We start from the raw sequence: 57,671 nt of genomic DNA, 5'->3' as shown, positions 1-57,671 counted from the left end.
AGGATGCCCACCGCGGGCCTACCGGACCACCTGGCAGCGATCCCGACACTGTCGGTCGCCGACCGCCAGGCTTTTCGCAACCCACCGGGGAGCCTGGGTCATCCGGGCGGAGCCGCCGATGATCCCGTAGCGATGATCTTCACCAGCGGAACCACGGGTGAACCCAAGGCTGTGTTGTTGGCCAACCGAACTTTCTACGCCGTTGCCGACATTCTGCGAGCGGAGGGTTTGACGTGGATCGACTGGGTGATCGGCGAGACGGCGTATTCGCCGTTGCCGGCAACGCATATCGGCGGGTTGTGGTGGATCCTGAACTGCCTGATGCAGGGCGTGTCATGTGTCACCGGCGGCGAGACCGGCGCGTCGTTGCTGGAGATCCTCTCGGTCAATGACGTCGCCACGGTTTGTCTGGTCCCCACGCTGCTGTCACGCCTGGTGGCCGAATTGAAGGCGACCGGAGCACCGGTGCCGGCCTCGCTGCGCTTCCTGGGCTACGGCGGATCCAGGGCTATCGCATCGGACGTACATTACGTCGAGGCTGCCGGGGTCCGAACCGCACAGGTCTATGGCCTGAGTGAAACCGGTTGCACCGCACTGTGCCTTCCCACCGGGCCGGGTTCGATCGACGCCATCGAGGCGGGTGCTGTCGGCAGGCCGTATCCGGGCGTAGAGGTTCATCTCGACGGCGACGGCAGTGGGCCAACGGGGCCTTCGGCTTCGTCGGGCACCCTGTGGATCAGATCGCCGGCAAACATGCTCGGATACTGGAACAACCCCGACCGCACCGCTGAAACGCTGCGCGACCGGTGGGTCAACACGGGCGACCTGCTCGACGCAGGCAGCGACGGCCTGTTCTATATCCGCGGACGAGCGTCGGAGATGATCATCTGCGGCGGCGTTAACGTGGCTCCCGATGAGGTCGACCGGGTCGCGGAGTCGGTCAGCGGTGTCCGCGACGCCGCTTGCTACGAGATTTCCGATCCGGAATTCGGTGCGCTGGTAGGGCTGGCGGTGGTCGCCGCGGAGAATCTGGACGAGGCAGGCGCCCGCGCCCTTAAGCAGTCGATCGCGGCCCGATACCGCAGCGAGGTGGAATCTGCTGCGCGCCCGTCGACGATCGTCTTGGTCACCAGCATTCCGAGAACCCAATCAGGCAAGGTCATGCGCACGTCGCTGGCCGCGGCGATCGATGCACGCGAACGTGAGTGAGCTTGTTCGGCAGAAGATTCTGGCCGCGGTCTGCGACGTGCTCTACATCGACGAGAGCGACTTCCTCGACGGTGACGCCACCGACCTACGCGACCTCGGATTGGATTCGGTGCGCTTCGTTCTGCTGATGAAACGACTCGGGGTGGACCGCGAGTCCGAACTTCCGGCTCGCTTGGCGCGCGATCTTTCAATCGCAGCCTGGGTTACCGAATTGGGAGATTCCGGTGGGCAGGCCTGACTCGGCGCGCGCGCGGCGCATTCCACTGTCCGTATCCCAGCAGAACATCTACCGGGGGGTGCTGCAGGATGGGGATCCCACGCTGTATCTGATCGGTCGCAGCTACCGGTTGCGTCCAGTCCCGCTTCGAGAATTTCTTCTCGCGCTGCAGGCCTGCGTCCGCAACAACCCAGTGCAGTTATGCGTACTGGAGGAGACCGAGTCGGAGTACCCGGACCTGGTGCCGCGGCTCGCAGTGGACGAGCTGGTGCGGATTGCCGGTCCTGAAATGGATCCGTTGGTCCACGAATGGGATTCGGGCATCGTCGATCGGCCGCTGGTGCGCCACACCGTGCATACCGGCGCGAGCGGCGAAGTCATCGGGCTGGAGGTGCACGCCCATCACATTCTGCTCGACGGCGGCGCAACCGGACTGATCGAAGCCGATCTGGGCCGGTTCTTGTCGGATGGACCCGGTGAAATGCGCGACGTCGCAGCCGGACTGGACCGGCTCGCCGAGGCTCATCGCCGGGAGGCTGAGAAGGTGCGCGCAGCACACGATCGGCTGACCGAATCGGTCCAGCGTGAACTCACCGCTGAGGTCAACATCGGCGGCCAACCACAGTCACCGTCCGCCTCAGGAAGCGCGCGGCGAGGACTGCTGCGTGAATCGATACAGATCTCCGGGGCCGGATACGACGCGATAGCAACGCTGGCCGAACAACAGCAGATCCCGCTGCACATACTGGTGACGGCAGCAGTTGCCGCGGTCGATGCGAGCCGTCGACACAGCGCCGACGCCATGGTGGTGCACGCAGTTGACAATCGATTCGGCGAACCGGCCCTTGATGTGGCTACCTGCCTGGTCAATTCGGTCGCCCAGTCGGTGCGATTTCCGGCGTTCGCCTCAGTGCGAGACCTCGTCAGCGCCTTGGACCGCGGCTATGTGAAGGGAGTGCGTCGCCGCTGGTTTCGCGAAGAGCTCTATCGCCGGATATATCTGACGACCAACCGGGCGCCCCAGATGGAGGCGGTAGCCCTCAACTACCTACAGCAGCCCTGTGCACCCGAACTGCGTCCGTTCCTGAACGGCCTGCCGTCGACAACGGACATCGGGCCGATCGAGTGCCCCACCGTAGCCGTCGTGCACGACGACCTGGGCCGAACACTGAGCCTGTCAATCTGGGATGGCGGCCCCCCGCAAACCCGTGGCGAATCCACGGGAACCGCAGAGCTGATCGCCGAGGCACTGCGACGGTTCCCGACAGGCTGGGATCGACCGGTCGCGATGAGCGTCGGCGCCTGGCTCGAGGTCTGTTCCGACGGCAGCTGCCTGCCTTCCGGGAGCGCAGCCGGGCCTAACGCCGAGACCCCATCGGCTTGGTTTCTGGACACGGCCGCCGACGTCGGCAGTTTGCGCCAACGCCGCCGTTACGTCGACGCATGGATCAGCTGGTTGGTCACCAACGGCGTCGAGCCGGGTGAGGTGCTGGTTCTCGCCGACGACCACACCGACAAGACCCTGGACCTCTTGTTCGCCTGTCACTTGGCCGGCTGTGGGTACAGCGTTTGCGACATCGCAGACGATCTCACCGAGCGCGCCAACGCGATCGCAACGCAAGGCGAAGTCTCGTCGCGGGTCATCGACGTGGCCACGGCCGCGCCTGCGCCAGATCCGGCGATAGTCGACGACCGCCTCCGTCGGGTCCGCAACGACGCCATGTTGGCGAACAGGATCGCGTACGTCATGCCTACCTCGGGCTCCACTGGGGTTCCCAAGTTGGTCCCGATATCCCATGGGGCGCTTGCGCTCTTCTGCCAAGGACATCGCGGCGCCTACGGCTGGCAGTCGAGCGATACCGTCTTGCAGTGCGCGCCGTTGACGTCGGATATCAGTGTCGAGGAGATCTTCGGCGCCGCCCAGTGCGGCGCTGATCTGATTCGGTCATCAGCCGTACGAACCGGCAATCTGCTGCAGCTGGGCGACGACTTCGAGCGACACCGGCCCACCATCCTCGACCTGCCCACCGCGGTCTGGCATCTGTGCTGCGAGGAGCCGGAGATTCTCGAGATTCTGGCAGCATCCGGGTTGCGCCAGATTGTGATCGGCGGCGAAGCAGTTCGCCGGCGTTCACTCGAAAAGTGGCTTGCAGCCGTTGATGTTTCGCATACCGCGTTGATTTCCAGCTACGGCCCGACCGAGGCCACCGTGGTGGTGACCTACCTGCCGCTGAGTGGGCAGGGATCCGTCATCGGATCGGACATCCGGCCGCAGGTGGGTCGCCCGATAGTTTCGAAGACGGTTTTCGTCGCCTTCGGTGAGATCATCGTTGTCGGAGATATGGTTTCGACCGGCTATCTGGGCAGGTCCGGCGCCTTCGGCACCGTGGTCGACGCCGACGGCACCCGACGCCGCGCGTTCGCCACTGCCGACCGCGTCACCTGGGACCGTCAGGGATTTCTGGTGTTCGCTGGCCGCAGGGATGCCGTCGTGAAGCTCGCCGGACGGCGCGTCGACACCGCCGAGATCACCCGCCTTATCGCCGAGGACCCCGCGGTCTGCGATGTCGCCGTCGAGCCCGAGGAGACCCGGCTCGGAGTGTGGTTTCAGACTCTGCTCACCCGTGACGGAGCACAGGATATTGAGGCTCGGGAACGCATTCGAAGCATCCTGCTGGCCGCCCGAGTACCCGGATTCGTGGTGTCGGGGGTCGCCGAGATCCCACGCAAGCCCGGCGGCAAAGTCGACGTCGACCGACTGCCCAGGATCCGACTCGAAAGCACCGGAAACGCAGGAGGTCAAGCGGCCGGCCTGGCCGAACTTTGGAGTCGGTGCCTCGACCGCGAACTACAGCCTCATTCTTCGTTACTGGCTGAAGGCATCGGTTCCCTGGACTTGATCCGCATCCTGCCTGCCACCCGCCGCTACCTCGGGTGGCACCTGTCCCTGCTGGACGTGATCAGCGCCGACAACGCGAGCCGTCTGCTCGAGTACACCGACGGTATCGGGTTGGACGAGGCCACTGCCGCCGAGATCGACGACGATCTCACCCGCCTGACCGCGCCTCCGCCTGCTGTAATACCCGGCCCCCTGGCCAGCGAGACTGGTGCCGTTCTGGTGCTGGGCGCCTCCGGAATTCTCGGCACCGGATTCGCTAGCGCCATAGGCGAGCTGCGCGCCAATGGATTCGCCTCCGAGCTGATCCTGGCAACCACATCGAACCTGCCGGACGCCGACCCTTGGCGCTCACTGGCCGGCGTCGAGGGCGTTCGTATCAAACGCATCGCACCAGAAGGAATTTCCGATCTGATACGCACCACTTCAGCTGCGACCGTGGTGAATGCCATCGGTAACACCAACGTGGTGGTGCCATATCGCGAGTTGCGACCTGCCAATGTGGCGGCGGTAGCAGACATCGTTGCGGCCTGCGCGGCTCACGGCGCCGGGCTGGTGCATCTGTCGACCTCGGTGGTGAACGCGCAAATCGCTGCACCGCAGGTCGTCGATCCGCGCGCCGCCCCCTATCCCTACGCGGCGTCCAAGGCGCTGGCTGAGCTGATCGTCGCGCGCAGTGCGCCGAATCTGGACTTCACCCTGGTGCGGCTGCCGCGGGTGCTGGGAGAACCGCATCAACTGCGTACGTCCGCCGACATTCTGGTCGCATTGGCGGATGCATGTGCGGCGCTGGGTGCTCACCCGGCCGTGTCGTTGACCGAGGAAGTCACCGTTGGCCGCTCGGCAGCGGCTGCCCTCCTGGGCACGCTCTCGACTTCCCTGGGCCGCACCATCACCGTGCTGCGGGGCACGCCCGTCGAGTACTCGGAGTTTCTCGCCCGCTTCGGCGCCCGGGAGTGCGATGTCGACCAGTGGAAGCAGCTTCTCGACGACAGTGATTGGGCACGGTGCAATCCATGCCGGTGGGCGGTCATCGACGCCTGGCTCACCCTCGGGATGGGACTCGGCGAGCGTTCGTACGCGCAGTACCTGGCAGGCCACGCGACTGTCGACCTGACGGTAGACGGGGTCACCGAGTTGTTTGCCACGCCTGCGCCGCTGGCCGAACTTGTGGCTCACGGCCGTTCATCGGAACCGGACAGCGCCGCCCAGCGACTACTTACAGAGGGATTGAAGGAGGAGAGGCCTTGACCGACATTCGACGGATCCAACTCGATGTGACGGGCATGACCTGCCGGATGTGCTCGGCGCACATCGAGCTAAAGCTGAACACGATCAACGGCGTGCGGGCCTCGGTGGACTTCCCGACCGCGACCGCCACGATCGACGCGGATTCCACCGTCGATGTCGCTGAACTGTGCGGGGCCATTGCAGACGCGGGTTACCAGGGTGAGCTGCGGTGGGAGCGGCCGCGCACCGCTGAGGACTTAGCGATCTCCGGCGGTCCCATCAAGCGAATCGCGCGCCTGACCCGGCTCTTCTCCAGGGGCCGGCGCATGCGAAACGCCGGTATTCGAACGCCGCACGCCGCAACACCGATTCGCTGATCAGCGGGGCCTCTGACAGAGCCGGCAGAAGGCGGCCGGCCAAGCGCAAGAACCGCGCCGCTCACATCGATCCGGTCCCGGTGGCCGACCAAGCCGGCGAGCTGAGACAACGACCAGCGTGAGGCGTACGGTTGATTCCAGCGGTGAAGCTCCACCTCATCCGATCGAAGCCACATTCTTTGCGGATCCGCAGGGCGGGCACTCCAGCCTCCCAATCGCAACGAGGTGCCACTGCACCACCGCGACCAGCGGGATCATCGCCGACCTGAAGGTGCGAGGCGAAGGCAACCCTCCGCGGTATCTGGGCCTGAATCAACGAGATTCGCCCAGCGGAACCGATGCTCTCGCCGAAAGCCATTGCTGCACCACTGATGGTGCTCACTTTCTGTCTGGAGCTGTGCCTTGATGTTGATCCCCATGTCCCCGACCGATTCGATGTTCTTGCTGGCCGAATCGGACAATCGCCAGATGCAGGTGGGTGGGCTTGCCATGTTCACCCCGCCCGAAGGTGCCTGTGCCTTGGATGTCCGTCAGATGTTCGCGGCAGCCGTCGCTCGCAACGAAGTCGCCGGCATGTGGCGCAAACGGGCTCGCCGCTCAGTGCTGTCGCTGGGACAGTGGGGCTGGGACAGTGGCACCGACGTCGACCTCCACCATCATGTGCAGTATTCGGCGCTGCCGCGGCCCGCCGGACTGCGGGAGTTGTGGACGCTGGTGTCGTGGCTGCACGCGATCCCGCTGGACCGGGATCGGCCGCTGTGGGAGATGCACCTGATCGAAGGCCTCGCCGACGGCCGCTATGCCGTGTACATCAAGGTCCACCATGCGCTCACCGACGGAGTTTCCGCGATGGGGATGCTGCGTGCGGCGTTGAGTCCTGACCCGTCTCGCCGCGGTCAGCCTGCGTTGTGGGAGCCGGCCGACACGCGCTCCGCGTCTGCACCGGACTCGACGTCGAGCGGTTCGCTGGCGGGGCGGGCGACGGCGGCGATCTGGGACGGAGCACGCGATGCCGCGGGGTTGCTGCCGGCACTCGCAGGCACGCTGGTGCAGGCCCTGCGCCAGCGCGGCGGCGCGCTGTCGCTGGTCGCACCGCACACCATGTTCAATGTGGCGATTGACAGTGCCCGGTCCTTCACCGGGGGCTCGTGGCAGCTGGAACGATTGCAGTTGGTCGCCAAACACAGCGATGCAACGGTCAACGATGTGGTGCTGGCCATGTGCGCCGGCGCCCTGCGCAACTACCTGACCACTAGGAAAGCGCTGCCGTTGGCGTCGCTGGTGGCGATGATCCCGGTCTCACTGCGGCTGCCCGGGCCTGCGGCCGGCCGGGACGACACCGGCAACAGAATCGGGTCTCTGATGTGCGGCCTGGCCACCGACCTGGCCGATTCCGGCGAGCGACTGCTGTCGGTGCGGAACAGCATGCACGAGGGCAAGACCGCGCTGGGTGCGCACAGTCAGCTGCAGGTCCTCGCGATGAGTGCGCTGGGTGCCACACCACTGGCGTTGGGCATGCTCTTCGGTCAGCACAGGCTGCTGCGGCCCCCGAATGTGATGATCTCGAACGTGACCGGATCTAAGGTGCCCTTGTACTGGAACGGCGCCCGACTCGACGAGCTCTATCCCCTGTCGATCCCAGTCGACGGGCAGGCACTCAACATCACCTGCACGAGCACCGACGATACGATTGCGTTCGGGCTTACCGGCTGCCGCGAAGCCGTTCCCGGAATGAGTGAGCTGACCAGACTTCTCGGCGAAGAACTCCGCTTGCTCGAGCACGCCGCAGGGCTGAGCACGCCGATCGGGCGCCCCTAAGCCAAGGAGCGGGTAGGGTATGGCATATCGGCGGTATTCCGCATCTGACCGTTCTGGGTTGTATCGCCGCCGATCTGAAGGTAGCCGGCCGGTTCGCGGCCCAGTCAGGAGCGTCGTTATGACGCAGCAATATTTCCACTCAGCAACGGGCCGACACCCGACACCGCCGCAACGCAGGCCACGGTTGCGCCTGAAGCCAAAGGCGCCGCAGACCGGACAGGTCGACGGGGCATGGTGGCCATGGAGTGGCACTCTCACCACCGAGCTCCCTGACCTGCTCTCGGTGTTATCGACTCGAATCGGGAGCATTCAACGAGTGCGATACAACCTCGACGAGTGGGCGCCGGCACCTGCCAAACTCCGCACCGACGGACGAACGGTGCAACTCCATGGCTACGAACGGCAGCCGGTCAACACGCTGGAGGTTCTCGGTGCCGACCGGAACCGGATCCTCTTGCTCGTGGTTCCCCCTCGGACCAAGCCCGACCAGGCGCACGAGACGATGATGAACGCGGCGGCACCCAACAACGACTCAAGCGTCGACGCACTTCTGGTGATCAGTGACCGTGAAAGGGCAACGCGCACCACACGAGCCCACGCGGAAGACCAATGGGTTGCCGGACGCGGCGTCCCCGGTTAGCCGGCCCGTCCTCAGTTGATTCGCTTGGGCCGACAGCTGACCCGGAGCCGGTTCTGCCGTATCAGCGCACGGTTTACGCCATTGTTCCCGACGCCGACGGCGAAATCGACATGAGTTTGGCTCTCAGTGCCACCGTGGCGACGCCGGCAGTCTCGTCAGCTGCTGAATATCTTTCGAGACAAAGCACTTTCGTTCACAAGACAATCAACAAACAAGGAAAACAAACGTGAAAACCCAAACAAGACCCGAAGAGGCGACGGCGTTGCCGGCCACGGCGATCAGAGACGATGGCAGCAATAACGGTGCTATCTGGCTGTGGCGCATTGTCGATGAGTTCACTGCCGAGCTCTCCGTCGCTGATTGCCACACCATCTACACCGCCATCTCCAGCGGCCTGGCTGACGGCTGGCTGCCCACCAGCACCGAGATTGCCAACCTGGTGGACTTTGCCCGACAGCAGGCGGTCGCAGCGGAGCACGATTCCTTCGCCAGAAGGCCCCGCCCTTCTAGCGGGACTCAGCCCTGATAGACCCGCGGGTCCAGGGTGCCGATGTAGGGCAGGTCGCGGTAGCGCTCGGCGTAGTCGAGGCCGTAGCCGACAACGAAGTCGTTCGGGATGTCGAAGCCCACGTAGGTGATGTCGACGCCGGCACCCAACGCATCGGGTTTGCGCAGCAGGGTGCACACCCGAAGGGACCGGGGCCGGCGGGTGGCCAGATTGCGCAGCAGCCACGACAGGGTCAGGCCGGAGTCCACGACGTCCTCGACGATCAACACGTCGCGGTCGCTGATGTCGCGGTCGAGGTCCTTGAGGATGCGCACCACCCCCGACGACGACGTCGACGAGCCGTAGGAGCTGACCGCCATGAACTCGAACTGCGTGGGCAGCGGAATCGCACGGGCGAGATCGGTGACGAACAGCACCGCGCCCTTGAGCACGGTGATCAGCAGCAGGTCGCCGCTCTCGGCGCTGCTTTCGGCGTAGTCGGCGGCGATCTGCGCAGCGAGTTCGGCAGTGCGGGTCCGGATCTGTTCCTCGGTCAGCAACACCGATTTGATGTCACCCGCGTACAACTCGGGTTTGTCCCCCGGCAAGATCGCAGCCACCAGCACAGGGTGCCATGGCGGGAGTTCGACAACCAACTGCAGCGGAGGAAATTCCCGGCCCGCGGCTCAGACCGGCTCGCTGCGCAGCCGCAGCAGCCCGTCGCCGCGAACCGCGAACAGCCGCTGTCCCCGCAGGTCCGATCCGATCGCCACTCCCCCCTGGCCGCGCCAGGCCGTCACCAGCCGGTCCACCGCGCGGATCTGCAGATCGGTCAGGCCGCGTCCGCCTCCGTCGATCAGCCAGCGCCGGATCACCGCCAGCCGCACCGGGCCCGCCAAGGTCGCCAGCGCGGCAGCGTCCAACGCGGCGCCCGTGGTGGCGCCGGACAGCGCCTGCTCGGCCAAGCCATCAATGAGCTCGGTGTTCTCTCGCAGCGCGATAGCGGTGCGGGCCAGCGCTTCGGCCACCCCGCCGCCCAGCACATCTTCCAACAGCGGCAGCACTTCGGCCCGCAGCCGCACCCGGGTGAAGCGACCGTCGCTGTTGTGCGGGTCGAGCCACGGCGTCAGCCCCAGTTGGGTGCAGGCTTGTGCGGTCTGGGCGCGCCGCACCCCCAGCAGCGGCCGGCACCACGGCGGGTCGTATGGCCGCATCCCGGCCATCGACCGGGCGCCCGAACCGCGGCCCAGCCCAAGTAGCACTGTCTCGGCCTGATCGTCGAGGGTGTGTCCGAGCAGTACGGGATCCCGGCCGCGGGCTTCGGCCAGCGCGGCGTAACGGGCCGTCCGCGCCGCCGCCTCCGGACCTCCCGCGACCCCCACGGTCACCGGAATGACCTGCGCATCAACGCATCCCAGATCGAGCGCCTGACGGCACGCAGTCTTGGCCACCTGGGCCGAACCGGCTTGCAGGCCATGGTCGACGATCATCGCGGTGGTGGGCCGCATCGCGGCGGCGACGGCGGTCAGCGCCAACGAATCCGGTCCACCGGACAACGCGACCGCCCAGCGGTCCCCCTGCGGCAGAAACTGCTCGGCGAACGCCCCCAGCGCGGCGCGCAGCGCGGCTACAGCACCCGGTCGATCCACCGCTGGGGCTCTTCGATCTCGGCGGGCAGCGGCAGAGTCTGCGGACCCGACCACACCGCGTTGAACCGGTCCATGCCGACGCGACCGACCACGGCGTCGACGAAGGCCTTGCCGCGGGTGTACTGGCTCATCTTGGCGTCGAGGCCAAGCAGCGCCCGCAGCAGCCGCTGCAACGGCGGCTGGCTGCGCTGACGGCGTTCCTCGAAGCGGTTCCGAATGGTCGCCACCGATGGCACCGCCAGCGGCCCGACCGCGTCCATCACGTGGTCGGCGTGGCCTTCGAGCAGCGTGCCCAGCATCAGCAACTGGTCCAGCGCGGTGCGCTGCTCCTCGGACTGCACCGCCCGCACCAGGCCCAGGATCCCCGACGGTCCCGGCGACTCGTCGTCGTTCTGGCGGCCCCGCAGATAGTCGGCCAAACGGCCCACCACCTGGGTGAGGTCCGGGTTGCTGTCGCCGGTCAGTACCGCCAGCGCATCCGACATGTAGCCGGCCAGCCACGGGTTGACACTGAACTGCACGCGGTGCGTCACCTCGTGCAGGCAGACCCACAGCCGGAAGTCGGCCGGCGTCACCTGCAGCTGGCGCTCGATGGCCACCACGTTGGGATAGACCAGCAGTAGCGCCCCACCACCCGCACAGAACGGGTCGTATTGCCCGAGGATGCCCGACGACACGAAGGCCAACACCGCGCCGGTCTGCGCCCCGGTCAGCCGGCTGGTGAGGAAACCGGCGGGCCGCTCCGAGGCGCCCATCATCACCCGCATCGATTCGGCGGCCGCGGCGATCCACTGCCGTCGGTCGACCACGCGAGCGTCGGGGACCGGGCCGTCCTCGCCGAGACCGGTGACCTCTCGGACCAGCGGTTCGGCCGCGCGGGCACTGGCGTGCAGTTCCTCGACGACCTGGCAGCGTGTGTAGTCGGTCATCGGCGGCGCGGGGCGTGCCAGCCAGCCACCGACCGTCGCGGCGAAGTCGAAGTCCACCGCGCTCCCCACGTCGGACCCGCTCATCCACACCCGCAGGTTCGCAGCACCGCCGCCAGCGCGTCGATCGCCGTCCGTCCGGTGGGTCCGGCGTCGTTGGAGATGAACGCAAACGTCAGCACCCGCTGGTCGCGGTCGGTGACGATTCCGGCCAGCGCATTGGTGCGGGTCAGCGAGCCGGTCTTGGCCCGCAGCCAGCCGGCCGCACCGCGCCCCGTCTTGGGGTTGAGAAACCGCTCGGACAGGGTGCCGCTGCCGCCGGCGACCGGCAGCATGTCCAGCAGCGGACGCAACTCGGGCAGGTCCGGCCCGGCGGCCGCCTGCACCACCGCATCGAGGGTCCGCGCCGACAACCGGTCATCGACCGACAACCCGCTGGAGTCCTGCAGGTTGGCTCCACTGACGGCGATGTGGGCGGTGGCCAGCCGGTTGATCACCGCGTCAACCGCTCCGGCAAACGAGCGCGGCCGGCCCATCGCCGCTGCCACCTCGCGGCCGATGGATTCGGCCATCACGTTGTCCGAGGCGTTCATCATCTCGCCGAGCCGGACCACCAGCGGTGCCGATCGGACCGCGCCCAACTCGCGGCCGGTCACCGACGACGACGCGATGCTCACATTGTCGGGGTCGACACCCAACTGCGCGGCCAGCGCCTTTCCGGCGTCCAGCGCAGGTGTAGTCGATCGCCGGGACTCAACGGTGGTCGGCTGCACGCGGCCACCGTCGACCATCACCGCCTCGATCGGGGCGATGTCACCGCCCTCGATGTCGTCCGCGTCCCAGCCCTGGGCCATGGTCGGGCCGGTGAACGCCGACGTGTCGACCTGCACCTCGGTGACGCTCACCCCGCTGCGGCGCACCTGATCGGCCAGATCGCTGATGCGCGCGGCTTCGCGATACCAGGTGTCCTGGCCGACCTCGGCCGTCGACAACGTGGGATCGCCGCCCCCCACCAGCACCACCACTCCGGGCTGATCGCTTGCGGTCACCCGGGTGGTGACCCGGGCATCCCGATCCAGCGCCAGCAAGGCGGCCGCTGCGGTGAGCACCTTGTTGGTGGACGCCGGCTGCATCGGCAGGTCTTCCTGCTGGGTCCACAGCGCCTTGCCGGTCAACGCGTCGGTGATGCGGCCGGTAAGCCGGCCCAGATTCGGGTCGGCCAGCGCCTGGGCCATGGCTGCGGCCAGTGCACTACCGACCGGCACCGGGGCGTCGTCGGAGACCGGCACCACCCCGGGCTTGGCGGACGCCACCGGTGCCGGCGACACCACACGCGCACCTGCGCCGGATTCGTCCGGGAGCACAACGACCGCCACGACCACCACGGCGGCGGCCAGCGCCAGCACCGCGGCCGCGATACCCAGATGGGCGCTGCTGTGTCGCCACCGAGTGGGTTGCATGTCTCTCCTCCCCTGTCAGGCGCAATTGTGCCGGACGGGCGGAGTCCGGGCGTGAATCCGGGCCGCTCTAGACTGACCCGGTGCAATTCGACGTGACCATCGAAATCCCCAAGGGCCAGCGCAACAAGTACGAGGTCGACCACGCCACCGGGCGGGTCAAGCTCGACCGCTACCTGTACACGCCGATGGGCTACCCCACCGACTACGGCTTCATCGAGGACACCCTCGGCGAGGACGGCGACCCGCTGGACGCGATGGTGCTGCTGCCCCAGTCGGTGTTCCCCGGTGTGCTGGTCGAGGCACGCCCGGTAGGGATGTTCCAGATGACCGACGAAGCCGGCGGCGACGCCAAGGTGCTGTGCGTGCCGGCCGGTGACCACCGGTGGGACCACATCCAGGACCTCAGCGACGTACCGGCCTACGAGCTGGACGCGATCAAGCACTTCTTCGTGCACTACAAGGACCTGGAGCCGGGCAAGTTCGTCAAGGCCGCCGACTGGGTTGACCGTGCCGAAGCCGAGGCCGAGATCACCCGGTCGATCGAGCGGTTCAAGACCTCCGGTCACTGATCCGGCGGTTTAGCGAGGCTCGACGAAGGAGAGCCGAAGCTGGGACCGCCGCGTCAATCCGGCGGTTTAGCGAGGCTCGACGAAGGAGAGCCGAAGCTGGGACCGCCGCGTCAATCCGGCGGCTGGGTCAGCATCCCCAGCAGCAGCGCGAGCTGAGCGTCGAACACCGCCCGCGGTGCCGACAGGGTGTCCTCGCCGTACCCGCCGAACACCTCCAGGCTGACCGCGCCCACCAGGGCGGCCCACAGCAGGAAGCATTTGACGACGACGGCATCGTCGCCGGGGAAGCCGAACTCTTGGCGGAGTCTCTGGAAGTCTGACGATAACGGTTGCGCTGCATCGTTTTTCCCGGACGTGATCTCGCCGGCCGCGATGCCCGCAGCGATCGCTTCGAAGAACGCGCCGACGACCCGGGTGCCCGGCGCAACGGTCTGCTCGGCCGGCGCGTGATAGCCGGGCACCGGGCTGCCGTACAGCAGCGCCCACCCGGCCGGATGAGCTAGCGCCCAGTCCCGCACCGCGTGGGCGATGGTGACGATGTCCTCGCGCCACGAAGCCGATGCGCGGGTGCGGCCCACGGAATCGGCCAGATCGTTGTAGGCGTCGACCAGCAGCAGGGTGATCAACTCGTCACGGCTGCCCACGTACCGGTAGATCGCCGAAGACACCATGCCCACCTCGCGGGCGACTGCTCGCAGCGACAGCCCCGCCGCCCCGTGGGTGCGCAGATGACGCCGTCCGACCTCGATGACCTGCGCCTCGATGCGTTCCCGCGACTCCTGCCGTTTTCCCACGGCACTAGTGTGACAGATATGAGAGCAGTGCTCTTGATTTGCCCCCTACGATGTGCCACGATCAGAAAAACGAGAGCGCCGCTCTCGATATCGCGAGCAAGGGGAACACCCATGACCGCCGGATACGACCGACCCAATGCAGCCGCCCGCATCGCCAGTACGGTGATCCGCAAGCTGGCCGAAACAGGGATCAGCATCGCTGGCACCCGCGCCCTGTCCGTGCGCGGCCGCAAGAGCGGCAAGCGTCGTGGTGTCGTGGTCAATCTGCTGACCGTCGACGGAGTGGACTACCTGGTGTCGCCGCGCGGCAACACTGAGTGGGTTCGCAATGTGCGAGCCGCCGGCGAAATCCAGATCGGGCCGCGGCGGCGTCCGACGCCGGCCCAGGTCACCGAAGTGGCCGACGACGACAAGCCGGAGGTGCTGCGCCGCTATCTGAAGCGGTGGTATTGGCAGGTCAAAGGCTACGTGGCGGAGCTGACACCGGATTCCAGCGACGACGAACTGCGGATCGCGGCGCCGTCGATTCCGGTCTTCTCACTCCACTGAGGTAGCTCCGCGGGTCCGGTACAAACTGGCCCCCGTCGTCAGCAGCAACACCGCCACGACGACCCCCAGACTGACCGGGGTCGGGATCTCCGGGACATTGAGCGGACGGCCGGAATTGATGAACCACACCTCGTTGGTGCGCAGGGCGTGCAACACCATGCGCACCCCGATGAAGCCCAGGATCAGCGCCAGTCCCTGCGACAGGTACACCAGCCGGCTCAGCAGCTTGCCGAGCAGGAAGAACAGCTGCCGCAGTCCCATCAGGGCAAACACGTTGGCGGTGAACACCAGGTACGGCTGGCGAGTCAGCCCGTAAATGGCCGGAATGGAGTCCATCGCGAACACCAGATCGGTGGTACCCAGCGCGAGTGCGACCAGAAACATTGGGGTGATGGCCCACGCTCCGGCGTTGTCCCGGACGAAGAACCGCACGCCGGCCCAGCGATCGGTGGCGTTGAAATGGGTGCGCGCAAACCGCACCACGGCGTTGTTGCCGCCCTCGCCCTCCCCGTCGCCGGTGGGGTCGGAATGACGCAGCAGTTTGATGGCGGTGTAGGCCATGAATGCGCCGAAGACATAGAACGTCCACGACAACCGCTGCACGGCGACCCCGCCCAGCGCGATGAATACCGCCCGGAACGACAGCGCCAGGATGATGCCGACGAACAGCGCCTCCTGGCGATACTTCTTGGGCACGTTGAAGCTGTTCATGATGATCACGAACACGAACAGGTTGTCCACCGACAAGCTGTACTCGGTCAGCCAGCCCGCGTAGAACTGCATGCCGTACTTCGCGCCGTGAAAATGCCACACCCAGATGCCGAAAGCCACCGCCAGCCCGATGTAGCACGACAGCCGGATCGCGACTTCGCGTATCGACGGCTCGTGTACGCGGCGGGCCACCAGGAACAGATCGAAACCGAGCACCGCTCCCACGCCCGCGAATGTCACCAGCCATTCCAACAGCGACGGGTCCAACGGGGTCCTCCGGTGGTCGAGTCAGTTCAGCGGGCTGACCGACCGTACCCCGCGACCCGCTTATTATTTGCGCCGTGGTGACCGATGTCGGTGGTACCGGATCCTCCGGGTTCCCCCGTGGGCTGGCGACCGGTCCCGTCGCCCGAGCCAGCATGGCCCGGGTCGGCACCGCAACCCTGCTCAGCGCCCTGTGCGGCTACGCCGTGCTGTATCTGGCAGCGCGCGACCTCGACCCGGCGGGCTTCTCGGTGTTCGGCGTGTTCTGGGGCGCGTTCGGGCTAGTCAACGGCGCCGCCAACGGTCTGTTGCAGGAGACCACCCGGGAAGTCCGGTTCGCCCGGGACGCGGGGACACACCCCGCATCCACCCCGCACACCCGCCCCCTGCGGGTGGCCGGTCTGACTGGGCTGGCGGCGGCCGGGGTGGTGGCCGCCAGTTCCCCACTGTGGAGCGGCCACGTGTTCGTCGAGGCGCGCTGGCTGTCGGTGGTGTTGCTCTGCTTCGGGCTGGCCAACTTCGCGATCCACGCCACCCTGCTCGGCATGCTGGCCGGCGCCAACCGCTGGACACAGTACGGCGCGCTGATGGTGACCGATGCGAGCGTCCGGGTGGCGGTGGCCACCGCGACGTTCGTCGTCGGCTGGGGCCTGGTCGGGTTCCTGTGGGCCACCGTGGCCGGCGCACTGGCCTGGCTGCTACTGCTGGCCGCCTCACCCGCAACCCGCTCCGCAGCGCGACTACTGACTCCGGTGAGCACAGCGGGATTCCTGCGCGGTGCCGCGCATTCGATCACCGCAGCCGGGGCCAGCGCGATCCTGGTGATGGGCTTTCCGGTGCTGCTGCAGGCTACCTACGGCGAATTGGGTGCTGCGGGCGGTGTGGTGATCCTGGCGGTCACGGTGACCCGGGCTCCGCTGCTGGTGCCGCTGACCGCCATGCAGGGCAACCTGATCGCGCACTTCGTCGACCAGCGGGGCCGCCGGCTGCCGGCACTGCGCACACCGGCGGCGGCCGTTGCCGCACTGGGCGCGGTGGGCGCGGTGGCCGCGGGCCTGCTCGGTCCCTGGCTGCTGCGCACAGTGTTCGGCGCGGATTACCGTGCGGACGGGCTGCTGCTGGCGGGACTGACGACGGCAGCCACCGCGATCGCGCTGCTGACCCTGACCGGGGCGGCGACGGTGGCCGCCGCACTGCATCGCGCCTACGCGCTGGGCTGGGTGGGCGCCACAGTGGCCTCGACCTTGCTCCTGCTGCTGCCGCTGGACCTGCCGACCAGAACCGTGGTGGCCCTGTTGTGCGGTCCCCTGGTGGGAATCACCGTGCATCTGGCCGCGTTGCGCACCGATTCGTAAGTCGGGCAGGCGTGTATTTTCTAAACCATCGATACCCGCTACCCCGATGTCTGGATCATCGTCCCGGCGTTCAACGAAGCGACCGTCATCGGTGACGTGATCGCCGGGATCCGTGCGAATTTCGACTACGTGGTCTGCGTCGACGACGGAAGCGCTGACGACACCGCCGTCACGGCGCGTCGCGCGGGCGCCTACGTGGTGCGCCATCCGGTCAACCTCGGTCAGGGCGCGGCCATCCAGACCGGGGTCGAGTTCGCCCGCCGGCAACCCGGCGCCCGACTGTTCGCCACCTTCGACGCCGACGGTCAGCACCGGGTGGCCGACCTGGTACGCATGATCGACCACCTCGACACCGCCGACCTCGACATCGTGATCGGCACCCGGTTCGCCGCACCCGACGCAGCCGCGACGGTACCGCCGCTCAAACGAGCGGTGCTGCGGGCCGCGGTGTTGCTCAACCCGCGGATTCGCCGACTGGGGCTCTCCGACGCCCACAACGGGCTGCGGGTGTTCAACCGGCGCGTGGCCGATGGTCTCGACCTCACCATGAACGGGATGAGCCACGCCGGGGAGTTCATCGCCCTGATTGCCGAGAACCGTTGGCGGGTGGGCGAAGTGCCGGTCGAGGTGCTCTACACCGACTACTCGAAGTCGAAGGGGCAGCCACTACTCAACGGCGTCAACATCCTGTTCGACGGGCTGCTGCGCAAGAGGATGTCGCGATGAACAGGATCTTCCGATGAACAGGATCTTTTGATGAATTGGATCAAGGTCCTGCTGATCGCGGCGGTGCTGATGCTGCTGGTTTACCTGCTGCTGTCGCGCCGGTCCGCTCAGTCGCGAGCCTGGGTGAAAGTCGGCTACCTGGTGTTCGTGGTGGCCGGCATCTATGCGGTGCTGCGTCCCGACGACACCACCGTGTTAGCCAACTGGCTCGGGGTGCGCCGCGGCACCGATCTGATGCTCTACGTGCTGATCATGGTGTTCGCGTTCACCACGCTGAGCACTTATATGCGATTCCGCGATCTGGAGCTGCGCTATGCCCGGCTGGCCAGGGTCATAGCGCTTACCCAAGCCCAGCCGCCCGGGCTGCCCGAACCGCCTGAAACACAGTAATTCGGCAACAATTGTCTCAGCGGTAACAGCGGGTTTGCCGCACGGCCGATTCCAGCCCGCACCGTTGCAGGTATGAGGACGACCGAAGTCCTGGCAGAACCCCTGGCCGACGCGACAGCGGCACTCCTGACCGTGCCGGCGGTCGAGCTCTACGCAGTGCTCTGGCGCGCCGGTCTGCTGCAGGTGCGACCTCCCGCGGCCAAGCGACCACAGCCGCAGGTGAGAGTGCGACAGCCGGCGTAACGGGACAGGCTCAGCGCACCAGTTCCAGCTTCGCGGACGACTTCTTCGCGGCGGACTTTCTGGCCGGCTTTCCGGCCGGGGCCTTCTCCACCGGCGTTTCCTTGGCCACCGGTGCTTTCTTCGCCGGGGCCTTCTTGGCCGGAGCCTTTTTCACCGGGGCTTTCTTGGCCGGAGCCTTTTTCGCCGGGGCCTTCTTCGCTGGAGCCTTCTTCGTCGGAACCGCCGACGCCGCCTTGATGGGGGCCTCGGTCTCCCTGGCGGGAGCGGCGATCTCCTTGGCGGGAGTCGAGAACCGGCTCGCCACGGCAACCGCGGCGGTGGCCGCCGCGGCCGTGCCGAGGCCCTGGGCCCAGCCGATCGGGCCGACCGGCGTGCAACCCAACAGCTGGCTGACCCCGGGCGTGGAGACGATCGCCGCGAACAGCGCGAACGATCCGGCCGCGGTGGCCAGCACCATCGGCGCCCGCGAGTCGACCACGGTCTGACCGAGCTCGGTGGTCACCAGCGAGATCAGCGCCACCGTCGAGGCGCGCTGCGGTGTACCGGTCACGGATGCCATCGCCCAGGCGGCGGTGCCTGCCGCGCCGGTCACCCCGCCCCGGAACGCCACTGCGCGCCATAGCTTCCGCTCTTCGAGTCCGGGCACCGCGTCACCGATTGGGCCGGCCGGCGTACTCACCGCCACAGCGGTGGCCGGCAGCGCGTCGGTCAGGGTGTTCATCAACAGCAGCTGGCGAGTGTTCAGCGGCGAATTGCCGGTGACCGCGGTACCGATCACCGAGAACATCACCTCCCCGGCATTGCCACCCAGCAGCCCGGAGATGGCAAGTTGCACACCCCGCCACAGGCGCCGGCCCTCGTCGATAGCGTCGACCAGCGCACCGATCTTCCCGTCGGTCAGCACCACGTCGGCGGTGGCGTGTGCCGAGTCGCTGCCGTGCGCAACGACACCCAGCCCCACCGTGGCGGCGCGGATCGCGGCGGCGTCGTTGGCGCCGTCGCCCACCATCGCCGACACTCGGCCGGCGCGCTCCAGGGTCTGCACGATCTGCACCTTGTTCTCCGGCGACATCCGGGCGAAGATCACCCGTTCGCAGACCACCTGCTCTTGTTCCTTGCGGTTCAAGGCATTCCACTCCGAGCCGGTGATGACCTCCTCGGGGCGGACCGTCACGCCCATCTCGGCGGCGATCGCGGTGGCCGTGATCGGGTGATCACCGGTGATCATCCGGATGTCGACGCCGCGGGCGGCCAGATCGGCCAGCAGTTGCGGAGCGTCGGCCCGGGGTGTGTCGGCCAAGCCGAGGAACCCGATCAGCGTCAGGCCGGAGGCGCTGACCTCCACGAGCCGGTCGGAATCGTCCTGCACGGCCCGCACCTGCGCGGCGGTCAGTTTGCCGTGCGCGACCGCGATCACCCGCAGCCCCTGGGCCGCCATCGCGGCCACCTGCTGCTCGGCCTTGGCGCCGGCGTTCTTGCAGGCCTCCAACACGACTTCCGGTGCCCCCTTGACCAGCAGCTCCGATCCCAGCACCGACGCCGAGAAGGCCCGGCCGGAGCGGAACGGCAGGTGCGCGTCCGGTTCGATCCACGGCCGGGCACCGGCTGCGGATGCCGCGCCCTCGACGATGGCCTGGTCGGTGGCGTGCGCATGCGCCGCACCGTCGGGAGCCGGAGCCGCCTGCGCGGCCGTGCCGAGGACGTCGTCGTCGGAATATCCCGCAAGCGGGCGCACCGTGGTGACCCGCAGCCGGTTCTCAGACAGCGTTCCGGTCTTATCGAAGCAGACCACGTCGACCCGGCCGAGCGCCTCCACCGACCGCGGAATCCGCACCAGCGCACCGGTTTTCGTCAACCGCTGCGACGACGCGTGCTGGGCCAAGGTAGCCATCAGCGGCATGCCCTCCGGGACGGCTGCGATCGCGACCGCGATCGCGTTGCCGAGCGCAACCCGCAGCCCGCCCTGACGCAGCAGACCGAGCGCACCGACCGCCACACCGCCGGCGGCACTGTACGGGAAAGTCCGGTACATCAACTGAGACAGATGGTGCTGCAACCCGACCTCGGGCAGCTCGCCAGAGGCCAGTTCGGAGGCCCGACGGGCCTGAGTGTCGGCGCCCACGGCGGTCACCATCGCCAGCGCCTTACCGGCGATCACCGTAGTGCCCGCGTAGAGCATGGAGCTGCGCTCGGCCAGTTCAGCGCCGGGCGTCGGGTCCAGCTGTTTGCCGACCGACAGCGATTCGCCGGTCAGCGAGGACTCGTCGACCTCGACGTCATACACCTCGATCGTCCGGGCGTCGGCGGGCACCACCTCGTTGCTGCGCACCTCGATCAGGTCACCGGGCAGCAGTTGTTCGGCGGGGATCTCGTGGTAGGCCGGCGTGCCATCGCCCCCCATCAACACGACCCGGGCCGGCGGAGCCTGCTGTGCCAGCAGGGTGTTCAGCCGGCTCTCTGCCCGCAACCGCTGGTAAGCGGCCAACATGGCGTTACCGGTGAGCACCGTGCCCACCATCACGGCGTCGATCGGCGAACCCAGCATGGCCGTCGCCGCCGAGCACAGCGCCAAGATCGGCGTCATCGGGTCGGACAACTCCTCACGCACGGCGTGGAAGTACGGCCAGAACATGCCCTGGGATTCCGCGTCGACCGGCGCGCGTTCGGCCAACGGCAGCATGGCCTCCGGCGTCAACAGCTCGCGCGCCTGCTCGACCGTCATGGCGTGCCATTCGTAGGCCGGTGCCGGCTTCGGTGCCTGCGCACGCAACACCCGGCGGGCCAGCAGATACCCCGACAGCATTCCGGCGCCCGCACCGACGGTCACCGGCCCCGGACCGCGGCTCTGCCCCGCCCCGACACCGGGGATCGTCGCCCGAACCCCGCGAACCAAAAGCAGCCCGGCGATCGACGACGCCCCGATCGAGATCGCAACCCCACGCTCGGTGGCCGTCCGGGCAGCCGGCAGCGCGCGCAGCACCTGCCATGCGCCGGCAAGGTCGGCCAGCAGCAGATCGGCATAAAAAGGTGGTGGGGTGTCGGCATGCTCGCTCGTCGGCATCACACCCAGCGCCAGATCCGCCGACGCCAGCGCCTGCGCTGCCGAGGTGGACAACACCGCGACGGTGCGGCCGGCCTGCTGCAGGTCGGCCACCGCCGCGGCCAGCGCGGCGTCGATATCCTCACCCGAGACCGGCCGGATGTCGTCGAAACCGGGGCGCAGCTCGCTGAGGATCTCGGTGTCCACCGTGACCAGCTCAGCGCCGGAGGCACGTGCTTCGAGGACCACCGCCGAGGCCAGCGCGTGATGCGCGGGCAGGATCAGCGCGTCCACCGGCTGCGTGCGGGTCGAGCCGCGGACTGTCATGCCCGGAACCCGGTGCCAGCCCGGACGCAATCCGGGCTTGTCGAGCAGGCTCTGCGCGCTGTTCCAGGCCTTCGGCAGCTCGTGCTCGCTGGCACCGCGGATCTGTACCACCCTGCGTTGTTCACCGGTCAGCGTCCGCGGGTCGATGACCACGGTGTCGATCTTGTCGAGGCGGCGCAGGCTGTCTGGCTGCAGCGGCAGCACTCCGTGCGCGTCGGCCAGGCCCTGTCCCAAAGTCGCGGCGAACGATTCGCAACTGGTGCGCACCGCTTTCGGCGAGGTCGCCAGGATCGCGCTCGACGTCACGTCCAGGTTGCGGGTCAGTGCGCCCACCGCCCCGGCCGCGACTACCTGCGCCACCGCGGTGCGCTTCAGGTAGCGCTCAGCCAGACCGTCCGGCCGCGGGACAGGCCGCGCAGTGGTGTGCACGTCCGGGTGGTCGGCGTACCGGGCCAGCTCCGGCTCGTAGCGATTCCAGGCCAGCGCCCCGGCGCGCGTCTCGGAGGCTTTGAGGCCCTCCACCATCAGATCCACCGCCAGGATCGCCGGGGACAGGGTGATGACGTGCGACCCGAGCGAGACCAGGGAAAGCACCCGGTCGGTCTTGGCCGGACCGATCCGGCTCGCCAGCGCGTTGCGGACCAGCGGCTGGTAGCGGGCCACCGACGCCGCGGCGTCGAAGATCTTGGGCGCCGCCGGCCAGCGCATCGCGCTGCCCACGGTCGCGATCGCCAGCCCTACCGCGTTGGCCCCCACCATCGCGCCCTTGGTGGCCAGCAGCAGTCCATCGCCCGGCAATGCCGCGGTGTCGGTCGGGGAAAGTTCGATGCTTTTCTCGGCCGCTTCCACCGCGGCGCACAGGTCCGCCAGCGCAACGTGGTCACCGATCTCGACGACTACCCGGGACAGCGGGCGGTTCAGCCGCACCGAGGTGACGCCGGGCTCGGCCCGCAGGGCTGCCAGAACCTCGGCACCGATGTCCACGCCGTCGGAGTCGTCGAGCCCGTGCACTTCGATCCAGGCCCGCCCGGCGCCGCGCCAGCTTCGTCGGCTGGTCAGATCGGAACGCTCACCGGCCAGGATCTTGGCGCCTTCGCGCAGTGGGATGGCGGCGAGGTCAACGCTGGCCCCCAAAACGGAGGATGCGGCGGCGCCGATGGCGTCCAGACCAAAACGGCCGATTGCGAAAACATCCATGGCTGGCCTCCAGCGTCATAGCAGCGCTGGAGGTCTCTTCCGCCGGTTGTCCGGCCCACAGCCCCGGTCACCCGATGACAGGCGACGTGATGACGACACTGCGAATTGGGGAATACTCCCCTCCGACCGGCCAGTATGCCACAAAGGTTCAGATGGACTTCATCTGCCGGAAGTACTCCACGGTGCGTGTCACGCCATCGGCGAGCGCGACCTGAGGGCGCCAGCCCAGCACCTCCGCGGCCCGCGAGATGTCCAAACAGGACCGCTTCAGGTCACCGAGGCGCGGCGGGTGGAACTCCGGGTCGTCGGGTCCACCGACGGCCGCGGCCACCGCGGAATGCAGCTGCCGGTCGGAGGTTTCCACCCCGGTGCCGACGTTGAACCGCTGCCGGTCACCGGCCTCGCCCGACGCCCGCACGAAAGCGTCCACCACGTCATCGACGAACACGTAGTCGCGGGTGTTCGATCCGTCCCCGAACACCTTGGTGGGCCTGCCCTCCAGCAGCGCCTGGGCGAAGATCGCCACCACCCCGGCCTCGCCGTGCGGGTCCTGGCGGGGGCCATAGACATTCGCCGGTGCGATGTGGGAGCACTGCAGCCCGTAGAGGTGGCCAAAGGTGTTGAGGTAGATCTCACCGGCGACCTTGCCGGCGGCGTAGGGCGAAGCGGGGTCGGTCGGGACGTCTTCCCCGGTCGGGTAGCACGGTGGGGTGCCGTAGATCGAGCCGCCCGACGAGGTGTGCACGACCTTGCGCACGCCCGCCGTCCGCGCGGCTTCGGCGAGCCGGATCGTCCCGATGACGTTGACCGAGCCGTCGAAGACCGGGTCGGCCACCGAATGACGCACGTCGATCTGGGCGGCCAGGTGAAAGACCACCTCGGGCTGGTGCTGCGCCAGGATCGCGTTCAGGTCCGCGGAGACGATGTCGGCCTCGACGAAGCTGAAGTCGGCGTCCTCGGCCAGGTGCTCGATGTTGCCGGCACGCCCGGTGGCGAAATTGTCCAGCCCGACTACCTGGTGCCCGTCCGCCCGCAGGCGGTCGACCAACGTCGATCCGATGAACCCGGCTGCTCCGGTGACCAGTGCTCGCACCGGCCCACCATACCGACAGGTAAGAAAGACTGATGCGCACGCGTTTCACTGCCCTGCCTTGGGTCTGCTGGGCGGCGGTGGGATTGGTCGCCGCCCAGCTGGTGGTTCGGGCGGTCGTGGCTTTCGGGGGTTACTTCTACTGGGACGACCTGATCCTGGTCGGCCGGGCCGGAACCCACCCGCTGTTGTCGCCGGCGTACCTGTTCGACGACCACGACGGTCATGTGATGCCGGGCGCGTTCCTGGTGGCCGGGGCACTGGCCAAGCTGTGGCCGCTGCAGTGGGCCGCGCCGGCGATCAGCCTGGTGGTGCTGCAGCTGCTGTCGTCGTGCGCGTTGCTGCGCGTGCTGTGGGTGATTCTGGGCTGGCGGCCGGTGCTGCTGATACCGCTGACCTTCGCGTTGTGGACTCCGCTGGGCCTGCCGGCCTTCGCCTGGTGGGCGGCGGCGCTGAACTATCTACCGCTGTGCGCCGCACTGTCCTGGGTGTGCGCGGACGCGATCCTGTTGGCGCGCACCGGGAATCGGCGCTACGCGTGCACCGCCACCCTGGCCTACCTGGGCGGGTTGGTGTTCTTCGAGAAGTCCGCGGTGATCCCGTTCGTAGCCTTCGCGGTGACGGCACTGCTGGGCTATGTGTCCGGTAAGCCGCTGGCCGGCGCGATTGTCGGGGCGTGGCGGGCCGGGTCCCGCATGTGGACGGCGATGCTGGCGGTGACCGCGGGGTGGATCGGGGTCTACCTGGTAGTGGTGAATCAGAAGCGGTGGAGTTTCGACCTCGATATGACCCGCGACCTGCTGCTGCGCTCGATCACCCACGGCATCGTCCCGAGCCTGGCCGGTGGCCCGTGGACCTGGGCGCGCTGGGCGCCGGCCTCGCCGTGGGCGCTGCCGGGGCCGGTGGTGATGACGCTGGGGTGGCTGGTGCTGGCCGCGCTGGTGGCGGTGTCGCTGGCGCGCAAACACCGGCTGGTGCCGGTATGGCTTGCCGCAGCCGGGTACGCGGCGGCCTGCCAGGTACCGATCTATCTGATGCGCTCCTCGGCGTTCACTGCGCTGGAGCTGGCGCAAACCCTGCGCTACCTGGCCGATCTCGTCGTGGTGCTGGCGATCCTGGGCGCGGTCGGGTTGTGCGCCCCGAACCGCGCCTCGTCGCGCCGGCTGGACGCCTCACCGCTGCGCACCGTGGTGGTGACCGGCCTGGCCGCCGCGTTCACCGCGAGCAGCCTGTATTCGACGGGCACGTTCTTGACCTGCTGGCGGGACGATCCGGCTCGCGGGTACCTGCAGAATGCCCGCAACGGTCTGGCCGCGGCACATGCCGCCTCCGATGCGCCGATGCTGGACCAAGAGGTCGACCCGCTGGTGCTGCAGCGGGTCGTCTACCCGGAGAACCTGGCCAGCCACATGTTCGCCCTACTGCGGGACCGCCCCGAATTCGCCTCGGCGACGACGCAGTTGCGGATGCTGACCAACACGGGGACGGTGGCCGACGCCCAGGTGACGTGGGTCCGCTCTCTGGTTCCCGGCCCGGTGCCCCATTGCGGCTATCTGATCCAGCCGGACCGGCCGGCGACCCTGGCGCTGGACGGCCCACTGCTGCCCGCGGACTGGACCGCCGAGATCAACTACCTGGCCAACGTCGACGGTGCGATGACCCTGTCACTGTCGGACGGCCCCGAGGTGCGGGTGCGGGTCCGGCCGGGGCTCAACCGTGTCTTTGTGCGGCTGCCGGGCGCCGGATACAACGTGTCCGCGCGCGCCGACACCGCAGCGCTGTCGGTGTGTATCGCGGCCGGCCCGGTCGGCTACCTCGCGCCCCGGTAGCGTCGCTGCAACCACCTGCGAGTAATCGCTGGTCACGGGGGCAGGGTGGGCGCTACCGTGTCGCGCATGCGCATGCGTCCACCGCACTCGGCCGAGCCCCATAACGGCTCGCTGGCGTCGAAACTCAATTGGTTGCGCGCCGGGGTGTTGGGGGCCAACGACGGCATCGTCTCGATCGCGGGGATCGTGGTCGGCGTCGCCGCCGCCACCGCGCAACGGGGTCCGATCTTCACCGCCGGTATCGCCGGCGTGGCCGCCGGCGCCGTGTCGATGGCCCTCGGTGAGTACGTGTCGGTGAGTACGCAACGTGACACCGAACAGGCTGTGCTGCATAAGGAGCGCCGCGAACTGCAACAAGACCCGGCGGCCGAACTCGAGGAACTTGCCGACTTATATGCGGCCAAGGGATTGTCGGCGGCGACGGCCAGGTTGGTGGCCGAAGAGCTGACCCACCACAATGCGTTCGCTGCGCACGCCGAGGCTGAATTGGGCATCGACCCGGACGATTTGACCAACCCGTGGCTGGCCGCGGCGGCGTCAGCCCTCGCGTTCACGGCGGGAGCGCTGTTGCCGATGGTCGCGATCCTGCTGCCGCCGACCACATGGCGAGTCCCGTTGACCGTCCTGGTCGTGCTGCTGGCACTGATGCTCACCGGTGTGGTCTCGGCACGCTTGGGGGGCGCAAACGTCCGAAACGCCTTGGTCCGCAATACCACCGGCGGGGCGCTCGCGCTGGGCACCACGTACCTGATCGGCCAGCTGGTCGGCCACACGATCAGCTAGACCTTGAGCTGATGGACGGTCACACGACCCCTGATCCGCAGCCGACGTCCGGTGCGCTGCGCCGGCAGCTGGGCATGTTCGACGCGGTGACGATCGGGCTGGGCTCGATGCTTGGTGCCGGCATTTTCGTGGCATTGGCGCCGGCGGCCGCAGCGGCCGGTGCGGCGATGCTGATCGGGTTGATCGTGGCGGCGGTCATCGCCTACTGCAACGCGGTTTCCTCGGCGCGGCTCGCGGCACAGTATCCCGCCTCCGGCGGTACCTACGTATACGGGCGCGAACGGCTCGGACCGTTCTTCGGCTATCTGGCCGGGTGGGGCTTCATCGTCGGCAAGACCGCATCGTGCGCGGCGATGGCACTGACCGTGGGTTTCTACGCATGGCCCGCACACGCGCACGCGATCGCGGTGGCGGTGGTGCTGGGGCTGACCGCAATCAACGTGCTGGGGGTGCAGAAATCGGCGTGGCTGACCCGGCTGATCGTGGTAGTGGTGCTGGCGGTATTGGCAGCGGTTGTGGTGACCGCCCTGGGCTCCCAGGGCGTTGAAACCGCTCGGTTCGGCCACTCGTCAGTGTCGGTGCCAGGGGTGTTGCAGGCGGCGGGTCTGCTGTTCTTCGCGTTCGCCGGCTACGCCCGGATCGCCACGCTGGGTGAGGAGGTACGCGACCCCGCCCGCACCATTCCGCGGGCGATCCCGGCCGCGTTGGCCATCACCCTGGTGGTGTACGCCCTGGTGGCGGTAGCGGCACTGAATGTGCTTGGCGCAGAAGGTCTTGCCGGAGCATCGGCGCCCTTGGTGCAGGTGGTGAGGGTCGCCGGGGCGGCCAAACTGACCGTGATGGTCCAGATCGGAGCGATTCTCGCGGCGACCGGGTCCCTGCTGGCCCTGATCCTGGGGGTGTCGCGTACCACCCTGGCGATGGCCCGCGACCGGTATCTGCCCGGGTATCTGACCGCGGTGCATCCCCGGTTCGGGGTGCCGCATCGCGCCGAGATCGCGGTCGGCCTGGTGGTTGCCGTGCTGGCCGCCACCACCGATATCCGCGGTGCCATCGGGTTTTCCTCGTTCGCGGTCCTGGTCTACTACGCCGTGGCCAACGCCGCGGCCTGGACCCTGTCCCCCGCCGAGGGCCGTCCCCCGCGCCTGATCCCGATCATCGGCTTGGTGGGCTGCATCGTTGTCGCGTTCGCCTTGCCCGTCAGCTCGGTCCTGGCCGGACTCGCGGTGCTCGGCGTGGGTATTGCCGCTTACGGCGTGCACCGTCGATCGGGCCGGCTCGGGCGCCGGTAGTCCGCTACCGCGGCGAACAACGCGCCGAGCTGACAATGACGCGCTGCACTCCCCGACCGTGCTGGGTACGTTCTACAGTCGTGCCCTCACTGCAAGTCCCCGCGCAATATCTGCGCGGCTCCTCGGCGCCGCAGCCCCGCACCCTGATCGACATTCTGCAAGAGACCGCCGCCCGCTACCCCGACGCTCCCGCCATCGACGACGGCAATGTGGTGTTGACCTACGGGGAGCTGATCGAGGACATCACCGACAGTGTCGCCTGGCTGGCCGCCCGCGGTCTGGGCCGCGGCGATCGCATCGGCATTCGGATGCCGTCCGGCAATTACGCGCTGTACGTGGCGATCCTGTCCACGCTGGCCACCGGCGCGGCCTACGTGCCGGTGGATGCCGACGATCCGCCCGAGCGCGCCGAGCTGGTGTTCAACGAAGCTCAGGTGGCGGCGGTGATCACCGAACAGGGTTTGACCCGCGGCCCCGGCGCGTCACGCGGCTGGCGGGCCACGGCGCCGCAGACCAGCGACGACGCCTGGATCATCTTCACCTCGGGGTCCACCGGAACCCCGAAGGGCGTGGCGATCACGCACCGCAACGCGGCGGCCTTCGTCGACGCCGAAGCCCAGCTGTTCTTGCAGGACAACCCGATCGGGCCCGGCGACCGGGTGCTGGCGGGACTGTCGGTCGCGTTCGACGCGTCCTGCGAGGAGATGTGGCTGGCGTGGCGCTACGGCGCCTGTCTGGTGCCGGCGCCGCGGTCGCTGGTACGCAGCGGCATGGACCTGGGTCCGTGGCTGGTGTCGCGCGACGTGACCGTGGTGTCCACCGTGCCCACCCTGGCGGCACTGTGGCCGGCCGAGGCGCTGGAGGCGGTGCGGCTGCTGATCTTCGGCGGTGAGGCCTGCCCACCGGAGCTGGTAGCCCGGCTGGCGGTGGAGGGCCGCGAGGTATGGAACACCTACGGCCCCACCGAGACCACGGTGGTGGCGTGCGCGGCGCAGCTCGACGGCACCGGCCCGGTCCAGATCGGGTTGCCGCTGTTGGGCTGGGACCTGGCCGTGCTCGGGCCCGACGGGGCCCCGGTGGCCGCCGGCGAAGTCGGCGAGCTGGTGATCGGCGGTGTCGGCTTGGGCCGCTACCTGGACCCCGGCCGTGACGCCGAGAAGTACGCAGCACTGCCCGAGCTGGACTGGCCGCGGGCCTACCGCAGCGGTGATCTGGTGCGGCTGGATGCCGACGGGCTGGTGTTCTGCGGCCGGGCCGATGACCAGGTCAAGGTCGGCGGCCGGCGCATCGAGCTGGGTGAGGTGGACAGCGCCCTGGTGACGCTGCCCGGCGTCAGCGGCGGTGCGGCGGCGGTGCGGACCAGCGCCGCCGGGACCCCGCTGCTGGTCGGCTACCTGGCCAGCACCGATCCGGACTTCGACCTGGGTGCTGCACGCGCCGCACTGGGCCGGCGACTGCCCGCCGCGCTGGTTCCCCGGCTGGTGCTGGTCGACGAACTGCCCACTCGCACGTCGGGCAAGGTGGACCGCGATGCGCTGCCGTGGCCGGTGGGGCCGGAGCCGGGTGCCCTGCCCGGCGGAGGTCTCGGCGACGACCCGGACAGCACTCTGGGTTGGCTGGCCGGACTGTGGCGCGACGTGCTGGGCGCCCCGGTCGACGACGAACAGGCCGATTTCTTCGCGCTCGGCGGTGGATCGCTGCAAGCCGCTCAGCTGGTGGCCGCGGTGCGGCAGCGGTACCCGCAGACCACCGTCGCCCAGCTCTACGACCGCCCACGACTCGGCTCCCTGGCCGGGTTTCTCGACGACATGGGCCGCAGTGAGCCCGGGGCCGAGGCAGCCTCCCGCGCGGTCGAACCCACGCCCCGGCGGGCCCAGGCCGCGCAGGTGCTGCTGTCGGTGCCGCTGGCCACGCTGACCGGGCTGCAATGGGTGACGTGGCTGGCGCTGATCAACAACGTGATGGCGGTGATGCATCCGCTGCCCTTGCTGGCGCGACTCGACTGGTGGTGGGTGATCTCCGCTTTCGTACTGTTCGTGACACCGCTGGGCCGGATAGGTATCGCCGCGCTGGGGGCGCGTGCGCTGCTGTCCAATCTGGCGCCGGGAACGTACCGGCGCGGCGGCCCCGAGCACCTGCGGGTCTGGATCGCCGAACGGCTTGCCGCCGCCAGCGGCGCCGAGAATCTTTCCGGCGCACCGTGGCTGGTGTATTACGCGCGAGCGCTGGGTAACAAGATCGGCGAGGGCGTGGATCTGCACTCCGCCCCGCCGGTGACCGGGATGCTGACCCTGGGCCACCGGTGTTCCATCGAGCCGGAGGTGGACCTGACCGGGCATTGGATCGACGGCGATACGTTCCACGTCGGCCCTGTCACGGTTGGCAACGACGCCACGATCGGTGCCCGCACCACGCTGCTGCCCGGCGCCGTAATCGGCAAGGACGCCGATGTCGCGCCTGGGTCCGGGGTAGTCGGCGAGGTGAAGAAGGGCCAGTACTGGACCGGCTCGCCGGCGGTGAAATCCGGTAAGGCACACCACCCCTGGCCGGATCACCGGCCACCGCCGCGCCCGGTGTGGGCGGCGGTGTACGGGGTGACATCGATCCTGCTGGGCGGCTTGCCATTGGTGGCATTGGGTGTCGGGCTGTCGGTGGTGGGCTGGGCGGTGCGGGACTGCACCACGCTGATCGAAGCGATTCGGCCCGCGGCGCTGGCCACTGCGCCGGCCGCGCTGGTCGCGATGCTCAGCTACGCCGCTTTGACCATGGCCGGGGTGCGGCTGTTGTCGATCGGGCTGCGCGACGGCTACCACCCGGTGCGCAGCCGGGTGGGTTGGCAGCTGTGGGCCACCGAACGTCTGATGGACGCCGCGCGCGACTATCTCTTCCCGGTGTACGCGAGCCTGATCACGCCGTGGTGGCTGCGCTTGCTGGGGGCCAAGGTGGGTCACGGCACCGAGATCTCCACCGCGCTGGTGATCCCGAAGTTCACCACGATCGCCGACGGCGCCTTTCTCGCCGACGACACCATGGTGGCCTCCTACGAATTGGGCGGCGGCTGGATCCACGTCGCACCGGCCACCATCGGCAAGCGCGCATTTCTGGGCAATTCCGGGATCACTCAGCCGGGCAGGCGGGTCCCCGACAACTCCTTGGTGGCAGTGCTGTCGACGGCACCGCACAAGGCCAAGACCGGCTCGTCGTGGCTGGGCAGCCCGCCGGTACGCCTGCGGCGTAAAGCCGCCGACCTCGATGCCGAGCGCACTTTCGAACCCCCGCTGCGGCTGAAACTGATGCGCGCCGTCATGGAGACATTCCGGCTGGTCCCGGTCATCGTCACATTTGCGATCGGAACGGCGGTTTTGGGCGCCTTGCAGTGGGGGGCCACCACGTTCGGCTACGGCTGGACCGCGCTGGGTAGCGGCGTGACGCTGCTGGCCGCCGGTGCGGTGGCCGGCGGCAGCGCGGTGGTGGCGAAATGGCTTATCGTGGGCCGGATCCGGGCGTCACAGCGCCCGCTGTGGTCGTCGTTCGTGTGGCGCAACGAGGTCTCCGACGCGTTCGTCGAAACGGTGGCTGCCCCGTGGTTCGCCCGCGCCGCAACCGGTACCCCGGTGATGAACCTGTGGTTGCGGGCGCTCGGCGCCACCATCGGCCGCGGCGTGTGGTGCGAGACGTACTGGTTGCCCGAAGCCGACCTGGTGACGCTGGACACCGGCGCGACGGTGAACCGCGGCTGCGTGGTGCAGACCCACCTGTTCCACGACCGGATCATGCAGATGGACACGGTGACATTGGATGCAGGCGCCACGCTGGGCCCCAACTGCGTGGCGCTGCCCGCGGCCCGGCTGGGCGCCGGCGCCACCGTCGGGCCGGCCTCGCTGGTGATGCGCGGCGACGAGGTCCCGGCCGCGACGCGCTGGCAGGGCAATCCGATTGCGCCGTGGCCGGTGTCGGGCAAGAAGCGCGGGGCTTCGGCTGCCGCGCGTCAGGAGCCCGCGGCATGAGCAAACCCACGAAGATTTCGGCAAAGCCAGCCAAGGCCCCGGCGCCTGTTCTTGACCCCTATCTGCCCGACAGCGGCAACAGCGGTTACCGGGTCTCGCGCTACGAACTCGACCTGGAGTACAAGGTCAGCAGTAACCGGCTCTCGGGCACCGCGACCATCACCGCGGTCGCGCTGGACGCACTGCGCGAGGTCACCCTCGACCTTGCCGACACGCTGTCGGTGGCCAAGGTCTGGGTCAACGGTCGCCCACCCAGCCGGTTCGCGACCTCGGCAGCCAAGCTGCGGATCACCCTGGCCGCCACGGTACCGCCCGGCGCCGCACTGGTGATCGTCGTCCGGTATGCGGGATCACCGCGCCCCAGCGAAACGCTCTGGGGTGAAGTGGGTTTCGAGGAGTTGTCCGACGGAGCGCTGGTTTCCGGCCAGCCCAACGGCGCACCGTCATGGTTCCCCTGCGACGACCACCCCTACTCAAAAGCCAGCTACCGGATCCAGATCAGCACCGACAGCCCGTACTACGCGGTGGCTAACGGCGAACTGATATCGCGGCGTGCCCGGGCCACCCGCACCACCTGGACCTACGAGCAGCCCGAGCCGACCCCGACCTATCTGGTCACCCTGCAGATCGGCCGGTACGTGACCCGCCGGTTGCCGGGCTCGACGGTGGCGATCCGCGCGGTGCTGCCGGCCCGGCTGCAGGCCGAGTTCGAACAGGACTTCGCCGCGCAGGCACAGATGATGGAGCTGTTCGTGCGCCTTTTCGGGCCCTACCCGCTGGCAGCCGGCTACACCGTGCTGGTGACCGACGACAACCTAGAGATCCCCCTTGAAGCACAGGGGCTTTCGATCTTCGGCGCCAACCACTGCGACGGTACCGGGGGGTCCAACCGACTGATCGCCCACGAACTGGCCCACCAGTGGTTCGGCAACAGCGTCACCCTGCGACGCTGGAGCGATATCTGGCTGCATGAGGGGTTCGCGTGCTACGCCGAATGGCTGTGGTCGGAGCATTCCGGTGGGCCGAGCGCCGACCAGCTGGCGCGGCGTTATCACCGCCAGCTAGCGGGCCTGCCGCAGGATCTGCTGTTGGCCGATCCCGGGCCGGCCGACATGTTCGACGACCGGGTGTACAAGCGCGGCGCGATCACCCTGCATCAGTTGCGCGGCCGGCTCGGTGACGACGCCTTCTTCGCCCTGCTGCGGGACTGGACGTCGCGCTACCGCCACGGCAACGCCGGCACCGAAGACTTCACCGCGCTGGCCGCCGGATACGCGGGCGAACCGCTGCAGTCCTTGTGGCAGGCCTGGCTGTATTCCACTGCGGTGCCCCCGCTGACCAGCTGAGGTCGAAGTAGACGACCAGCGCGGCCGGAACCGCCAGCGCTACCGGGGTGAACATCTGCGAGTCCTGTTCTCCGGCAATGCCGGTGAGGACCCGGCCGCCGTAGCCGTCGTCGGTACCGGGAACCGTGACGCGTACCCGCGCCGACACCGCACCCGGGCGCGGGCGCAGGTAGAAAACGCTGCCCGGCTCCACCGGACCGGTCAACTCGTTGCCGTCGTCGTCCAGCAACACCGCACCCTCGGCGCTCAGGGCGGCAGAGTCGGCGACGGACAGGCGCAGCGGGCCCACCAGACCGTCGGCCACGGTGGCCGACGAGACGTTCAATCCGGGTGCGGTGGAGCGCGCCCGTGCCGCACCGGCCAGCAGATACCGGTAGAGGGCCACGATGCGGTCGGCGTTGCGATAGGTGCTGGTGCCGTTGAGCCAGAAGTCGACGTCGCCGAGCGTGGCCGACGGTCCGGTCCCAGCCACCGACAGGCGGTAGAACCGGTGGCCCCCGACGGTGGCACCCACGCCGAGCGCCTTGCGATGAGCGCCGGCGGCCGGGGCGGCCAGCCGCGACGAGGGCACCTCCCGCCAGCTACGGCCGTCGTCGGACTTGTGCAGGGTCACCGTCACCGGCTCCGAGGCGACCAGTTCCAGGGCGTAGCCGCCCAACTCGAGCGCCTCTTCGAACTCGACGGTCACCCCGTCGGCGTCGCGCAGCACCCGGACCGGCTCGGTGCGGGCGCGGGTGTCCAGCTCCAGACCGTTGGTGAGCCGCCAGATCGCGGCCTGGGTGGCGGCTATCGCCTCGTGCTCGGTGATGTTGCCGCGGCCCAGCTGGTGGCCGGCCGCACGCAGTCGACGGCTTAATTCGACGGTGGTCAACCGTGGGACCGAGTTGCGCAGGATCCAGTCGACTTGAACTTCGCGGGGGTCACGGGCACCGGAGCGCAGGTTCGGAACCGCCGACCAGGTATCGATCCGGTAGGCCGACGGCCGGGTCGGGGCGATGCCGTGAAAGTCCAGCGAATATGCCGCGATGCCGGGGTTCAGGCGAATCAGATCGGTGCGCGCGCTCGTTCCGTCGGTGAACACGATCCGGTCGACGGTGTGCGAATACGTGCCGCCGTGATAGCGGGTCATTCGGTCTATATCGGCGGCCGGGCGGGGTTGCACCCTGCGCCGGACGGTCACCGTGGGCTCGGTGTCGAGAAGGGGAAAAACGGAGGTTGAAACGGTCATGCCGAGTCGACTTTCTGGTCTGAAGCGCGCACGGCAGCATCTCGCCGAAGAAAGGGAGCGGGCTGCGACGCGGAGGAATCAGGGCGTCAGAGAATCAACAACAACAACACGCGGCGAGGCGGCACAAAGCGTGCGGCTGTGGCAGCGTGATGTTCGACATACACATACCCTACGACATGTACCGCAGCGGCGCGAACTGCGAGGGATTCAATTCGCCCTGAGCGCAACTGGTGGGCAAACCCGGACCATGGTCCATGATTGGCGCCGTCACTCATCAGGAGGAAAGCAATGACGTCCGCTCAGAACGAATCTCAGGCGCTCGGGGACCTCGCCGCACGGCAACTCGCGAATGCGACCAAGACCGTCCCGCAACTGGCCACCATCACCCCGCGCTGGCTGCTGCACCTGTTGAACTGGGTCCCCGTCGAAGCCGGTATCTACCGGGTCAACCGGGTGGTCAACCCCGGCCAGGTCGCCATTGCAGCCGAGCAGGGCGCCGGTTCGCAGGAGCCGCTGCCGCAGACGTTCGTGGACTACGAGACCAGCCCGCGGGAGTACACCCTGCGGTCGATCTCGACCCTGCTGGATGTGCACACCCGGGTCTCCGACCTGTACTCCAGCCCGCACGACCAGGTCGCACAACAGCTGCGACTCACCATCGAAACCATCAAGGAACGCCAGGAGTACGAGCTGGTCAACAACCCGGAGTACGGCCTGTTGGCGCAGGTCACACCGGAGCAGACCATCTCCACGCTGACCGGCCCGCCCACCCCCGACGACCTGGACTCGCTGATCACCAAGGTGTGGAAGACCCCCGGGTTCTTCCTGACCCACCCGCTGGGGGTGGCCGCCTTCGGCCGCGAAGCCACCCGCCGCGGGGTCCCGCCGGTAGTGGTGAACCTGTTCGGCGCCCAGTTCATCACCTGGCGCGGCATCCCGATCGTGCCGAGCGACAAGGTGCCGGTAGAGGATTCCAAGACCAAGATCCTGCTGGTGCGCACCGGGGAGGAACGCCAGGGTGTCGTCGGGCTGTTCCAGCCCGGCCTGGTCGGCGAGCAGGCCCCGGGCCTGTCGGTCCGGTTCACCGGCATCAACCGGTCGGCGATCGCGTCTTACCTGGTCACGCTGTACAACTCGCTGGCCGTGCTCACCGATGATGCGCTCGCCGTGCTCGACGACGTCTCGGTGGACCGTTTCCATGAGTACAAGTGATCCCGGGCCGGTAACCCCACCGGTCAGCGCCGCTGAGCTGGAGGTACTGGCCAACCAGCTGTATGCCGCCCGGCCCGGTCCGGACTCGCCGCCGCAGACCACCGCGGTGGCACCGCGCGGCGGCGTGCCCGACCCGTCCGGGCTGCTGCCGCCGGGGCTGGCCGACCTGTCGGCGTTCGCCGTGCCGAGCGGCATCGTGCCGACCGTGCCCGGGGTGCTGGCCGGCTCGCCGGCCGGGGCTGTCCCGGTTGCGCCACGTGGGTCGGCTCCCGGCTGGCCCGGGGGCGTGCCGGTGGTTCCGCAGCTGGATTGGCATGACACCGCCGCGCCGGCCGCGGGTGGCGACGAGGCGAACTACGCCTTCTTGTCGCATCGGGTGCCGGCAGCCCAACCGGCTCCGACGGTGCCGGACTCGCACGAAGTCTTCGACGTCAACGCGGTGCGCGCTGACTTCCCGATCCTGCGTGAGACGGTCAACGGCAAACCGTTGATCTGGTTCGACAACGCCGCCACCACGCAGAAGCCGCAGGCCGTGATCGACCGGCTGTCGTACTTCTACGCCCACGAGAACTCCAACATCCACCGGGCGGCTCACGAACTGGCCGCCCGCGCCACCGATGCCTACGAGGACGCCCGTGACACGGTGCGGCGGTTTCTGGGGGCGCCGCGCAGCGAGGACATCGTCTTTGTGCGCGGCACCACCGAGGCGATCAATCTGGTGGCTTACGCCTGGGGCGGCAAGAACCTGCGCCCCGGCGATGAGATCGTCATCACTCACCTGGAGCACCACGCCAATATCGTTCCGTGGCAAATGATCTCGAAGAAGACCGGGGCGATTCTGAAGGTGGCCCCGGTGGACGAGGCGGGCAACCTGCTGCTGGGCGAATTCGAGGATCTGCTGGGCCCGCGGACCAAACTGGTTGCCGCCACCCATGTCTCCAACGCGCTGGGCACCGTCACCCCGGTGCACGACATCGTCGAGCTCGGGCACCGCTACGGCGCTCGGGTGCTGATCGACGGGGCACAGTCGGTCCCGCATATCCCGATCGACGTGCAATCGCTGGGCGCGGACTTCTTCGTGTTCTCCGGGCACAAGATCTTCGGTCCCACCGGTATCGGAGTGCTCTACGGCACCGCCGAGGCGCTGGCCGAGACGCCGCCGTGGCAGGGTGGAGGCAACATGATCGCCGACGTCACCCTGGAACGCTCCATTTACCAAGATCCGCCGAACAAGTTTGAGGCGGGCACTGGCAACATCGCCGACGCGGTCGGTCTGGGTGAGGCCCTGCGCTATGTGGAACGGGTGGGCATCGAGCGCATCGCCGCCTACGAGCACGCCCTGCTGGAGTACGCCACGCCACGCCTGGCCGATATTCCCGGGGTGCGGCTCGTCGGCACAGCCGACGAGAAGGCCAGTGTGTTGTCGTTCGTGCTGGCCGGCCACGAGCCGTTGGAAGTGGGCAAGGCGCTCAATGCCGAGGGCATCGCGGTGCGTGCCGGGCATCACTGTGCGCAGCCGATCCTGCGCCGCTACGGCCTGGAAGCCACCGTGCGACCGTCGTTCGCGTTCTACAACACTTTCGAAGAGATCGACGTCTTCACCCAGGCCGTACGGCGCATTGCTGAAGGGAGCGCATAGCACCTATGGCGGCCTTGGTAGGAAAGGGCATTTGATGGGCAGGATCTACGACAACGTCACCGAGCTGATCGGCCACACACCGCTGGTGCGGCTCAACCGGCTGACCGAGGGACTGGGCGCTCAAGTGGCGGCCAAACTCGAGTTCTACAACCCGGCCAACAGCGTCAAGGACCGCATCGGCGTTGCGATCATCGATGCCGCGGAGAAGTCCGGCCAGCTGCGCCCCGGGGGCACCATCGTCGAGGCCACCAGCGGCAACACCGGCATCGCCCTGGCGATGGTCGGTGCCGCTCGTGGCTACAAGGTGATCCTGACCATGCCGGACACCATGTCCACCGAGCGCCGGGTGATGCTGCGCGCCTACGGCGCGGAGATCGTGCTGACGCCCGGCTCCGAGGGCATGGCCGGCGCGGTGGCCAGGGCCAAGCAGATCGTTGCCGACACCCACAACGCCCTGTCCGCAGACCAGTTCGCCAACCCGGCCAACCCCGCCATCCACGAACGGACGACCGGCGAAGAGATCTGGAAGGACACCGACGGCGCGGTCGACATCTTCGTCGCCGGCATCGGTACCGGCGGCACGCTGACCGGCGTCTCGCACACCCTGCGGGCCCGCAAGCCCGAGGTCCAGATCGTCGGCGTGGAGCCCAAGGACTCCGCGATCCTGCACGGCGCCGACCCCGGTCCGCACAAGATCCAGGGCCTGGGCGCCAACTTCGTCCCCGAGGTACTCGACCGCGACTGTTACGACGAGATCATCGACGCGCAATTCGACGACGCCATCCGGGTTGCTCGCGCGCTGGGCACCGAGGAAGGGATCCTCGGCGGAATCTCGGCCGGCGCCAACGTGTGGGCCGCCCTCGAGCTGGCCAAGCGCCCCGAGAACGCCGGGAAGCTGATCGTGGTGGTGGTCCCCGACTTCGGCGAGCGCTACATCTCCACGCCGCTGTTCGAGCACATTCGGGAATGATCACACCTATGAGTGGTGTGTTGGCGCGGCTGCGCGAGGACCTGCGCAACGCGCGCGAGCATGACCCGGCCGCGCGCGGGGACTTCGAGAACGCGCTGGTCTATTCGGGTCTGCATGCGATCTGGTCGTATCGAATCGCGCATCGGCTGTGGGCCAGGCCGGCACTGCGCGGGGTGGCCCGCCTGCTGGCTCAGGCCACCCGATTCGCCACCGGCATCGAGATTCACCCGGGCGCGACCATCGGGCGGCGGTTCTTCATCGACCACGGCATGGGCGTGGTGATCGGCGAGACCACCGAGATCGGCGATGACGTCATGGTCTATCACGGCGTCACCCTCGGCGGACGTTCGCTGAGTCACGGCAAGCGCCACCCGACCATCGGTAACGGTGTCACGGTGGGCGCCGGCGCGAAGGTCCTCGGTCCTATCACCGTCGGAGACGGCAGTGCGATCGGCGCCAATGCCGTTGTCACCCAGGATGTCCCGGAGGATTGCATCGCCACCGGAATCCCGGCTGCGGTGCGCCATCGCACCGAGAAACAGCGGGAGCCGCTGGTGGACCCGACCAGTTACATCGACCCGGCGATGTACATCTAAAGCCACGTTCAGGGCAGCGGTTCCGCGGCGATCACGTAGTCGTGACCGTGCCGCAGGCCACCTTCGCGCGCGAGGACGATCAGCGCTCGAAGCCGTAGCTCTTCGACATACTGGAGCATCGAGCTGCCGAGCGCCGCGGAGCCGAAGCGTTGCAGTCGCCTGCGGCACATATCAAGCTGGCGGTTGACATGATTGGGTCCGTATCGAATCGGGAAGCGTCGATTCTCCACGATTCCGAACCCGGCCCGCTCGAGGTGCCGCAGCATCCATTCGAGGGGATATTCGCGGTAGGGCCGTTCACCGGCCAGCAGTAGACACGCGTCGCGGACCCGGCCGATTTCCCAAATGATGCGGCCACTTTCGGTCTTGGGCTGGTACTGAACGTAGGGTTCCAGCCCGATGACATAGAGCCGGCCGTTGTCGGCGACCAGGGGGCGCAATCTTGCGAACACCTGGTCCTGCCAGTACGGGGCAAAGCCCTCGATCGCGCCGACGAGATAGTCGACCAGCACGGTGTCGAAGGTTTCGCCGGCGAGCAGGCTGTCATCAATCCAGTTGCCGACCAACAGCTGGTCTTGTGGCCGGATTCCGTCGCCCAGCGCGGCACGTGTCGCCTCGGCCATGCCAGGCGCCGCGGTGATCGCCGTCCACCGGTCGGTCGGCAGCGCCTGGATCCATTGCAGGGACTTCACTCCGGCGCCGGAATCCAGCATGGCGCCCCACTCTCGGTCGGCGTGCAGGGTCTCCACGTAGCGAAAGAGTGACGAGACTTCGGGTTTGGCGTTGCTGGACAACGGGATTGCTCGTTTCATCGGCGCGGTCTGGCGCGCATCGGCAACGACCGTTGGGCCGGTGCGGTGCGCGGCTCTCAGGCTAGCGCGCAGCGCCGGTTATTGACAATCATTGTCAATAACGTGAGGGTCGAGCTGGTGGAGCCACCTAGGAGAATCGAACTCCTGACCTATTCATTACGAGTGAATTGCTCTACCGACTGAGCTAAGGTGGCGCGCCCCGCCTAAACCGGGCCGGGTCAGTCTACAGGTCGTCTCGCAGCGCCTGCCCGACGGTGGCCACCATGGCTCCGACGGCGAAGCGGGGCTTGACGTTGGCCGCGAGGGCGTCGCGGCACTCGAGCACCGCCTCGATGCAGCGCAACAGCCGATCCGGCGACGCGTGAGCGGCGATCGCCGCCACCGCATCGGTCATGTCCGGATGGTTCGGCCGGGCGATGCCGGCCGAGCCCGTGGCCGCCAGCAGGGCGTCGCGGAAGTAGGTGGCCAGGTCGATCAGGGCCCGGTCCAGCGCATCGCGGGCGGCCCGCTTCTGGCGCGAGTTCTGCCGGCGCTCCAGGTCTTTGATCACCCCGGCGGTGCCGCGCAGCGTACCGGCGGTGCCCTTGCCGGTGCCGCCGGCGCCCAGCGCGGTGCGCAGTTCCTCGGTCTCGGCTTCGTCGCGGTCGGCGGTCAGGTCCCGGGCCTCGGACTCCGCCGCGGCCACCAACTCGTCGACCGCGGTGAACGCCCGCGACGGGGTCGCCGCGTCGCGGGCCAGCGACAGGGCCCGCTGGCGACGCTGCCGGGCCTCAGAATCGGTGGCCAGCCGCCGGGCCCGCCCCACGTGCCCGCCGCTGACCGCGGCCGCCCAGTCCGCGGTCTCCCGGTCAAGCCCGTCGGCGTCGATGAGTACCTGGGCGATAGCCGCCGGCGGCGGGGTCACCAGGGCCACGTGGCGGCACCGGGACCGCAGTGTGATGGCGATGTCCTCGGGGTCGACCGAGGGAGCGCACAACAGGAACACCGTCGAAGGCGGCGGCTCCTCGACGACCTTGAGCAGGGCGTTGCCCGCGCCCTCGGTGAGCCGGTCGGCGTCCTCGACCACCACGATCTGCCAACGGCCGGTGCCGGGACGCCGGGAGGCGGCCTGCACGATGGCCCGCATCTCGTCGACGCCGATGGACAGCCCCTCCGGCACCACCTGCCGCACGTCGGCGTGGGTGCCGGCCATCGTCGTGGTGCAGGCACGGCACTGGCCGCAGCCGGGCCCGCCCTCGGACTCATCGGCCGTGCACTGCAGCGCCGCGGCAAAACACACCGCTGCGATCGACCGGCCCGATCCGGGCGGGCCGGTGATCAGCCACGCGTGTGACATACCGCCGGCGGTCATGCCGCTGTGTGCTGAATCACGTCGAGATGCCCGCGCGGCAGCCAGCAGCTCGGCTTCGACCGACTGCTGGCCCACCAAACGCGCGAAAACCCCGGACATCATCGGTCACAGTAGTGGCTTGACCGGACATGCCCCGGACATGACAAGCCATCAGCCTCGGTCATTCCCCCTCTCGCCCGATACGGTGTGCTGGTGAGCACCACGACCCTGGTCGGGCGGATCAACCGATTCGTCCGCTGGGTCGTGCGCACTCCCTGGCCGGTCTTCACGCTGAGCATGCTGCAGGCCGACATCATCGGATCGCTGTTCGTCTTCGGTTTTCTGCGGTTCGGCCTGCCGGACGAAGACCGGATCAATCTGCAGGACCTGCCGCGCCTGAACCTGGCGTTGTTCGCCGTGGTGCTGCTGTGCCTGTTCGCCTTCGGCTTTTCGGTCAGCACCGCCCTACTGATGCCGGTGTTCCGCTGGCAACGCCGCGAGGCCTTGCTCGCCGATCTGGAGACCAACGGCGATTCCGATCCGGCAGATACCGAGCTGGCGAGGTCGCGGGCGCTGCGGATGCCGTTCTACCGCTCGCTGATCAGCATCTGTTACTGGGCGGTGGGCGGCGTGGTGTTCGTCGTGATCAGCTGGCAGGTGGTCTACGACGTCGTACCGATCGTGGTGACCGCGACCGCCCTGGGCGCCGCCGCCACCGCGATCATCGGCTACCTGCAGTCCGAGCGGGTGCTGCGCCCCGTGGCCGTCGCGGCGCTGCGTGACGGCACGCCGGAGAATCTGCGGGCACCCGGAGTCATCCTGCGCCAGCTGCTGACCTGGCTGCTGTCGACTGGGGTACCGGTACTGGCGATTGTGCTTTCGGTGCTGGCCGACAAGGCGTCGTTGCTCAACGCCTCACCGGACAAACTGTTCACCCCGATCCTGCTGATGGCATTGGCCGCCCTGGTCATCGGTCTGGCCGGCACCGTGCTGGTGTCCATGTCGATCGCCGACCCGCTGCGGCAGTTGCGCTGGGCGCTGGGCGAGGTGCAGCGCGGCAACTACAACGCGCACATGCAGATCTACGACGCCAGCGAGCTCGGGCTGCTGCAGGCCGGGTTCAACGACATGGTGCGTGACCTGGCCGAGCGGCAGCGGCTACGCGACCTGTTCGGCCGGTACGTCGGCGAGGATGTCGCGCGGCGCGCCTTGGAGCGTGGCACCGAGTTGGGCGGCCAGGAACGCGACGTGGCGGTGCTCTTCATCGACTTGGTGGGTTCCACCCAGCTGGCCGCGACTCGGCCGCCCAGCGAGGTCGTCAACCTGCTCAACGAGTTCTTCCGGGTCGTGGTCGAGGCCGTTGGACGGCACGGCGGTTTCGTCAACAAGTTCCAGGGCGACGCGGCGCTGGCCATCTTCGGAGCGCCCATCGAGCATCCGGACGCCTCGAGCGCGGCCTTGGCAGCGGCCCGCGAACTGCACGACGGCCTGCTGCCGGTGCTTGAGTCCGAAGAGTTCGGCATCGGGGTGTCGGCCGGACGGGCCATCGCCGGGCACATCGGCGCCCGCGCCCGTTTCGAGTACACCGTGATCGGCGACCCGGTCAACGAGGCCGCCCGGCTGACCGAGCTGGCCAAGCTGGAGCCGGGCCACGTGCTGGCTTCGGCGGTGGCGGTCAGCGGCGCGGTCGACGCCGAGGCGCTGTGCTGGGAAGTGGGCGAGATCGTCGAACTGCGCGGACGTGCCGCTCCCACTCAGCTGGCGCGACCGTTGAATCTCGCTGCGCTGGAACCGATTCCGGCCGAGGACGCCGAGCCCGCGGCCGCAGCCGACTGACTCAGCTCTTGGCGGCCTTCTTCGCGGCAGCCTTCTTCGCCGGTGACTTTTTCGCCGGCGCCTTGCGGGCGGTCTTCTTGGCGGCCTTCTTAGCCGGCCCGCGCGCCCGCCGGTCGGCGAGCAGTTCGGCGGCACGCTCATCGGTGATCGTGGCCACTTCATCGCCCTTGCGCAGACTGGCGTTGGTCTCGCCGTCGGTCACGTACGGACCGAATCGGCCGTCCTTGATCACCATCGGCTTGCCGCTCGCCGGGTCGGCACCCAACTCCCGCAGCGCCGCGGTCGCCGCTGCTTGGCGGCCACGGCGTTTGGGCTCGGCGTAGATCTTCAGCGCCTCTTCGAGGGAGATCTCGAAGATCTGCTCCTCGGTGGCCAGCGACCGAGAATCGGTGCCGCGCTTCAGGTATGGCCCGTAGCGGCCGTTCTGCGCGGTGATCTCATCGCCGGACTCGGGGTCGACACCGACCACCCGCGGCAACGACAGCAGCTTCAGGGCGTCGTCGAGTGTGACGGTTTCCAGGGTCATGCTGCGCAGCAGCGAACCGGTGCGCGGCTTCGGGCCGGTCGGCTTCTTCCCCTTCTTGGCGGTGCTGCCGGACTCGTCGTCCGGGGGCGGCGGCAGAACTTCGGTGACATACGGGCCGTAGCGGCCGTCCTTGGCGACGACCTCGTGCCCGCTGACCGGGTCGATGCCGAGCGACCGGCCCTCCTGCGGGGTGGCGAAGCGTTCCTCGGCCAGCGCCAGGGTCAGCTCGTCCGGCGGCAGCGAGTCATCCAGGTTGGCCCGCTGCGGAGTCGGCTCGCCGTCGTCACCGGTGACCATCCGTTCCAGGTAGGGCCCATTCTTTCCCACCCGCACATAAACCGGCCTGCCCTCGGCGTCATCGAACAGCCGGATCGAGTTGATCTCTCGGGCGTCGATGCCCTCCAGGTTGACCCCGACCAGCTTCTTCAGGCCGCCGGCCCGGGCGATCGAGTCCTCGACCCCGTAGTCGCCACCGAAGTAGAAGTTGTGCAGCCAGTCGACCCGGCGCTGGCGCCCGGCGGCGATCCCGTCGAGCTCGTCCTCCATGGCGGCGGTGAAGTCGTAGTCGACCAACCGGCCGAAGTGCTGCTCGAGCAGGCCGATCACCGCGAAGGCCACCCAGGTGGGCACCAGGGCGCTGCCCTTCTTGTAGACGTAGCCGCGGTCCTGGATGGTCTTGATGATCGAGGAGTACGTCGACGGCCGGCCGATGCCCAGCTCTTCGAGCGCCTTGACCAGTGAGGCCTCGGTGTAGCGCGCGGGCGGGTTGGTGGCGTGCCCGTCGGGGGTCAGCTCGGTGGCGTCCACCCGCTGGCCCTGGGTCAGCTGGGGCAGTCGCCGCTCGGCGTCGTCGGCTTCACCGCCGGCCAGCTCATCGACGGTCTCCACGTAGGCCTTGAGGAAGCCGGCGAAGGTGATGGTGCGGCCGCTGGCGGCAAACGTCACCTGCTGAGACCCGGAGTTCCCGCCGATCCGCAGGCTCAGGGTGGTGCCGCGGGCGTCGGCCATCTGCGAGGCGACGGTGCGCTGCCAGATCAGCTCATAGAGCCGGAACTCGTCGCTGCCCAGCTCGTTGCGCACCGCGTCGGGGGTGGCGAACGTCTCGCCGGCCGGCCGGATCGCCTCGTGGGCTTCCTGGGCGTTCTTGACCTTGCGGGTGTACTGCCGCGGCGAGGGCGACACGTACTCCTCGCCGTAGAGCTGGCGGGCCTGCGTGCGGGCGGCATCAATAGCGCTGGCCGACAACGTCGTCGAGTCGGTACGCATATAGGTGATGTAGCCGTTTTCGTAGAGCCGCTGGGCGATGCTCATCGTCCGCTCGGCGGAGAACCGCAGCTTGCGGCCGGCTTCCTGCTGCAACGTCGAGGTCATGAACGGCGCGTAGGGCCGCCGGGTGTAGGGCTTCTCCTCCACCGAGGTGACCGACAACGACGCGCCTTGCAGGCCGGTGGCCAGTGCGGTGGCCGCGGCCTCGTCGAGGACGGTGACTTCGGAAGGCTTCTTCAGCGCGCCCAGCGAGTCGAAGTCGCGGCCGCTGGCCACCCGCAGCTCGTCGACGGCGACCAGGCGGGCGCTGAAGTTGGGCGGGGAGGCCGACGGGTCGGAGACGCTGGCGTCCAGTTGGGCGACCACGTCCCAGTAGGAGGCACTGCGGAACGCCATCCGCTCGCGTTCGCGCTGCACGATGATGCGGGTGGCCACCGACTGGACGCGGCCCGCCGACAGCTTCGGCGCGACCTTCTTCCACAGCACGGGGCTGACCTCGTAGCCGTACAGCCGGTCCAGGACGCGTCGGGTCTCCTGCGCATCTACCAGGTCGATGTCCAGGTCGCGGGGGTTCTCCGCGGCGTTGCGGATCGCCGGCTCGGTGATCTCGTGGAACACCATCCGTTTGACCGGGATGCGCGGTTTCAGGGTCTCCAGCAGGTGCCAGGCGATCGCCTCGCCCTCCCGGTCACCATCGGTGGCCAGATAGAGCTCGTCGACGTCTTTGAGCAGGCCCTTGAGCTCGGCAACGGTGCTCTTTTTGTCGGGGCTGACGATGTAGAGCGGTTCGAAGTCGGCGTCGACGTTGACGCCCAATCGCGCCCAGGCTTCGGTCTTGTACTTCGCCGGTACGTCGGCGGCGTTGCGCGGCAGGTCTCGGATATGTCCTCGGGAGGACTCCACGACGTAATTGCGTCCCAGGTAGCTCGCAATTTTCCGTGCCTTGGTCGGCGACTCGACAATGACGAGCCGCCGCACGGGTGTTTGATCGCCATTGCGGGCGCTCACCGTCTTAGAGTCAGCCACCTTGCGCTTACCACTCCACTTCTGTCCGCACCGCCGCGTCACGCCGCCGGTGGACAACTGACAATCTCGCACTCACGCCCGTGCCGATGCAAACCGGCGCTCAGCAGTGCATTGTCTCAAAGACCGCCCGCATGGCCCGGAATCGTGGCTCCGACACGCGGCCATTGACTCAACGCCTCGGGGTCCGCGGGCGGTTCCCCGACGTTTTCGACCAGCCGCGACAACCTGCGGCGGCCGGTGATCCGCAGCGCCGGATGGCCGCCACGAGTCCCGATCAGGGTGGGCGCGATCCCCACCCGCATCATCGCCGAGGCCAGCGGCTCGTGGGTGTCCGGTGCGTGCGGGTCGAGGCCGAGTAGGTATCGGTCGTCCTCGGCGGTTCCGGCCGCCAGTGTCCATGCTCGTAGTTCACGTGGTCCCGGCAGCCATTGCGGCGGCACCGTTTTGACCGCCCCGCGGGTCCAGGCCTGCGCCAGCGCGCGCAGGCGCGTGTCAACCGCAGTCCGCACCAGCGGGGTGTCTTCCTCGGTGCGCGTGACCTCGGACGGCAGACCGGCTTCGCCGATCAACTCGGCCAGTGCCACAGCTCGCCAGGGGGCGTCGACCACGACCGACAGTCGCGCGCCATCGCCCACCACGACGATCTGTCCCGGGCCAGCCAGCACCCCGGTGAGGTCGGCAACGCTGGGCGGCACCGACTCTGCCGAAAAGAAGGAAAGCTGGCTCACGTCACCGACAGTAAGCCGGTCCACCATCCGGCGGCAGCCGGGGCGGTCCTACCTGCCCGAAACGAAACCCCCCGGCTTAGCTCCGTTGGCGGGAGCTGCCCGGGGGGTGACGTCAAATTCCGTGGCTCAGACGGCGCGGACGCCCGTGGCCTGAGGGCCCTTGGGGCTCTGGCCGACCTCGAACTCCACCCGCTGGTTCTCCTCGAGGGTGCGAAAGCCGGACCCTTGGATTTCCGTGTAGTGGACAAACACGTCCGCCGACCCGTCTTCAGGCGCAATGAAGCCGAAGCCCTTTTCTGCGTTGAACCACTTCACAGTTCCCTGTGGCATTTGTCGATCTTTCCTTACTCTTCTTGCCCGGTGCAGTGCGCACCGTTGTTCGGGGCACCGATTTTCGCTGCCCCGGGCCTGTTCCGGCCGCCGTACCCTGGCGGTCGGTCGATGCTGCCACCGACACACCCCCGCGGGTACTGCGGCCGCAACCACAGATCCTGCGAAGGCTTAACACGAACACAGAAGCTACGACCGTCCATCAGTCAACCATGTTCGTCGCGCCGAGGACAGACTGCGGTGCCGAAATCTCGGCCGAAGGGTGAACAATACGGCGGCGGGCATTCGAGGCCGGCGGTTCAGCGAGGCTCGACGTAGGAGAGGCGAAGCTGGGACCGCCGCATAAACCCGGCGGTTCAGCGAGGCTCGACGTAGGAGAGGCGAAGCTGGGACCGCCGCATAAACCGGGCAATTTAAGATGGGACCAACGATGGCGAATTTCGGCGGTGAATTGCTGGCCGCCGCGCTCGCCGGGGTGGAAACGGGTGAGGATCCACTGCGTCACGTCGCCGACCTGCCGGCGTCGGCGGGCCGTACCGCAGCCTGGCCGAAGTGGGCCGATCCCGACGTGATCAGCGCCTTTACCGGGCGCGGGATCGAGGCGCCGTGGTCGCATCAGCTGGCCGCCGCCGACCTGGCGCACGCCGGGAGTCACGTGGTGATCAGCACCGGCACGGCCTCGGGGAAATCGCTGGCCTATCAACTCCCGGTGCTGCAGGCACTGGCGACCGATCCGCGCGCCCGGGTGCTCTACCTGTCACCGACCAAGGCGCTGGGGCACGATCAGCTGCGCGCTGCGCACAGCCTGACCGCGGCGGTGCCACGCCTCAGTGGCGCGGCCGGAGCCGTGGCGCCCACCGCCTACGACGGCGACAGCGCCGCCGAGATCCGCCGGTTCGCCCGGGAGCGGTCCCGCTGGGTGTTCTCCAACCCGGACATGATCCACCTGTCGCTGCTGCGCAACCACGTCCGCTGGGCGGCCTACCTGCGCGGGCTGCGCTTCGTGATCGTCGACGAGTGCCACTACTACCGGGGAATCTTCGGCTCACACGTGGCGATGGTGCTGCGACGGCTGCTGCGGTTGTGCGAGCGCTATGCGGCGCCGGGTGCGGCGGCCGGGCCCACCCTGATCTTCGCCAGCGCGACCACCGCGTCACCGGGCGCCAGCGCGTCGGCGCTGATCGGCCGGCCCGTCGCCGAGGTTACCGAGGACGGCTCGCCGCACGGGGCCCGGACGGTGGCCCTGTGGGAGCCGGCGCTGCGCACCGATATGACGGGCGAGAACGGTGCGCCGGTGCGCCGCGCCGCCGGTACCGAGGCGGCCCGGGTGATGGCCGACCTGATCGCCGAGGGGGCCCGCACCCTGACCTTCGTGCGCTCGCGTCGCGGGGCGGAACTCACCGCGCTGGCGGCCCGCACCCGGCTGGAATCGGTCGCCCCGGCGCTGGTCGACAAGGTCGCCTCCTACCGGGCCGGCTACCTGGCCGAGGATCGCCGTGCCTTGGAGCGCGCGCTGGCCGACGGTGAGCTCTATGGCCTGGCGACTACCAACGCCCTGGAACTCGGTGTGGACATCGCCGGGTTGGATGCGGTGGTGATGGCCGGCTTCCCCGGCACGGTGACCTCGTTCTGGCAGCAGGCCGGCCGGTCGGGTAGGCGGGGCCAGACGGCACTGATCGTCTTGGTCGCTCGCGACGACCCGCTGGACACCTATTTGGTGCATCACCCCGCGGCGCTGCTGGACAAGCCGATCGAACAGGTGGTGATCGACCCGGGAAACCCCTACGTGCTGGGGCCGCAGCTGCTGTGTGCGGCCGCCGAACTGCCGTTGACCGTCGCCGAAGTGGCGCAGTTGGGCGCCGAGCAGGTGGCCGACGGTCTGGTCGACGACGGACTGTTGCGACGGCGGTCGCAGAAGTACTTCCCGGCGCCCGGGCTCGAACCGCACGCGACGGTGGAGATCCGCGGGTCGGCGGGCGGGCAGGTGGTGATCGTGGAAGCCGGCACCGGCCGCCTGCTGGGCAGCGTCGACGCCGGGCGAGCGCCGGCCACGGTGCACACCGGCGCGGTGTATTTGCATCAGGGTGAAAGTTATGTGGTCGATTCGCTGGATACCGAGCGGCAGATCGCGTTCGTGCACGCCGAGGACCCCGGCTACGCCACGTTCGCACGCGAGATCACCGACATCGACGTGACGGGGCAAGGCGAACGCGCCTGGTTCGGTCCGGTCAGTCTCGGCCTGGTGCCGGTGACCGTGACGCGCCAGATCGTCGGCTATCTGCGGCGGCTGCCGACCGGGGAGGTGCTGGACTTCATCGACCTGGACGTTCCGCCGGCGACGTTGCCCACCATGGCGGTGGTCTACACCGTCACTGCCGCCGCGCTGGCGGACCGCGGGGTCGCCGGACCTGCGATCCCCGGGGCGTTGCACGCCGCCGAGCACGCGGCGATCGGGCTGCTCCCGCTGGTGGCCAGCTGCGATCGCGGCGACATCGGAGGCCTGTCCACCGCGGTGGGCCCGGACGCGCTGGGCGGCCTTCCCAGTGTCTTTGTCTACGACGGCCACCCCGGTGGCGCCGGCTTCGCCGAGCGCGGGTTCCGCGCGGCGGCCACCTGGCTTACCGCCACCGCGGAGGCGATCGAATCCTGCGAGTGCCCGCACGGCTGCCCGTCGTGCGTGCAATCGCCCAAGTGCGGTAACGGCAATGACCCGTTGGACAAGGAAGGCGCGGTGCGAGTGCTGCGATTGGTGCTCGGCAACCTCGACGGCTCGCCCGCGGGCCCGGAATGACTGCGGGAGTCGGCCGACCCCCCGAACGGCCGACTCCCCCGAGCCCTTACCCCGTCAACTGCGTCGCAGTGACGAGCGTCACCGCGCGACGGGACACGCGGGACAGTAAGACGAACGGTCGAGAGATGCGATCCGTTCCCAAACCGGCACATGACCGGATGCGGCCGTAAGTTACCGGCTGCAACGGACCCCCCGCAACTCGGGGGCGCGCCGTCCGGCGGCAAGCGAGCGTCGAATCCGGGAAATTACTCACTGTTGACGCTGGTAGAAGGGCAGTAGTCGTAATATCCCGACTTATGGCGCACGACTGGTTGCTGGTAGAAACCCTCGGGAGTGAACCGGTAGTCGTCGCGCAGGGCCGCCAGCTGAAGAACCTCGTGTCGCTGGCCCAGTTCCTGAGACGCAGCCCACACCTCGCGGCTATTCACACCGCGATCGCCGAATCGGTTCGGACCGGGCAGGCCCTGGCCAGCATCACGCCCCGCCGCGATCGGGTGATCCGCACCGAACCGGTGGTGATGTCCGATGGCCGGGTGCACGGGGTGCACGTCTGGACGGGACCGGCCGACATGGAGCCGCCCGAGCGCCCCATCCCCGGCCCGTTGAAGTGGGACCTGACGCTGGGGGTGGCCACTGACACCAGGGAGTCGCTGATCAATAGCGGCAAGGACCCGGAGGTGGAGGCCACTCACGGCCGCGCGTTCGTCGAAGAGTTGCCCGCCCGTGAGTTCAGCCCGAACGAGAACAAGGTGCTGGCCCTGGCGATCCGCGCCGAGCCCGGACAGACCATCTGCAGCAGTTGGGATGTCACCGATTTCACCGGTGAGACCATTCGGGTGGGCTTCGTGGTCCGCACGGCGCGCGAGACCGTCCCCGGCGGGCGGGTGCATCTGGTGACACGCGGGATGAACTGGCGCTGCCAGTTCGATGGCGTAGTGCAACGCCCCGACTACTTGGCACAGCAGATCCTGCGCGCACTGGCCCAGCCGGGCGTGTACCGGGCCATGGGCGATCTGTCCAACCGGCGACTGCTGAAGTGGCTGGATGAGCCGTGTCCGCTCTACGACTGGCGCAATCCGGCGGCATCGCGGGTTCACCCAGACGATCAGGAGCGGGCCACCCGGATGGAGAACGAGATGGCCCGCTCGCAAGGGCCGGTCAGCGGGGTGCTGCGACTGCGCCAGCACGACGGCGGCTGGGCGCCGGTCCACGTGACCATCACCCAGGTGGAACTCGACGAGGGGACCGTGGCCGGGATGGTCGCGCTGCGACTGCCTAACGAGGCCGAACTCGCCGAGGCCGGCTTGAGCGCTGCTGGGAAGGCTCCCTAGCCGGCGGGCCCGGCGCGCGCCGTCGCCCGGGCGGGGCCAAATCGCCAACCGGGCACCGGCATCGCAGCGGTGATCACCACATCGAGTCCGTCGACCGTGCAGCTGATTTCACCGGCGCGCATCCGCGCGCCCAGCATCCTGGCGTGCGCGCAGGCCTCGGCGGGTCCGGCGGGCACCCGGCCCGCGCCGGCCAGGGCCGCCAGGTCGGCGATGGCCTGGGCACGGTGTCGGGCGATGACCGCCCCACCGAGCACGAAGCCGCCGCCGGTGACGCTGAGCAGCACCGCGACCATCGCGGCCGCGGCCACGGTGGCCCCGCCGGCCTCACCGCGACTGCTCGACCGCGGAGACCGCTTCGGCGCTGATCGCCAAGCCGGGCAACAGAGCCGGCCGGGCGGTGACGCGGGCAACCACCACGTCACCTTCGGAGCGCAGCCGGACCGTCGCACCGTCGGGCGCGATTCGTCGTACCACCACGGCGACCGCCGAGGCGTCGCCGCGCGCCGCGAGCCGGGCGGCTTCCCGCGCGGCGTCGACGCAGCGGATTTGGGCGGACACCGCGGTGATCCCGGCCAGGCAGAACACCAGCACGCAGACCAGGGTCGCCAGCGCGAACGCCGCCTCGACCGTGCTGGCGCCGGTGTCCCCGACGAATCGCGCACGGCCGCGCACGACCCGTCAGACCTTGGTGTTTAGCGCGCGCCCGATCACCCGGTTCAGTGCCGACACGATCGAATCACCGGTGACCACCGTGTAGAGGATCGCGCCGAACGCCGCGGCAGCGATCGTCCCGATCGCGTACTCCACCGTGGACATCCCGGAGTCATCGGATGCCAGCAGCACCATCTTCAGTGATAGAACGCGAAACATGTTGCGCGTCTGAGTTATACGTGTGCTCACACAACCTCCTTCATCGGTAACCTTTTCCGGCTGGTGGGGCCTGTCGGCGATGCATCGCCCGATCACAGCAGGCCCGACCGCAGCACATCGCCGGCCAGGCCGGCCACGACGGGCACGATGCCCAGGCACACGAATGCGGGCAGAAAGCACAGTCCGAGCGGCCCGGCGATCAACACCCCGGCCCGCTCTGCGGCGGCCGTCGCCGAATGCGCCGCCTCGTCGCGACACTGCGTGGCAAGTTCGCCGAGCCCACCGGCCAGCGCGGTGCCCGATGATCCCGAGCGTCGGGCCATGCGTAGCACCGCGGTAGTCGTCGGGTCGAGTGCGCCGGCAGCCTGACCGTTCGGCGCGGACCAGGCCACGCCCGGTTCGGCACCCAGCGCCAGCAGGTCCGCCCCGCGGTGCAATGCCGCCGCGAGCGCCGGCGACGCGTGCCGGGCGGTGGCCGTAGCCGCCCCGGACACGGACATCCCCGCGGTCAGACAGAGCGCGAACACCTCGAGGTCGGCCGCCAGGGCCAACGCATCGGAGCCTGGGACTGGCTGCCGTGGGGACGGCCGCTCTGGCCGGGGTGGCCGGGCCCGCCCCCGCGCCGTCGCCGGTCCGGCGGCCGCGAGTACCGCCGCCGCCAGCAAGATCGCAGCGGCGCTCATAGGACACCGCCCGCCTGAGCGGTGATCCGGTCTGACCACAGCAGCCCGGCACAGACCAGACCTATCCCGATCAGCGACAGCACCCCGCCCGTTCCGCCGAGCAGAAAGACCACCGGCCGAGCTCCGATCAGCTGCCCCAGCAGCACGCCGAGCAGCGGCAGACAGGCCAAGAGCGTCGCCGAGGCCCGGGCGCCGGCCATGCCGGCTTCGGCACGCGCCGAGAACCTTTGCCGGGCAGCGATATCGCGTTGCGCGGCGTGCATCAACGTGGCGATCGCCAAGCCGTGGTGCCCGCCGAGTTCCCAATAGGCCGCCAGCCGCTCCCACTGCGACGGCAGCGCCGAGGACACGCCCGCCTCACGCAGGCCGGTCGCGACATCGGCCCCGAGCCGCGCCCGAGCGGCGACACCGCCCAGGCCGGCGGCCACCGCGGGATGCTCGGATTCGGCGGCCGCCAGAGCGAACGCCCGCACCGGGTGCGCTCCGACGCGCAGCTCACCGGCCAGCGCATCCAGCGCGGTCTCCAGGGCGCGCGCCTCCGCAACGGCCCGACCCCGGCGCAGACCACGGCGGCGACGCAGGACGGCAGTGGTTCCCAACACGACGGCAGCCAGACAGGTGCTGCGCGGCAGGACCAGTGCGGCCAGCACAGCGACGCCGGCCACCCCGCCGATAAGGCTCCCACGACTGACCCACCCGGCGACCGCACCGCGGCCCGGGCGGCCGGCCGGTGCGATGCGGCGGCGTGGCGAAGCACCGAGCAGGATCGCCGCTGCCAGCGCCAGTGCCGCAGTCGCGGGCCCGCTCACGCCGGCATCCGCTCGCGCAGCAGGGCGCGGAATTCGGCGGCGTGGTCGGTCAGTCCGCGTCCGATTTGCCACACCGCCGCGACCTGCACCTGCCCGGCGGCAGTGCGGCGCAGCATCGAGATGTCAGTGAGTCGCCGCAGGCCGGCGCGGTCCCGCCCGACGTGCATCAGCACCTGGACCGCTGATACCAGCTGACTGTGCAGGCCGGCGCGGTCCAGACCACCCAAAGCGGCAAGCGCTTCCAGGCGGGCCGGAACCTCGGCCGAACTGTTGGCGTGTACGGTCCCGGCACCGCCATCGTGGCCGGTGTTCAATGCGGCCAGCAGGTCGACCACTTCGGCGCCCCGAACCTCGCCGACCACCAACCGATCCGGCCGCATCCGCAGCGCTTGCCGGACCAGATCGCGCAAGCTCACCTCGCCGGCACCTTCGACGTTGGCCGCGCGGGCCACCAGTCGGACCAGGTGGGGGTGGCGAGGTTGCAGCTCGGGCGCATCCTCCACGCACACCACCCGCTCGCCTTCGCTGACTGCGCCGAGCAGAGCGGCCAGCAGGGTTGTCTTTCCGGCTCCCGTACCGCCGGAGACCAGAAACGCCAGCCGGGCGGCGATGATCTCGGACAGCAGGGCGGCGGCCTGCGGCGCAATGGCGCCCGCGGCGGTCAGTGCGACCAGGTCCTGGGTGGCCGGACGCAGCACCCGCAACGACAAGCACGTCCCGTCGGCCGCAACCGGGGGCAGAATCGCGTGCAGGCGCACGCTGAACTCGCCGGTGCCGCCGACGTTGAAGCCGTGCAGCTGCCCGTCTACCCACGGCTGGGCGTCGTCGAGCCGACGTCCCGCAGCGACCGCCAGCCGCTGCGCCAGCCGTCGCACAGCGGCTTCATCGGCAAACCGGATCTCGCTGCGCCGCAATCCCGCTCCGTCGTCGACCCACACCGCATCCGGGGCGGTGACGAGAACGTCGGTGGTGGCCGGGGCACACAGCAGTGGTTCCAGCACGCCGGCGCCGGTCAGTTCGGTCTGCAGAACGCGCAGGCTGGAGAGCATTTCGGTATCGCCGAGCACACCGCCGGATTCAGCCCGGATCGCTGCGGCCACGGCGCGGGGGTGCAGCTCCGATGACCCAGACTCTGAGGCCAGGCGTTCCCGGACCCGGTCGATCAGCGAATCCCTCATGACGCCAGGTCTTTCCGGTGTGGCAACAGTTGAAGGACCCGGCCGGCCGCCGCCGTCAGTGCGGAGCGGCGGTGCAAGCGCAGACCCGCGTGTTCGAGGCGCTCGGCCAGTCGGGGTTCGGCGCGCAACGCGGCCAGCAGCGGCAACCCGACGATCTCTGCCACCTCCGCAGCCCGAAGTCCGCCGGGAGACGGTCCGCGCACGACCAGGCCGACGTGCGGATTCACCGCGCGCAACCGCGGTGCGACCGCGGCGCCGGCCACGCACGACCGTACGTCGCAGGAGCTGATTACAACCACGAGATCGGCGGCGCTCAGCGCGGTTTCGGCGGGATCGACCAACGACCGGGGAAGGTCGCAGACCACGGTGACCCCGCCACGACGGCCCGCATCCACGACAGCGTCGACGGTGCCGGCGTCGACGTCAGTGGCCTGATAGGCCGAGTCGCCCCGGCTGGCACTGGAGAGCACACTGACCCCGCGCTGGCGGGGCAGCGCTTCGCGCAGCGCCGACCAGGTCAGCCGCCCGCTGTGCTGCGCCAAGTCGCGCCAGCGCAGGCCGGCAGCGTTCTCGGTGCCCACCAGCAGATCGATGCCCCCGCCCCACGCGTCGAGGTCGACCAGCAGCGCATCACCGGCATGCTGGGCCAGTGCCGTTGCCAGCAGCGATGCGCCCGCTCCCCCGCGTGCGCCGATCACCGCGATGACGTCGCCGCGGCGCGCCCCGTCGCGCACCGACTCACCGGCTTCGGCCAGGGCGGCCACCAGCTCATTGCCTTCGGCGGGCAGGGCAAGCACCCGGTGCGCCCCGACGGCGACGCCGGCTTGCCAGGTGAGGGTGCTGGGTGGGCCGCCGGCGAGCACGACGACGTGGGGGCGGCGCGGCAACCGGGCCGGACCGCACCGGGCGGCAGCCTCCTCGTCCAGCACCACGGCGGCGGCAGCCGACCACGCCCTGCGGTTCGGTATCTCGGTGCCGAGGTGAATGACGCGTACACCCGCCGCCGCGGCCACCCGGTCCAGCTCGTCGCGCAGCACCGGTTCGGTAACAAGGGCCAGCAGGCCGGCGGCTGTGCTCACCGCCTCACTGTGGCGCGACGCCGCCCGGCGCAACACCCGATCCGTGGCAAGTGTGGATGAAATTTCCAACTGGGGATAACTCGAAGTTATGCGTTATCGCTAGAACCAAACTAATCGTACGAAAAGCTGAATCTGCAACACGTTCCAGTCAGTGTGAGGACTCTCCGGCGAACTAATTACCGGATAAAAAAGACGACCCCCGCCAGGGGGGGAGGAGGCGGAGGTCGTCGCGTATCAACCCCGGGGGGTCGGGCCGATACACCCTCAGCATAAGCCGAGTGATGCCACTATACACACGAATGGGTGGTCCGGCGCAAGTGTTTGCAAGTGTTGCTATCAAATGGCGACCTAAATCTCGCACTACGTGTGAAGTGCTCTTTCTTCCGTAGCACCGGGCTAGCAGACCGCTCGCACCTATGCTGTGGCGGTGACCGCATCCACCCCGCAGCCGCACTCAGCGCCTACGTCAGCAACCGACCCTGCGGCACCTTTCCCGGCCCCTCGAACCCGTACGGCAGCGTTCCTGGACCTCGATCAGACGGTCATTGCGAAGTCCAGCGCGTTGGCCTTCAGCAAACCCTTTATGGACCAGGGACTGATCAACCGTCGGACCGTGCTCAAGTCGAGTTATGCGCAATTCCTGATGCTGTTGTCCGGCGCTGACCACGATCAGATGGAGCGAATGCGCGCCCACCTGACCAACATGTGCACCGGCTGGAACGTGGAACAGGTCAAGGCGATCGTCAACGAGACGATGCACGACATCGTCACGCCGCTGATCTTCGCCGAGGCGGCTGAGCTGATCGCCGATCACAAACTCTGCGGCCGCGACGTGGTGGTGGTGTCGGCCTCCGGCGAGGAGATCGTGGCGCCCATCGCCCGAGCGCTGGGCGCCACCCATGCCATGGCGACGCGGATGGTCGTGGCCGACGGCAAGTACACCGGCGAGATCGCGTTCTACTGCTACGGCGAAGGCAAGGTGCAGGCCATCCGCGAGCTGGCCGCTCGCGAGGGCTATCCGCTGGAGCACTGCTACGCCTACTCGGACTCGATCACCGACCTGCCGATGCTGCAGGTGGTCGGGCACCCGTCGGCGGTGAACCCCGACCGCGCACTCCGCAAAGAGGCGATCGCCAACGGCTGGCCGGTGCTGACCTTCTCGCGGCCGGTGTCGCTGCGTGACCGCATCCCCGCGCCCTCCGGTGCCGCGCTGGCCACCACTGCCGCGGTCGGCGTCAGCGCACTGGCTGCCGGCGCGCTGACCTACTCCCTGCTGCGACGACTGGTGCCCTGATCCCGCCTCCAGCAAATATCGCTGATCACAATCCGATGACGCGGCACCCGCCATATGCGATTGGGCCTTGCTGTGTCGTGCGTCACGTAGTACAAAGGAAGCACGGAAGCCGGTAAGGCCAGGGTCGACCCGGAAGAGAAGGATCGATCTCCCGAGCCGCACTTCCCAGTACGGAGAGCGGTACCCACGCGGAGCCACAGCCGCGAAGATGGCAGAAGTGTTGCGGGCCTGCGTAATTGCGGAACGTGATCGGTGTTGCCAACCCTTTGGGTGGGGTTGCAGCCGAAGAACACCGCAGGAGCGCCGAGGCCACCCACGCAGCCCAAGTTGGACGCTTGGTAACCGTGTACCGTGCTAGCGGGCGGCGAGCCGAATCATTCGGAGCGCCGCCCGCTTCGTTAGTTCCAGGCCCAGCTCGAGCGGCCCGAATCGGCGCCTAGCGACCCGCCTCAGCAATCCCCAGCGCATCGAGCGCACCGGTGCGCATCGCACCGCAACACAGCAGCAGCCAGGCGCTGACACCCTCGGTTGAACCGGTCGCGAAGTCGGCCGCCGCCCGCCGGTAGTCGCGCGCGTTGCGCATCCAGGTCACCTCGGGCACTCCCAGCCCATGACGGTCCAAACCGCTGGCGATCGTGACCAGCCGGGCCGCCCCGCGGGCCACCACTCCGTCGGCGCTGCCGAACGGCGCCAGCGTCAGCAACTCACCGTGCACC

Annotated in this window: 47 protein-coding genes, 1 tRNA gene and 1 pseudogene (1 of these 49 running past the window's edge); 26 read left to right on the top strand and 23 right to left on the bottom strand. The window is 68.7% G+C overall.

Annotated elements, in window-relative coordinates:
• The 7 genes from fadD10 to LI94_RS03160 all read left to right on the top strand — a co-directional run.
• Positions 1-1,209, top strand: partial view of a fatty acid--CoA ligase FadD10 gene (fadD10, locus tag LI94_RS03190; RefSeq protein ID WP_046300273.1) — the 3' portion only. The gene continues 348 nt to the left of window position 1, outside the view; the window shows 1,209 of its 1,557 coding nt (coding positions 349-1,557); its start codon lies off the left edge, out of view; it ends in the stop codon at positions 1,207-1,209.
• Entirely contained in the window at positions 1,202-1,447 is a 246-nt protein-coding gene (locus LI94_RS03185; RefSeq protein WP_024441697.1) for an acyl carrier protein, read from the top strand. The genes fadD10 and LI94_RS03185 overlap by 8 nt, the downstream gene beginning before the upstream one ends.
• Positions 1,434-5,573, top strand: coding sequence for an AMP-binding protein (locus LI94_RS03180; protein WP_046300272.1), 4,140 nt, complete (start codon positions 1,434-1,436; stop codon positions 5,571-5,573). Before LI94_RS03185 ends, LI94_RS03180 begins: the two co-directional genes overlap by 14 nt.
• On the top strand, positions 5,570-5,929 hold the full coding sequence (locus tag LI94_RS21825; RefSeq protein ID WP_052739858.1) for a heavy metal-associated domain-containing protein: 360 nt from the start codon (positions 5,570-5,572) through the stop codon (positions 5,927-5,929). Before LI94_RS03180 ends, LI94_RS21825 begins: the two co-directional genes overlap by 4 nt.
• Positions 5,930-6,334: 405 nt before the next feature.
• Positions 6,335-7,747 carry a wax ester/triacylglycerol synthase family O-acyltransferase gene (locus tag LI94_RS03170; protein WP_024441700.1) on the top strand — a complete coding sequence of 471 codons (1,413 nt, stop codon included), beginning with the start codon at positions 6,335-6,337 and terminating at the stop codon, positions 7,745-7,747.
• 118 nt (positions 7,748-7,865) lie between these two features.
• Positions 7,866-8,387: a DUF5994 family protein gene (locus LI94_RS03165; RefSeq protein ID WP_046300271.1), complete on the top strand. Its 522-nt coding sequence runs from the start codon at positions 7,866-7,868 to the stop codon at positions 8,385-8,387.
• Positions 8,388-8,613: 226 nt separating this feature from the next.
• On the top strand, positions 8,614-8,913 hold the full coding sequence (locus tag LI94_RS03160; protein WP_024441702.1) for a hypothetical protein: 300 nt from the start codon (positions 8,614-8,616) through the stop codon (positions 8,911-8,913).
• Here the strand turns inward: LI94_RS03160 and hpt are convergent.
• From hpt to dacB, 4 genes are read right to left on the bottom strand one after another with little or no spacing between them, the layout of a single operon-like run.
• On the bottom strand, positions 8,904-9,500 hold the full coding sequence (gene hpt, locus LI94_RS03155) for a hypoxanthine phosphoribosyltransferase (RefSeq protein WP_046300270.1): 597 nt from the start codon (positions 9,498-9,500) through the stop codon (positions 8,904-8,906). The two genes, LI94_RS03160 and hpt, sit on opposite strands and share 10 nt — an antisense overlap.
• 60 nt (positions 9,501-9,560) lie before the next feature.
• On the bottom strand, positions 9,561-10,523 hold the full coding sequence (gene tilS / locus LI94_RS03150) for a tRNA lysidine(34) synthetase TilS (RefSeq protein ID WP_046300269.1): 963 nt from the start codon (positions 10,521-10,523) through the stop codon (positions 9,561-9,563).
• Positions 10,502-11,536 (bottom strand): zinc-dependent metalloprotease, encoded by a 1,035-nt coding sequence (locus tag LI94_RS03145; RefSeq protein ID WP_046300284.1) that lies wholly within the window; start codon positions 11,534-11,536, stop codon positions 10,502-10,504. Before LI94_RS03145 ends, tilS begins: the two co-directional genes overlap by 22 nt.
• A complete protein-coding gene (gene dacB / locus LI94_RS03140) occupies positions 11,533-12,909 on the bottom strand; it encodes a D-alanyl-D-alanine carboxypeptidase/D-alanyl-D-alanine-endopeptidase (protein WP_046300268.1) in 1,377 nt (458 codons plus the stop codon). Before dacB ends, LI94_RS03145 begins: the two co-directional genes overlap by 4 nt.
• A gap of 80 nt (positions 12,910-12,989) precedes the next feature.
• Here dacB and LI94_RS03135 point away from each other — a divergent pair, with 80 nt between their 5' ends.
• Entirely contained in the window at positions 12,990-13,478 is a 489-nt protein-coding gene (locus tag LI94_RS03135) for an inorganic diphosphatase (RefSeq protein WP_046300267.1), read from the top strand.
• A 110-nt stretch (positions 13,479-13,588) separates the two neighbouring features.
• On the opposite strand, the gene LI94_RS03130 is transcribed toward LI94_RS03135, so the two are convergent.
• The gene (locus LI94_RS03130) at positions 13,589-14,272 is read right to left on the bottom strand and encodes a TetR/AcrR family transcriptional regulator (RefSeq protein WP_204368851.1); all 684 of its coding nucleotides are present in this window, start codon (positions 14,270-14,272) and stop codon (positions 13,589-13,591) included.
• Positions 14,273-14,383: 111 nt separating this feature from the next.
• On the opposite strand from LI94_RS03130, the gene LI94_RS03125 reads away from it, so the two are divergent.
• Positions 14,384-14,821: a nitroreductase/quinone reductase family protein gene (locus LI94_RS03125; RefSeq protein WP_024441709.1), complete on the top strand. Its 438-nt coding sequence runs from the start codon at positions 14,384-14,386 to the stop codon at positions 14,819-14,821.
• Here the strand turns inward: LI94_RS03125 and LI94_RS03120 are convergent.
• Complete coding sequence (locus LI94_RS03120) at positions 14,810-15,799, bottom strand: TerC/Alx family metal homeostasis membrane protein (protein WP_046300265.1); 990 nt, start codon at positions 15,797-15,799, stop codon at positions 14,810-14,812. The two genes, LI94_RS03125 and LI94_RS03120, sit on opposite strands and share 12 nt — an antisense overlap.
• Before the next feature lie 152 nt (positions 15,800-15,951).
• Here LI94_RS03120 and LI94_RS03115 point away from each other — a divergent pair, with 152 nt between their 5' ends.
• The 4 genes from LI94_RS03115 (at position 15,952) to LI94_RS23650 (ending at position 18,510) form a co-directional block, all read left to right on the top strand.
• The gene (locus LI94_RS03115; RefSeq protein WP_046300283.1) at positions 15,952-17,151 is read left to right on the top strand and encodes a hypothetical protein; all 1,200 of its coding nucleotides are present in this window, start codon (positions 15,952-15,954) and stop codon (positions 17,149-17,151) included.
• A 27-nt stretch (positions 17,152-17,178) separates the two neighbouring features.
• Positions 17,179-17,877 (top strand): glycosyltransferase family 2 protein, encoded by a 699-nt coding sequence (locus LI94_RS03110; protein ID WP_024441712.1) that lies wholly within the window; start codon positions 17,179-17,181, stop codon positions 17,875-17,877.
• 30 nt (positions 17,878-17,907) lie between these two features.
• Positions 17,908-18,267: a DUF2304 domain-containing protein gene (locus tag LI94_RS03105; RefSeq protein WP_024441713.1), complete on the top strand. Its 360-nt coding sequence runs from the start codon at positions 17,908-17,910 to the stop codon at positions 18,265-18,267.
• Positions 18,268-18,339: 72 nt separating this feature from the next.
• Positions 18,340-18,510, top strand: coding sequence for an Rv1535 domain-containing protein (locus tag LI94_RS23650; RefSeq protein WP_164517918.1), 171 nt, complete (start codon positions 18,340-18,342; stop codon positions 18,508-18,510).
• A 10-nt stretch (positions 18,511-18,520) separates the two neighbouring features.
• On the opposite strand, the gene LI94_RS03100 is transcribed toward LI94_RS23650, so the two are convergent.
• Positions 18,521-23,074, bottom strand: a complete 4,554-nt coding sequence (locus LI94_RS03100) for a cation-translocating P-type ATPase (RefSeq protein ID WP_046300264.1) — start codon at positions 23,072-23,074, stop codon at positions 18,521-18,523.
• A 148-nt stretch (positions 23,075-23,222) separates the two neighbouring features.
• Entirely contained in the window at positions 23,223-24,167 is a 945-nt protein-coding gene (locus LI94_RS03095) for an NAD-dependent epimerase/dehydratase family protein (protein ID WP_024441715.1), read from the bottom strand.
• 32 nt (positions 24,168-24,199) lie between these two features.
• On the opposite strand from LI94_RS03095, the gene LI94_RS03090 reads away from it, so the two are divergent.
• The 5 genes from LI94_RS03090 (at position 24,200) to LI94_RS03070 (ending at position 33,421) form a co-directional block, all read left to right on the top strand.
• A complete protein-coding gene (locus LI94_RS03090) occupies positions 24,200-25,993 on the top strand; it encodes a hypothetical protein (RefSeq protein ID WP_046300263.1) in 1,794 nt (597 codons plus the stop codon).
• Between the two features lie 72 nt (positions 25,994-26,065).
• A complete protein-coding gene (locus LI94_RS03085; RefSeq protein WP_046300282.1) occupies positions 26,066-26,776 on the top strand; it encodes a VIT family protein in 711 nt (236 codons plus the stop codon).
• An 11-nt stretch (positions 26,777-26,787) separates the two neighbouring features.
• Complete coding sequence (locus tag LI94_RS03080) at positions 26,788-28,068, top strand: APC family permease (protein ID WP_046300262.1); 1,281 nt, start codon at positions 26,788-26,790, stop codon at positions 28,066-28,068.
• A 35-nt stretch (positions 28,069-28,103) separates the two neighbouring features.
• Positions 28,104-32,075, top strand: coding sequence for a Pls/PosA family non-ribosomal peptide synthetase (locus LI94_RS03075; protein ID WP_046300261.1), 3,972 nt, complete (start codon positions 28,104-28,106; stop codon positions 32,073-32,075).
• Positions 32,072-33,421 (top strand): M1 family metallopeptidase, encoded by a 1,350-nt coding sequence (locus LI94_RS03070; RefSeq protein WP_024441720.1) that lies wholly within the window; start codon positions 32,072-32,074, stop codon positions 33,419-33,421. Before LI94_RS03075 ends, LI94_RS03070 begins: the two co-directional genes overlap by 4 nt.
• Here the strand turns inward: LI94_RS03070 and LI94_RS03065 are convergent.
• Positions 33,327-34,649, bottom strand: a complete 1,323-nt coding sequence (locus LI94_RS03065; RefSeq protein WP_082105638.1) for a TQXA domain-containing protein — start codon at positions 34,647-34,649, stop codon at positions 33,327-33,329. The genes LI94_RS03070 and LI94_RS03065 overlap by 95 nt on opposite strands.
• A 288-nt stretch (positions 34,650-34,937) precedes the next feature.
• Here LI94_RS03065 and LI94_RS03060 point away from each other — a divergent pair, with 288 nt between their 5' ends.
• From LI94_RS03060 to epsC, 4 genes are read left to right on the top strand one after another with little or no spacing between them, the layout of a single operon-like run.
• Positions 34,938-35,861, top strand: coding sequence for a family 2A encapsulin nanocompartment shell protein (locus tag LI94_RS03060; RefSeq protein ID WP_024441722.1), 924 nt, complete (start codon positions 34,938-34,940; stop codon positions 35,859-35,861).
• Positions 35,848-37,500: a family 2A encapsulin nanocompartment cargo protein cysteine desulfurase gene (locus tag LI94_RS03055; RefSeq protein ID WP_046300260.1), complete on the top strand. Its 1,653-nt coding sequence runs from the start codon at positions 35,848-35,850 to the stop codon at positions 37,498-37,500. The genes LI94_RS03060 and LI94_RS03055 overlap by 14 nt, the downstream gene beginning before the upstream one ends.
• 34 nt (positions 37,501-37,534) lie before the next feature.
• Complete coding sequence (gene cysK, locus LI94_RS03050; protein WP_046300259.1) at positions 37,535-38,470, top strand: cysteine synthase A; 936 nt, start codon at positions 37,535-37,537, stop codon at positions 38,468-38,470.
• A gap of 8 nt (positions 38,471-38,478) precedes the next feature.
• Positions 38,479-39,066 carry a serine O-acetyltransferase EpsC gene (epsC, locus tag LI94_RS03045; RefSeq protein ID WP_046300258.1) on the top strand — a complete coding sequence of 196 codons (588 nt, stop codon included), beginning with the start codon at positions 38,479-38,481 and terminating at the stop codon, positions 39,064-39,066.
• Between the two features lie 8 nt (positions 39,067-39,074).
• Here the strand turns inward: epsC and LI94_RS03040 are convergent, their stop codons facing one another.
• The 3 genes from LI94_RS03040 to LI94_RS03030 all read right to left on the bottom strand — a co-directional run bounded on the left by LI94_RS03040 (position 39,075) and on the right by LI94_RS03030 (position 41,328).
• Entirely contained in the window at positions 39,075-39,878 is an 804-nt protein-coding gene (locus tag LI94_RS03040) for a class I SAM-dependent methyltransferase (protein WP_046300257.1), read from the bottom strand.
• Between the two features lie 118 nt (positions 39,879-39,996).
• Positions 39,997-40,072: transfer RNA gene (locus LI94_RS03035), tRNA-Thr, on the bottom strand.
• A gap of 29 nt (positions 40,073-40,101) precedes the next feature.
• On the bottom strand, positions 40,102-41,328 hold the full coding sequence (locus LI94_RS03030) for a DNA polymerase III subunit delta' (protein WP_192830895.1): 1,227 nt from the start codon (positions 41,326-41,328) through the stop codon (positions 40,102-40,104).
• 63 nt (positions 41,329-41,391) lie between these two features.
• Here LI94_RS03030 and LI94_RS03025 point away from each other — a divergent pair, with 63 nt between their 5' ends.
• Positions 41,392-43,044 (top strand): adenylate/guanylate cyclase domain-containing protein, encoded by a 1,653-nt coding sequence (locus tag LI94_RS03025; protein WP_152664738.1) that lies wholly within the window; start codon positions 41,392-41,394, stop codon positions 43,042-43,044.
• Between the two features lies 1 nt (position 43,045).
• Here the strand turns inward: LI94_RS03025 and topA are convergent, their stop codons facing one another.
• The 3 genes from topA to LI94_RS03010 form a co-directional block, all read right to left on the bottom strand.
• Positions 43,046-45,862, bottom strand: a complete 2,817-nt coding sequence (gene topA / locus LI94_RS03020; RefSeq protein ID WP_046300280.1) for a type I DNA topoisomerase — start codon at positions 45,860-45,862, stop codon at positions 43,046-43,048.
• A gap of 116 nt (positions 45,863-45,978) precedes the next feature.
• On the bottom strand, positions 45,979-46,590 hold the full coding sequence (locus LI94_RS03015) for a hypothetical protein (protein ID WP_046300279.1): 612 nt from the start codon (positions 46,588-46,590) through the stop codon (positions 45,979-45,981).
• A gap of 126 nt (positions 46,591-46,716) precedes the next feature.
• On the bottom strand, positions 46,717-46,920 hold the full coding sequence (locus LI94_RS03010) for a cold-shock protein (protein WP_005138711.1): 204 nt from the start codon (positions 46,918-46,920) through the stop codon (positions 46,717-46,719).
• A gap of 430 nt (positions 46,921-47,350) precedes the next feature.
• Here LI94_RS03010 and LI94_RS03005 point away from each other — a divergent pair, with 430 nt between their 5' ends.
• Both LI94_RS03005 and LI94_RS03000 read left to right on the top strand, forming a co-directional pair.
• Entirely contained in the window at positions 47,351-49,711 is a 2,361-nt protein-coding gene (locus LI94_RS03005; protein ID WP_046300255.1) for a DEAD/DEAH box helicase, read from the top strand.
• 296 nt (positions 49,712-50,007) lie between these two features.
• Positions 50,008-51,042 carry a PAS domain-containing protein gene (locus LI94_RS03000; protein WP_046300254.1) on the top strand — a complete coding sequence of 345 codons (1,035 nt, stop codon included), beginning with the start codon at positions 50,008-50,010 and terminating at the stop codon, positions 51,040-51,042.
• Here the strand turns inward: LI94_RS03000 and LI94_RS02995 are convergent.
• The 7 genes from LI94_RS02995 to ssd all read right to left on the bottom strand — a co-directional run bounded on the left by LI94_RS02995 (position 51,039) and on the right by ssd (position 55,661).
• The gene (locus LI94_RS02995) at positions 51,039-51,350 is read right to left on the bottom strand and encodes an Rv3654c family TadE-like protein (protein WP_046300253.1); all 312 of its coding nucleotides are present in this window, start codon (positions 51,348-51,350) and stop codon (positions 51,039-51,041) included. The genes LI94_RS03000 and LI94_RS02995 overlap by 4 nt on opposite strands.
• A 16-nt stretch (positions 51,351-51,366) precedes the next feature.
• Positions 51,367-51,714, bottom strand: a complete 348-nt coding sequence (locus LI94_RS02990; RefSeq protein ID WP_024441734.1) for a TadE family type IV pilus minor pilin — start codon at positions 51,712-51,714, stop codon at positions 51,367-51,369.
• Positions 51,715-51,720: 6 nt separating this feature from the next.
• On the bottom strand, positions 51,721-51,912 hold the full coding sequence (locus LI94_RS02985) for a DUF4244 domain-containing protein (RefSeq protein WP_024441735.1): 192 nt from the start codon (positions 51,910-51,912) through the stop codon (positions 51,721-51,723).
• A 92-nt stretch (positions 51,913-52,004) separates the two neighbouring features.
• Positions 52,005-52,595 (bottom strand): type II secretion system F family protein, encoded by a 591-nt coding sequence (locus tag LI94_RS02980; protein ID WP_046300252.1) that lies wholly within the window; start codon positions 52,593-52,595, stop codon positions 52,005-52,007.
• A complete protein-coding gene (locus tag LI94_RS02975) occupies positions 52,592-53,404 on the bottom strand; it encodes a type II secretion system F family protein (RefSeq protein ID WP_046300251.1) in 813 nt (270 codons plus the stop codon). Before LI94_RS02975 ends, LI94_RS02980 begins: the two co-directional genes overlap by 4 nt.
• A complete protein-coding gene (locus LI94_RS02970) occupies positions 53,401-54,582 on the bottom strand; it encodes a TadA family conjugal transfer-associated ATPase (RefSeq protein ID WP_046300250.1) in 1,182 nt (393 codons plus the stop codon). Before LI94_RS02970 ends, LI94_RS02975 begins: the two co-directional genes overlap by 4 nt.
• Positions 54,579-55,661 carry a septum site-determining protein Ssd gene (gene ssd, locus LI94_RS02965; protein ID WP_125078755.1) on the bottom strand — a complete coding sequence of 361 codons (1,083 nt, stop codon included), beginning with the start codon at positions 55,659-55,661 and terminating at the stop codon, positions 54,579-54,581. Before ssd ends, LI94_RS02970 begins: the two co-directional genes overlap by 4 nt.
• Before the next feature lie 427 nt (positions 55,662-56,088).
• On the opposite strand from ssd, the gene LI94_RS02960 reads away from it, so the two are divergent.
• Positions 56,089-56,955 (top strand): HAD-IB family hydrolase, encoded by an 867-nt coding sequence (locus LI94_RS02960; RefSeq protein WP_046300277.1) that lies wholly within the window; start codon positions 56,089-56,091, stop codon positions 56,953-56,955.
• Between the two features lie 436 nt (positions 56,956-57,391).
• Here the strand turns inward: LI94_RS02960 and LI94_RS02955 are convergent.
• A pseudogene (locus LI94_RS02955) lies at positions 57,392-57,671 on the bottom strand (oxidoreductase); the annotation flags it as partial.

It is taken from the genome of Mycobacterium sp. UM_Kg27, assembly GCF_000972905.1.
In the GTDB taxonomy this organism is placed as follows: domain Bacteria; phylum Actinomycetota; class Actinomycetes; order Mycobacteriales; family Mycobacteriaceae; genus Mycobacterium.
Note: the sequence above shows the minus strand (reverse complement) of the source record. Positions and strands in the feature narration are given on the sequence as shown.

Bases quoted from the DNA above. Each gene is read 5' to 3' on its own strand.
- LI94_RS03065 (WP_082105638.1), bottom strand. From the start codon at position 34,649: ATGACCGTTTCAACCTCCGTTTTTCCCCTTCTCGACACCGAGCCCACG.
- LI94_RS03170 (WP_024441700.1), top strand. From the start codon at position 6,335: ATGTTGATCCCCATGTCCCCGACCGATTCGATGTTCTTGCTGGCCGAA.
- LI94_RS03165 (WP_046300271.1), top strand. From the start codon at position 7,866: ATGACGCAGCAATATTTCCACTCAGCAACGGGCCGACACCCGACACCG.
- LI94_RS03115 (WP_046300283.1), top strand. From the start codon at position 15,952: ATGGCCCGGGTCGGCACCGCAACCCTGCTCAGCGCCCTGTGCGGCTAC.
- dacB (WP_046300268.1), bottom strand. From the start codon at position 12,909: ATGCAACCCACTCGGTGGCGACACAGCAGCGCCCATCTGGGTATCGCG.
- LI94_RS03125 (WP_024441709.1), top strand. From the start codon at position 14,384: ATGACCGCCGGATACGACCGACCCAATGCAGCCGCCCGCATCGCCAGT.
- LI94_RS03070 (WP_024441720.1), top strand. From the start codon at position 32,072: ATGAGCAAACCCACGAAGATTTCGGCAAAGCCAGCCAAGGCCCCGGCG.
- LI94_RS03145 (WP_046300284.1), bottom strand. From the start codon at position 11,536: ATGAGCGGGTCCGACGTGGGGAGCGCGGTGGACTTCGACTTCGCCGCG.
- LI94_RS03005 (WP_046300255.1), top strand. From the start codon at position 47,351: ATGGCGAATTTCGGCGGTGAATTGCTGGCCGCCGCGCTCGCCGGGGTG.
- LI94_RS03100 (WP_046300264.1), bottom strand. From the start codon at position 23,074: ATGGATGTTTTCGCAATCGGCCGTTTTGGTCTGGACGCCATCGGCGCC.
- epsC (WP_046300258.1), top strand. From the start codon at position 38,479: ATGAGTGGTGTGTTGGCGCGGCTGCGCGAGGACCTGCGCAACGCGCGC.
- LI94_RS03085 (WP_046300282.1), top strand. From the start codon at position 26,066: ATGCGTCCACCGCACTCGGCCGAGCCCCATAACGGCTCGCTGGCGTCG.
- LI94_RS03060 (WP_024441722.1), top strand. From the start codon at position 34,938: ATGACGTCCGCTCAGAACGAATCTCAGGCGCTCGGGGACCTCGCCGCA.
- LI94_RS02970 (WP_046300250.1), bottom strand. From the start codon at position 54,582: ATGAGGGATTCGCTGATCGACCGGGTCCGGGAACGCCTGGCCTCAGAG.
- LI94_RS02985 (WP_024441735.1), bottom strand. From the start codon at position 51,912: ATGTTTCGCGTTCTATCACTGAAGATGGTGCTGCTGGCATCCGATGAC.
- LI94_RS03090 (WP_046300263.1), top strand. From the start codon at position 24,200: ATGCGCACGCGTTTCACTGCCCTGCCTTGGGTCTGCTGGGCGGCGGTG.
- LI94_RS03105 (WP_024441713.1), top strand. From the start codon at position 17,908: ATGAATTGGATCAAGGTCCTGCTGATCGCGGCGGTGCTGATGCTGCTG.
- LI94_RS03080 (WP_046300262.1), top strand. From the start codon at position 26,788: ATGGACGGTCACACGACCCCTGATCCGCAGCCGACGTCCGGTGCGCTG.
- LI94_RS03055 (WP_046300260.1), top strand. From the start codon at position 35,848: ATGAGTACAAGTGATCCCGGGCCGGTAACCCCACCGGTCAGCGCCGCT.
- LI94_RS03030 (WP_192830895.1), bottom strand. From the start codon at position 41,328: ATGTCCGGGGTTTTCGCGCGTTTGGTGGGCCAGCAGTCGGTCGAAGCC.
- LI94_RS03040 (WP_046300257.1), bottom strand. From the start codon at position 39,878: ATGAAACGAGCAATCCCGTTGTCCAGCAACGCCAAACCCGAAGTCTCG.
- LI94_RS02980 (WP_046300252.1), bottom strand. From the start codon at position 52,595: ATGAGCGCCGCTGCGATCTTGCTGGCGGCGGCGGTACTCGCGGCCGCC.
- LI94_RS03000 (WP_046300254.1), top strand. From the start codon at position 50,008: ATGGCGCACGACTGGTTGCTGGTAGAAACCCTCGGGAGTGAACCGGTA.
- cysK (WP_046300259.1), top strand. From the start codon at position 37,535: ATGGGCAGGATCTACGACAACGTCACCGAGCTGATCGGCCACACACCG.
- LI94_RS03075 (WP_046300261.1), top strand. From the start codon at position 28,104: ATGACGCGCTGCACTCCCCGACCGTGCTGGGTACGTTCTACAGTCGTG.
- LI94_RS23650 (WP_164517918.1), top strand. From the start codon at position 18,340: ATGAGGACGACCGAAGTCCTGGCAGAACCCCTGGCCGACGCGACAGCG.
- LI94_RS03010 (WP_005138711.1), bottom strand. From the start codon at position 46,920: ATGCCACAGGGAACTGTGAAGTGGTTCAACGCAGAAAAGGGCTTCGGC.